The following is a 57,671-nucleotide window of genomic DNA, read 5'->3' as shown; positions in this document are numbered from 1 at the left end:
CAGATAAGCCCGGCTGCGCAACCAGAGAAAGCGCTTTTCCAGGACGGCCAGGGGGGTCGGCGTGGCAATGCCGAGAAACGCCAGGCGATTGCCTTCGCGCCAGGAGTGCCAGGCTCGGCTCGGGCGCCAGAAGCGCTTGAGCCAATGGGCAAAGCCCTTGATGTTGTAGCGCTTGATCACCAGTGTCCGTCCGCCCGCTTCGACTTTCCCGACACTCGCCGCACCGCCCGTCTTGTACAGGTGGCCCTGGTCGAGCAGCGCGTCCGCTTGCTCCAGCACCGGCAGCATGGCCGCTTCCTCTTCTCGGCGGATCGCCTGCAAGCCGAACGGCCCGCGCTGCACGCTGAACAATGTGCATTCACGGCCGACCTTGATCAGGAAGTCCTTGAGACGCCAGCGGCGCACCTTGTCGATCTGCTTCTGCAAAGCCTCCATCGGCAAGGCATGCTCGCCGTTGCTCAGGAGGTAATACACCAGCAACTCTTCGGTGAACGGTTCCAGCGACTTGGGCAGTTGAGCGAAAAACACCCCGAGGTTTTCCAGGACCTTTTGCCGTGACAGCGGCTGCCCGGGGGTTTCGCTGCAGATCCCGGCGCCATCGATCAAGTACAGGCGGCCACGCTGGTGCAGCAGGTTGTCCAGGTGCAGGTCTTCCTGCCACAGGCCCTTGCGATGCATTTGCCCGATGGCACCCAAAGCGTCGGCCAACACGGCCGTCTGCTCATCGGCCAGGGCCGGCAGGTGCTCCACCTTGTTCCAGGCATCGCCCAGGCTTTCGGCCCCCTCGAGGAAATCGAACAGCAGCCAGCCACCCTCGCCCTCTTTCAGGCCATCGGCCAGCAACTGTGGCGTGGTCAGCCCCTGGGCGGCCAGCAAACGCACGCCGTCGCGCTCACGCTGAAAATGCCGTGCCGCCTTGCCGCCCACCAACAACTTGGCCAGTACCGGACGGCCACGCCAGACGCCGGCACCGACGTAGCGCTGGCCCGGCAACACCCGCAACAGACTCAGCAGCTGCAATTCGGCCGGCCCGGCGGCATCCGCCAGCGTCAGGCTCAGCGGCAGGTGCGGCTGGCGACCGGCGGATTTCAGTTCAGACAAACGCATCAGCCCGCCCTCTTGTAGCTGCGCCGCGCGGTCAGGCGCGTCAGCCAGCTGTCGATCAGCGAGCTGTCCTGCGGTTGATCCAGGTAAGCGGCCAACAATTCGCGCAAATGCGCTTCACTCCACTCCCGCGCCCGCCGCGTCAACGGCTCCAGGTCCTTGACCCGGTCACGCTGGCCGAACAGCAGCGGACGGGTTTTTTCCAGGTCGATCAACTGGGCACTGTAACCGTCGCCCGTGGCCTGGAGAAAAATGTGCTTGGGGTAGAAGCAGCCGTGAACCTGACGTGCAGCGTGCAGGCGTCGGGCGAGTTGCCCGCAGGCCTTGAGAATGGCCGAGTGCTGCGCCGGGCTGAGGTCCGGCCAACGCTGCAACAGCGAGTCCAGGTCATCCCAGCCGTCCAGTGCACGGGTCAGCAGTACCGCCCGAACATCGCCATCGACCTTGCGCTCACCGAAGAACGCCGCCTTCAGTGCCGGGATGCCGAGCTTTTCATAACGACTGATATTGCGAAATTCCCGGGCAAAACTCGGCTCACCAAATGGCGCGTGCAATGTGTGCATCTGATAATTGCTTTGGCGCTTGAGGTAAAAGCCGTGACCTTCGAGATCCAGGCGAAACACACTGCTCCAGCCGCCGCGCGCGGTGTTGGGTTCATCTACCGCTTCAAGCTGCTTGGCCCACAGTGCATCGAAGGTGCCGAGGCCGTGGCGCTCCAGGAGCGCACGGTCTTCAGCGGCCAGAAAATCAGTCATTCGCGTCCCTCGAAAAATCTCACCACGTGCCGGATACGTTTTTTATCGGCCGCATTGAGCCGCGTCCGCTGACGGTATTGCAGGTAGAAGCGCAGGCGTTGGGTGGCCGAAAGATGATACTTGGCAACCTTGTCGAGACAGGCCAGGTCCTTTGAGATCCGGTACTTGAGCCAGAAGCCGCGCCAGAAATCCCCATTGGGGCAATCGATCAGGAACAGTCGCCCCTCGTCATCGACCAGCAGGTTGCGCCACTTCAGATCGTTGTGGGTAAAGCGGTTGTCATGCATGGTCCGGGTGTAGGCGGCCAACTGGCGGCTGATGCCATCGACCCAGGCCCGATCCTTGAGCTTCGGATCCTGCCGCTCGGCCAGGGCATTCAGGTCTTCGGTGTGCGGCAGCTCCAGGGTGATCATCGCCCCGCGGTCATAAGCCGCGCCGCGCCGCTCAAGCCCCCAGGCCACGACCTCGGCCGTGGGAATGCCCCACTTGGCAAAACGCTTGAGGTTCTGCCATTCCATTTTCACCCGTGGCTTGCCCAGGTAACGGCGCAAACCCTTGCCAGCGCCCACGTAGCGCTTGACGTAATAGTTGACGCCATCGCGCTGGACGCGGATCACTTCGGACAACGGGTCGCGGGTCAACTGCTCGCCCTTGAGGGCGAACACCGCTTCCAGGCTGCCGAAATCCTCGGCCAGTTCGCTGTAAGCAGGATCGAGTTTCCAGCCCGACATCAGAGTGCATCCCCGTAGCGCTGCTTACGCTCATAGAGCTTGTTGGCCTTGCCGTCGAGCCAGGCCAGCAGGGCGGCCTCTTCAGCCAGGATCTGGCGCAGCGGCTGCTGGAAATAGCCCTTGAGAAAACGCAGTTTGTCGCGCCGGGTCAGGCCGATGTCCAGGGCCGAGAAATACAGCGCCGCCAGATCCTTGTTGCGCCAGCGCTGAGTGATTGCCGGGCGGGTCTGGGCCCGGTGCAGGTCGATCACCGACAGCTTGAAGTCGTCAGGCGTCACCGGTTTGTCGGTGTGCAACAGGAAGTGACAGATGTAGCAGTCGCGGTGATTGACCCCGGCGCGATGCATCATGCCGGTCATGCGCGCGACCTCGGCGATCAGCGCGCGCTTGAGCCTGGGCGGCGGTGGCTGCCTGACCCAGTCGATGCTGTAGTCTTCGAGGCTGATCGTCGGCGCCAGTTCTTCGGTGACGATGAACGAGTGCTGGTCCGCCGGGTTACGGCCCTTCTCGCCATACGCCACGGCGGTCATGGTGGGCACGCCGACTTCCTGCAGGCGTTGAATGGCCTGCCACTCCTGCCCGGCACCGAGCACCGGCAACTTGGCGGTCAGCAGGTTCTTGAAGATCTCGCCCCAGCCGATGCCTCGGTGGATCTTCACGAAAAAACCGTTGCCGTCCACTTCGGTACGCAATGTGCGTCGCGCTTCAAGCTCGCGGTACACCTCCCCCTGAAGCCCTTCGACCTCGGTGAACGGGTCGCGTCCGGCCCAGAGGCTCTTGAACGGTTCAGCCAGCATCAACTTCATTAAGCGTGCTCCGCCAGAATCACATCCGCCGCGTGCTGCGGCATGCTGTAGAGGTCGGCCGTTTCAGCGAAGGCCAGACCATTGCGGCGCCAGGCCGCCCGTGCAGGTGCGTCGCTCAGCATCCCGGTCAGGTACTGCGTCAACTGCCCCTGGTCGAACGGCTCATCCAGCACCAGGCCGGCATCGGCCTCGGCAATGTAATGGGCATAACCACAGACCGCGCTCACCAGCACCGGCAAACCGGCCACCAGCGCTTCGAGCAGGACGGTCCCGGTGTTTTCGTTATAGGCCGGGTGGATCAGCAGGTCGGCGCCGAGCAGGAAACGCGGGATATCGCTGCGCCCCTTGAGGAACGTCACGTGATCGCCCAGCCCCAGCGTGGCACTCTGCATCTGGAACAATTTGGGGTCATCCTGGCCAATTACAAACAGCCGGGTGCGCTTCTTCAGATCAGCGGGCAATGCGGCCAGCGCTTTGAGGCTGCGATCCACGCCCTTGGTCTTGAACCCGGAACCGATCTGTACCAGCAGCAGGTCATCGTCCTTGAGGTTGAATTCGCGACGGAAATCGGCGCGGATCTCGGCGGCGTTCGGCGGCGCTCGGCGGTCCTGGGAGATCCCCGGCGGCAGCAGATGAAAACGTTCCAGCGGCGTGCCGTAATGCTTGATGAACAACGGCTGCTGAACCTCGGAAATCATCAGCACTTGCGTCTTGGCATCTCTGGCGAATACGGCACGCTCGTATTCGGCGAAGTGCCGGTAGCGACCCCAACGCCGGTACAGCGAATTGCGCAGGTTCTGCGCCTTGTCCTCGAAACAGCCGTCGGCGGCGTAGTAGACGTCCAGGCCCGGCATCTTGTTGAAGCCGATCAGACGATCCACCGGACGCCTGGCCAGATCCGCTTCCATCCACTCGCTGAGTTTTTCGTTGCGCCGATGATTGAAGAACGCCTTGACCGGCGCCACCAACACCTCGAAACCGGGCGGAACATCGCCCTCCCAGATCAGCGTATAGACGCGGATCTGATGGCCACGCTGCTGGCATTCCAGGGCGATGCGCATGAAATCACGCTGCAGGCCGCCGAATGGAAAGTACTTGTACAGGACGAATGCCAGTTGCATCAGCGCAGCTCCTCAGCCAGTAACAACGTGCTCAACCGCACCGCGACTCGCTCGGGGTTGAGCCGCGTGAAGCACAACGGCCACTCGCGCTTGAGGTCAAACCGTCGGGCATCTTCGGCCGTGGGTTGATAGGTGCATTTCTTTTGCAGGCACGGCGCGCAGGGGAAATCGCTGGCGATGTGGATCTGCGACTTGCCATAGGCACCGGTAAGCCCCGGGTTGGTCGGGCCGAACAGCGACAGCGTCGGCACGTCGAGCGCGGCGGCGAGGTGACCGAGGCCGGTGTCCACCGCCACGCAGGCTTGCGCGCCGGCCAAGACCTTGCCGACCCCTGCCAAATTCAGCCTGGGCAGCACTTCGACGTGACGCATGTCACGGGCGATGCGCTCGGCCCGGGCTTTTTCCGCCGGGTTGCCCCACGCCAGCTTCACGCCGACGCCCAGGTAGCCGACCCGTTCGGCCAGCTCGCGCCAGTAGGCTTCGGGCCAATGCTTGGTGTCCCAGGTGGTGCCATGCAGGAACAGCACGTAGGGATTCCGGCGCGGCAATTCCACCAGACGCTCGACATTCAGGCCGTAGTCGCCCAGGCCCTTGGGCAGGTCATAACCCAGGGCGATGGCGAACAACTGCCGCACGCGCTCCACGGCATGCTGGCCGCGGGCAACCGCCAGGCGTCGGTCGTAGAAACGCGCCGCGATCGGTTCCCGTGCCGAGTTCTTGTCCAGGCCCGCCACCGGCGCCTTGATGTATCGGGTCAGCCAGGCGCTTTTCAACAGGCCCTGCGCATCGATCACCAGGTCGTATTTCGTGGCACGAACGCTTTGCTTGAAGCGCTTCCACTCGCCACTCTTGATGGTTTGCCAGAGGTTCTTGCGCCAACGGCGGATCGCCACGGGAATGACCTTGCCCACGGCGGGGTGCCAGGTCGGGATCTCGGCGAAGCCCTCTTCCACCACCCAGTCGAACTGGATGCCGGGAATGGCCCGGGCCGCGTCGGTCAGCGCCGGCAACGCATGGATCACGTCGCCCAGCGAAGAAGTCTTGATCAGCAGAACCCGCAAACTATTGAACCTCGACCGCAGTGCCCTGCAACCGCTGCAAGGCTTCGTTCACCGCTTGCGGCATGAGCTGGCGCAGGCAGTTGTAATGACCGAAACGGCACGTGCGATCGAAGCACGGGCTGCATTCGATGCCCAGGCGCACGATCTCGACGTGCTCGGCCAGCGGCGGAGTGAAACCCGGCGAAGTCGAACCGTAGACCGCCACCAGCGGACGGTTGAGCGCTGCCGCAACGTGCATCAGGCCAGAATCGTTGGACACCACCGAGTCCGCGCAGGACAACAGGTCGATCGCCTCGGCCAGGGAAGTACCGCCGCTGAGGTTCACCGACTCCTCGCGCAAGCCGGGAATCAGTCGGGCGCGGATGTCTTCGCCCACCGAATGATCGTTCTTCGAACCGAACAGCCAGACTTGCCAGCCTTCGCGAATCTTCGCTTCGGCCACCTTGGCGTAATGCTCGGACGGCCAGCGTTTGGATTCGCCGAACTCGGCGCCCGGACACAGCGCCAACACCGGACGGTCGAGAACCAGGCCGAACTTGGCCAGCGCCGCTTCGCGGGTCACCGGATCGATCTGCAAGGCCGGGCGCGGATAAGGCCGGGGCAGTTCAAGGCCAGGCTCGTAGGCCAACGCCATGAAGCGCTCGATCATCAGCGGGTAACGCGCCTTGTCCAGCGTGCGCACATCATTGAGCAGGCCGTAGCGGAACTCGCCGCGCCAGCCGGTCCGCTTGGGGATGCCGGCGAAAAACGGCACCAGCGCCGATTTCAGCGAGTTGGGCAACAGGATCGCCTGGTCGTACTGGCCGGCCAGGGATTTACCGATGCGCCGGCGGGTCGCCAGCTCCAGTACACCGTGACCGAGCGGAAAGCTCAAGGCCTGGCGTACTTCGGGCATGCGCTCGAGAATCGGCCGGCTCCATTCGGGGGCCAGGACGTCGATCTCGCATTGCGGGTGACGCTGCCTGAGACACTGAAACAGTGTCTGCGCCATCACCATGTCACCGACCCAACTGGGCCCAACGATCAGAATTTTCATGTGGTTTCCAAAAACGAACCGGGGAGGCATACGCCTCCCCGCCTCGTGAATCTCTGCAGGGGCAAGCGGGCTTGCGATGGGTCATTACCTTCAACATTGCTGTCGACTGTCACTCCGCTATCGCGAGCAGGCTCGCCCCCACATTTGAATATCATCGCCCCGACTGGCGCTTTTCAGCTTAGCCCCAGATCACGCCAGATCCTCATGACCTGTCGCCGTTCGTCCACGAACTGATCGCCGGGTATGACCCCCGGGTCCTTCTGCAAGGCTTGCCGGTGCGCGGCGGAACGGTAGGCTTTATAGGCCTCGCGCAACAGGCTGGCGTCTTCGACGGGCATCAGCCCTTCGTGTTCCAGCTCTTCCAGAATGCGGATATTGTCCGTCCAGCGCAGCAATGGCGGGTGTGTCTCGGACCACGCCAGGGCGGCGTATTGCACCATAAATTCAATATCGACGATACCTCCGGCGTCCTGCTTGAGATCGAACGGTGCCGTGGCCTCGAAGGCATTCGCCGCAGTACCGGCCGCCGTGCTCTTGCTGCCAAGGTTGTCGCGCATCTTGGCGCGCATCTCGCTGACCTCCTGGCGCAGGGTCGCAAGATCCCGCGCCTTGCCCAGGATAGCTGCCCTGACCTGCTCGAACGCCTGGCCGACGTCCTGGCTGCCCACCAGCACCCGCGCCCGCACCAGGGCCTGATGCTCCCAGGTCCAGGCTTCGTTTTCCTGATAGCGGGCAAACGCCCCCAGCGAACTCACCAGCAACCCCGACGCTCCGGATGGCCGCAGGCGCATGTCCACCTCATACAACTGGCCGGAGTTGGTCTGGGCCGTGAGCAAATGAATGATCCGCTGCCCCAGCCGGGTGAAGAACTGCGCGCCGTCGATGGATTTCGGGCCGTCGGTCTCCGCCTGCGGATCGCCATCGTGAATGAACACCAGATCCAGGTCGGAACCATGCCCCAATTCCAGGCCGCCGACTTTCCCATAACCGACAATAATGAAGCCCGGGTCGCACAACGTCCCGTCGTTGCGCAACGGCGTGCCGTACTTGGCCACCGTCTGGCGCCAGGCCAGGGCCAGCACTTGCTCGAGAATCGCCTCGGCCAGCCAGGTCAGGTAATCGCTGACCTTCATCAACGGCAGGTGGCCGGCGATTTCCGACGCGGCAACCCGCAAGCGGTGCGCCAGCTTGAAATGGCGCAGCGCCTCCATCTGCTGCTCGAGGTCATCTTCGGGGATTCGTGTCAGACGCTCGCGCAATTCGGCGGCCAGCTCCGGCGCCAACGGCGGCTTGAACAGTCGGCCTTCGTTGAGCAATTCGTCGAGCAGCAGCGGGAAACGGGTGATCTGCTCGGCGATCCACGGGCTCGCGGCGCACAAGGTCAGCAGACGCCGTAACGCGCCGGGATTTTCGGTCAGCAGCACCAGGTACGCGGAACGCCGGGCCACCGCTTCCACCAATGGCAACACACGCTCCAGCACCAGATCGGGATTGCTGTGCTCCACCGCCTGCGCCAGCAGCCGCGGAATGAACGCATCCAGGCGCTCACGCCCCAAACGCTGCATTGCGCGCAGTTGCGGGCTGCCGCGCAGCGCCGCCAAGGCTTTCAGGGCTTTGCCGGCATCGCTGAAACCGCCCTCCTGCAACTGGCGGCAGGCGGCTTCTTCGTCCTGCGCCTCCTCCCACAGCGGCAGCCATTCGCCGCCGACCACCACTTCGCTTTCGGCACCCGCGTCTTCATCGGGATCGGCGATCACCTGGCCGAAGTGCCAGGCGACCCGGCCGCGCCAGTACATCAGCCGCTCATGAAACGCTGCCCAATCATCGAAACCCAACATGAAGGCAATTCGCGCCTGATCCTGCGCACAGTCCGGCAGCATCTGGGTCTGGCGGTCGGCAATCGCCTGGATCGCATGCTCGGTGTAGCGCAGGAATTCGTAACCTTCGCGCAGTTCGCTGACCACGGCAGGCGGCAGGTAGCCCTGACCTTCGAGCGTGCCCAGCACCTTTAATAGAGGACGTTGTTGCAGGCTCAGGTCGCGACCGCCGTGGATCAACTGAAACGCCTGGGCGATGAACTCCACTTCACGGATACCGCCGGAGCCAAGCTTGATGTTGTCGGCCATGCCCTTGCGCCGCACTTCCTGCTGAATCAGCTGCTTCATGGTGCGCAGCGCTTCGATGGCGGAGAAGTCCAGGTAGCGCCGATACACGAACGGGCGCAGCATTTCCTGCAATTGCGCACCGCTGACCTGATCGCCCGCCACCACCCGCGACTTGATCATCGCGTAGCGTTCCCAGTCACGCCCTTGGTCCTGGTAATACTGTTCCAGCGCATTGAAGCTGAGCACCAGGGCGCCCGACGAGCCGTAAGGTCGCAAGCGCATGTCGACGCGGAACACAAAACCGTCGACGGTCATCGGGTCCAGCGCCTTGATCAGGCGCTGGCCGAGACGGATGAAGAATTCCTGGTTATCCAGCGAGCGTTTCACCCCGACGGTTTCGCCGCCCTCGGGATAGGCGAAGATCAGGTCGATGTCCGACGACAGGTTCAACTCGACCGCGCCCAGCTTGCCCATGCCGAGAATGACCATCTGCTGCGGTTCACCGCTGCGCCGGCCGGTGGGCACGCCGAATTGCTCGCAATGCCGCGTGTACAACCACTGGTAGGCCTGGTCGATGCTCGCATCGGCCATGTCCGACAGATCGCGGCAGGTCTGGACCAGGTCGGCCTGACGGGTCAGGTCGCGCCAGATGATCCGCACCTGATGACGGGTACGCTGGCGACGCAGGGCACGACCGAGTTCATCTTCGGTTTGCGCGGCATTCACCGCCGCCGCAATCTGGGCGCACAACTCGCCGGGGGCGTAAGGGCGATCCAGCTCACCGGACTGCACCAGCGCCAGCAACATCAAAGGGTCACGAACACTCTGTTCAATGACGAAATCGCTGGCAGCGGAGACGCGGGCAAATTGTGCCCAGCGTTCGGCGGTCCAGCCGGCCAGGCCATGGTCGTCCTCGAGCGCCTCGACAGCCGCGCGGAACGACTGCTCGGCACGGGTGACAAACGGCAGGAGAATGCCGGGAAGTTCGGCAAGCGAAGGCAGGCTCATGGTCTATCCTTGATCGGCGTGTGGAAGGCTGCATGTAGTGATTTTTCAGTTCGCACTACCTGATCGACTGTCGAACAAAGGTTAGAAATAGCTGAAATCTCTTCATTTTTGGCAGTCAGCATCAAGCTTTCACCTTTTTTGGTTGGCAAAAGACCAACCTTAACGATTATTCTCACAACGCAGCCGGAGGCCACAAGCCGCTCACCTGTAGTTTTACTACTCGTATATACATTCGGATAGCTGAAATGCCCGATGATTTGTAGTAAAACTACACGCCGCCGGAACCTACCTCTCGGCAATCCAAGAATTCATAACGTCTGCCCACAAGGCCAGTCGCTCACTCAGGCAACCGATTCTGGTAGCCTTTCCGCCCTGGAGCAAGCCATGCAAGACCTCGATCCCGTCGAAACCCAGGAATGGCTGGACGCCCTGGAATCGGTTCTCGACAAAGAAGGCGAAGACCGTGCTCACTATCTGATGACCCGTATGGGCGAACTCGCAACCCGCAGCGGTTCGCAATTGCCTTACGCCATCACCACGCCATACCGCAACACCATCCCCGTTACCCACGAAGCACGCATGCCTGGCGACCTGTTCATGGAACGCCGCATTCGCTCGCTGGTACGCTGGAACGCGATGGCCATGGTGATGCGTACGAACCTGAAAGATTCTGACCTGGGCGGTCACATCTCCAGCTTCGCCTCCAGCGCCACCCTGTACGACATCGGCTTCAACTACTTCTTCCAGGCCCCGACCGACGAACACGGCGGCGACCTGATCTACTTCCAGGGCCACACCTCGCCAGGCGTCTACGCCCGCGCCTTCATGGAAGGCCGCATCAGCGAAGAGCAGATGAACAACTTCCGCCAGGAAGTGGACGGTCAGGGCCTGTCGTCCTACCCGCACCCTTGGCTGATGCCTGACTTCTGGCAGTTCCCGACCGTATCCATGGGTCTGGGTCCGATCCAGGCGATCTACCAGGCGCGCTTCATGAAGTACCTGGAAGCCCGCGGCTTCATCCCTGCCGGCAAGCAGAAGGTCTGGTGCTTCCTGGGCGACGGCGAGTGCGACGAGCCGGAATCCCTGGGCGCGATCTCGCTGGCTGGCCGCGAGAAGCTCGACAACCTGATCTTCGTCATCAACTGCAACCTGCAGCGCCTCGACGGCCCGGTTCGCGGCAACGGCAAGATCATCCAGGAACTCGAAGGCGTGTTCCGCGGTGCTCAGTGGAACGTTTCCAAAGTCATCTGGGGCCGTTTCTGGGACCCACTGCTGGCCAAGGACGTCGACGGCATCCTGCAACGCCGCATGGACGAAGTCATCGACGGCGAGTACCAGAACTACAAAGCCAAAGACGGCGCGTTCGTGCGTGAACACTTCTTCAACACGCCAGAACTCAAGGCGATGGTTGCCGACCTGTCCGACGACGAGATCTGGAAGCTCAACCGTGGTGGCCACGACCCGTACAAGGTCTACGCGGCGTACCACCAGGCGGTCAACCACAAAGACCAGCCTACCGTCATCCTGGCCAAGACCATCAAGGGTTATGGCACCGGTGCCGGCGAAGCGAAAAACACCGCGCACAACACCAAGAAAGTCGATGTCGACAGCCTGAAGTTGTTCCGCGACCGCTTCGACATTCCGGTCAAGGACGAAGAGCTGGAGAACCTGCCGTTCTTCAAGCCCGAGCCGAACAGCGCCGAAGCCCGTTACCTGAGCGAGCGTCGCGCCGCACTGGGCGGTTTCGTGCCACAGCGCCGTGCGCAGAGCTTCAGCGTACCGACGCCGGACCTGGATACCCTCAAGGCAATCCTCGACGGCTCCGGCGACCGTGAAATCTCCACCACCATGGCCTTCGTGCGGATCCTCGCGCAATTGGTCAAGGACAAGGAAATCGGCCCGCGCATCGTCCCGATCATCCCGGACGAAGCCCGTACCTTCGGTATGGAAGGCATGTTCCGCCAGTTGGGCATCTACTCGTCCGTCGGCCAGCTCTACGAGCCAGTCGATAAAGACCAGGTGATGTTCTACAAGGAAGACAAGAAGGGCCAGATCCTCGAAGAGGGCATCAACGAAGCGGGCGCCATGAGCTCCTTCATCGCTGCCGGTACTTCGTACTCCAGCCACAACCAGCCGATGCTGCCGTTCTACATCTTCTACTCGATGTTCGGCTTCCAGCGTATCGGCGACCTGGCCTGGGCCGCTGGCGACAGCCGCACCCGTGGTTTCCTGATCGGCGGCACCGCCGGCCGCACCACCCTCAACGGTGAAGGCCTGCAGCACGAAGACGGTCACAGCCACCTGCTGGCTGCCACCATCCCGAACTGCCGCACCTATGATCCAACCTACGGCTACGAGCTGGCGGTGATCATCCAGGACGGCATGAAGAAGATGACAGAAGAGCAACAGGACGTCTTCTACTACATCACCGTGATGAACGAGTCCTACCAGCAGCCAGCCATGCCGGCCGGTGCCGAGGAAGGCATCAAGAAGGGCATGTACCTGCTTGAAGAAGACACCCGCGATGCGGCGCACCACGTTCAGCTGATGGGCTCCGGCACCATCCTGCGTGAAGTCCGTGAAGCGGCGAAGATCCTGCGCGAAGAGTTCAACGTCGGCGCCGACGTCTGGAGCGTGACCAGCTTCAACGAACTGCGTCGCGATGGCCTGGCCGTCGAGCGCACCAACCGCCTGCACCCGGGCCAGAAGCCCAAGCTGAGCTACGTCGAAGAGTGCCTGAACGGCCGTAAAGGTCCGGTCATCGCCTCCACCGACTACATGAAACTGTTCGCCGAGCAGATCCGTCAGTGGGTGCCGTCCAAGGAATTCAAAGTCCTGGGCACCGACGGCTTCGGTCGCAGCGACAGCCGCAAGAAACTGCGTCATTTCTTCGAAGTCGACCGTCATTTCGTGGTGTTGGCAGCCCTTGAAGCACTGGCTGACCGTGGTGATATCGAACCTAAAGTGGTGTCTGAAGCCATCACCAAGTTCGGGATCGACCCGGAAAAACGCAACCCACTGGACTGCTGAGGAGAGATTCCGTGAGCGAACTCATTCGCGTACCTGACATCGGCAGCGGTGAAGGTGAAGTAATTGAACTGTTTGTGAAGGTCGGCGACCGTATCGAAGCCGACCAGAGCATCCTGACGCTGGAGTCGGACAAGGCGAGCATGGAAGTGCCTGCGCCGAAGGCCGGTATCATCAAGAGCCTGAAAGTGAAGCTGGGCGATCGCCTGAAAGAAGGCGACGAACTGCTGGAGCTGGAAGTCGAAGGTGCCGCTGCCCCGGCGCCTGCCGCCGCACCGGCAGCAAAAGCCGAGGAAAAACCGGCCGCGGCTCCAGCACCGGCTGCTCCTGCCGCTGCACCAGCGGCCGCTTCGGTCCAGCAGGTGCACGTGCCGGACATCGGCTCGTCGGGCAAGGCCCAGATCATCGAGATCCAGGTCAAGGTCGGCGACACCGTCGAGGCGGACCAGTCGCTGATCACCCTGGAATCCGACAAGGCGAGCATGGAGATTCCATCGCCTGCCGCTGGCGTGGTCAAGGCCATCAGCGTCAAGCTCAACGACGAAGTCGGCACCGGTGACCTGATTCTGGACCTGGAAGTGGCGGGTGCTGCGGCGCCTGCTGCGGCCGCGCCAGCCCAGGCTGCTGCCCCGGCGGCCGCAGCTCCGGCACCTGCCGCTGCCGCTCCGGCCGCTCCGGTTGCCGACAGCGTTCAGGACATCCATGTGCCGGACATCGGTTCGGCGGGCAAGGCCAAGATCATCGAAGTGCTGGTCAAGGCCGGCGACAGCGTCGAAGCCGACCAGTCGCTGATCACCCTGGAATCGGACAAGGCGAGCATGGAAATTCCATCGCCTGCCGCTGGCGTGGTGGAAAGCGTTTCCATCAAGCTGGATGACGAAGTTGGCACGGGCGACCTGATCCTCAAGCTCAAGGTCAAAGGCGCCGCGCCGGCCGCCGCTCCCGCTCCGGCCGCTGCCGCTCCGAGCGCGCCTGCACCGACAGCTGCCGCCGCTGCTCCTGCTGCCGCACCTGTGGCGGCCGCTCCCGCTGCTGCGCCTGCCAAGCCCGGCGCCAAAGTTCACGCCGGCCCGGCCGTGCGTCAACTGGCTCGTGAGTTCGGCGTCGAGTTGAGCGCTGTCGGCGCCAGCGGTCCGCACGGTCGCATCCTCAAGGAAGACGTGCAGGCTTACGTCAAGACCATGATGCAGAAGGCCAAGGAAGCACCGGCCGCTGCTGCCGGCGCCACCGGCGGCGCGGGCATTCCGCCAATCCCGGTCGTGGACTTCAGCCGCTTCGGTGAAATCGAAGAAGTGCCGATGACCCGCCTGATGCAGGTCGGCGCCGCCAACCTGCACCGCAGCTGGCTCAACGTGCCGCACGTGACGCAATTCGACTCGGCGGATATCACCGAGCTCGAAGCGTTCCGTAACGCCCAGAAAGCCGTCGCAGAGAAGGCCGGCGTCAAGCTGACCATCCTGCCGCTGCTGCTCAAGTCCTGCGCTCACCTGCTCAAGGAACTGCCGGACTTCAACAGCTCGCTGGCACCGAGCGGTAAGGCGATCATCCGCAAGAAATACGTGAACATCGGCTTCGCCGTCGACACCCCGGATGGCCTGCTGGTACCGGTCATCAAGAACGTCGACCAGAAGAGCCTGCTGCAACTGGCCGCCGAGGCCGCTTCCCTGGCTGAGAAAGCCCGGACCAAGAAGCTCTCGTCGGATGAGATGCAAGGTGCCTGCTTCACCATTTCCAGCCTCGGCCACATTGGCGGCACCGGCTTCACGCCGATCGTCAACGCGCCGGAAGTGGCGATCCTCGGTGTTTCCAAGGCAACCATCCAGCCAGTCTGGGACGGCAAAGCCTTCCAGCCGAAGCTGATGCTGCCTCTGTCGCTGTCCTACGATCACCGCGTGATCAACGGCGCTGCGGCCGCGCGCTTCACCAAGCGCCTGAGCGACCTGCTGGCGGACATCCGCACCATCCTGCTGTAACACCGTCAGGCCCTCCGTCACCGGAGGGCCTGTCGCGTTCGCTGTTTTTCGAGCGCCACGCTCGTACCTCAACCCCGTCAATTTGGCGGGGCTTTTTTTGCCCTGGATTTCCCTCAGCTATCTGCAGGAGCGGACTTACTCGCAAAAAACGTCCAGCCCCACGCGAGCCAGCGTGCTCCTACCGAGGGCGGCGAACATAGGGCGCCATGTCCTACACACGCGGCTTACATCACCCACATCACCCGTCCACTTCACGTCGGTATTTCTTGCGAGCCAATCTCTAGTCTGGGGGCCAGACGCGCTCACCGCAGCGCACCTGACAGTCCACTGGCCCAGCGAGTACTGCTTCGAATGAATCCGCACCTGTCCAAACCCACCGTCGGCCCGATCATTGGCCACACGACGCCCCATCACGCGCGGATTTTCCTGCGCGGTGAATCCGGCAACGCCCCGGTATTTGCCGGCCTGCGTTATCGACGCAGCGGTGAGCTTCGCTGGTCCAGCGGCGTGTTCAGCCAACTGACGAAGAGGCGTGACATGTGCGACGTCATGATCCTGGACCAGCTCGCCGCCAATACCGCCTACGAGTACCAGGCGGGCTGGTTCAGCCCGACGAGCCCGGTGCACACCGTGGAGTCGATCCGGGAACTGCCCCTGCAATGGCCGAGGGAAATCTATCGTTTCAGTACCCACTCAGGCAGCACCACCGTACCGAGGGGGTATATCGTGGGTTCGTGCCGTTACCTGCGGATGACCGCCGGCATACCTTCGCTGCCGCATCGGGGTGACCGGATCTTCGCCTCGATCAACGACCTGGCGCAGCGCAGCACCACGCCGATCAATGCGCTGATGATGACCGGCGACCAGGTCTACATCGACGACCTGAACATCATTGCGCCTGACCGCGAATACAAGGAAATACTGAGCAAGTACCGCACGGCCTTTTCCCAACCGCACATTGCCAGGCTGATGTCCGGCATCCCCACCTACATGATCCTCGACGACCACGAAATCGAAGACAACTGGCCAGCCAACAAAGGCCGGTACGACGATCACCTGTACAACAACGCGATCGCCGCGTACGAGTTGTACCAGGCCAGCCACAGCCCGGCCCATGAACTGCTTGCGGATGGAAGGATCAATCACCGACTGGAGCGCTACTGGTACCAGTTTGCCAACGGTGATATCGAATGGTTCGTCACCGACAGCCGAACCCGGCGCAACCTGACCGCCGGCAACCGGCGCATCCTCGACGAAGAGCAGGAGCACGCCTTGTGCAACTGGTTGATCCACAGCCCGGCGCGGGTCAAATTCGTGGTCACCAGCGTGATGTTCTATCCCGACCGCAGAAAACTGGGTGAAGACGCCTGGAAAGGATTCCCGGAGCAACGACTACGGTTGCTGGAGACCATTCGCACACACCGGGTCAAAAATGTCTTCTTCGTCTGCGGCGATGTCCACGGTTCGCTGACCAGCCGGCTGACGCACAGCGAAGACCCTCACTTCGAAGTCCACACCATCGTCTCATCGCCGCTGTGCAACAGCCGGTTGTTGCCCTATGCCAGGACGTCCACGTTCATGCTCGACCAACCACTGGCCCGAACGCCCGCTGGCGACTACCGGCATCAATTGACCAGCGCCGTGATCAGTCAGGACAACTTCGCCCATCTGCTGGTCGAGTCCGGACAGCTTCGCGTGACTTACCACGATCGATGCGGCAGGCCGGTGCAAACCCTGAACATCACGTTGCGTTAATGTGGGAATGGTCAAATGCACCGGTTTTCACAGCCAACTGAAGAAATCTGCGTCTCTGCCGACATATTCTTATAGCACTTGGCCTTCATGTCTCTTGTCAGTCAGTGTCGCAATGATGCAACCTTGCCGCAGGCAACAGTAAAGAGGGCGAGAGCCCGGCGCGATCAGCACATTCGAAGCGAGTTTCCTTCCATGAAAAGCCAACCCGATGCCGCCAGCCGTATGGTGGCCGAGGTAGTGACGCAGTTACCGGTGCCCTCGCGGCTCGGCATGCTGCGTTTCGAGCGGCTGAATGAACCAAGCTGGGCACTGCTGTTCCTCGATCCCAATTGCGAGCGACAGTTCGGCCTTCCGGCGGTGGAACTGTGCGCTCTGGTCGGATCCCCCTACGCCAGCCTGATGGAGCCGGAGGCGCGCTATCAGTTGCATGACGCCATCCAGCAGCAACTCGCCAACAACACGCATTACCTGGTCCGCTACACCCTGCACACCGCCGCAGGCACCTTGAGCCTGCTGGAACTGGGCGAAGCCTACAAACAACACAATCGACACCTGCTGCGCGGCTACCTGATGGTGGTCGACGGCATCTTCGAGGGCGAACCCCTGCTGCCGGCGGTGGACCTGGAAACCCAGAACAGCCGGCTGCAGATCGCCCTGGAGCTCAATCAGCGCGCCCAGCAGGAACAACTCCTGCACCTGGACCGGGTCCGCGCCCAGCAAGACCTGATCCTGCTGCTGACACGCCAGCGCTACAGCACCGGCAACTCCCTTCAGGAAGCCGCCGAACTGATCACCCGCAGCGCCTGCGACATCTACCAGATCGATTGCGCCAGCCTGTGGAACCTCGAAGGCTCGATGCTGGTGCCGATTTCGGCGTATCACCGCACCACGCAGACCTACGAGCTGCCAGACGCCATCGACATCAGCAGCTTCCCCGACTACATGGAGGCACTGCACGGCAGCCGTGCAATCGATGCGCACAATGCCATTCGTGACCCGCGCACCCGGGAAATGGCCGAGGCCCTGCGCCAGCGCGACGTGAACGCGATGCTCGACGCCAGCATCCGCATCGATGGCCAAGTGGTCGGCGTGCTCTGCCTGGAACAATCCGGCGAAACCCGCGCCTGGCAGTCCGACGAAATCGCCTTCGCCGGCGAGTTGGCCGACCAGTTCGCCCAGGTCATCAACAACCACAACCGTCGCACCGCGACCAGCGCCCTGCACCTGTTCCAGCGTGCGGTCGAGCAGAGCGCCAACGCCTTTCTGCTGGTCAACTGCGACGGAGTGGTGGAGTACGTCAACCCGAGCTTCACCGCAATCACCCAGTACAGCACCGAAGAAGTCCACGGCCAGAGACTGGCGGAACTGCCAGCCCTGGAAAACCTCAGTGAACTGCTGTTCGATGCGCCCTCTTCACTGGCCAAGAGCAACAGTTGGCAGGGCGAGTTCAAGAGCCGGCGCAAAAACCTCGAACCCTACTGGGGTCAGTTGTCGATCTCCAAGGTGTACGGCGACAACCGCGAGCTGACGCATTACATCGGCATCTACGAAGACATCACCCAGACCAAGCTCGCCCAGCAGCGCATCGAACGCCTGGCCTACACCGACAACCTGACCAACCTGGGCAACCGTCCGGCCTTCATCCGCAACCTCGATGAACGCTTCGCTCGGGACAGCGATACGCCCATCAGCCTGTTGCTGGTGGACATCGACAACTTCAAGCGGATCAACGACAGCCTCGGCCACCAGACCGGCGACAAGCTGCTGATCAGCCTGGCTCGACGCCTGCGCAACAGCCTGTCCTCGAGCGGCAGCCTGGCGCGCTTTGCCAGTAACGAATTCGCCGTACTGCTGGACAACACCGACCTTACATCGGGCCAGCAAGTGGCCAATCAACTGCTGGCGACCCTCGACAAACCGATGTTCGTCGACAACCAGTTGATCAGCGTCACCGGTTCTGTCGGCCTGGCTTGCGCGCCCTTGCACGGCCGCGACCCGCAGACACTGATGCGCAACGCCGGCCTTGCACTGCACAAGGCCAAGGCCAACGGCAAGCACCAGGTGCAGGTGTTCACCGAAGCACTGAACGCCGAGGCCAGCTACAAATTGTTCGTCGAGAACAACCTGCGTCGTGCCCTGACCCAAAACGAGCTGGACGTGTTCTACCAGCCCAAGCTCTGCCTGCGCAGCGGTCGCCTGCTGGGCATGGAAGCGCTGCTGCGCTGGAACCACCCGGAAAAGGGCATGATCCGCCCGGACCAATTCATCAGCGTTGCCGAAGAAACCGGCCTGATCATCCCCATCGGCAAGTGGATTGCCCGCCAGGCCTGCCGCATGAGCAAGGACCTGACGGCCGCCGGCCTGGGCAACCTGCAGGTGGCGATCAACCTGTCGCCCAAGCAGTTCTCCGACCCGGACCTGGTGTCCTCGATCGCCAACATCCTCAAGGAAGAGGCGCTGCCGCCCAGCCTGCTGGAACTGGAACTGACCGAAGGCCTGCTGCTGGAAGCCACCGAAGACACCCACCTGCAGCTCGACCAGCTCAAGCGCCTGGGCCTGACCCTGGCCATGGACGACTTCGGCACCGGTTACTCGTCGCTCAGTTACTTGAAGAAATTCCCCATCGACATCATCAAGATCGATCGAAGCTTCATTCACGAGATCCCGGACAACCAGGACGACATGGAAATCACCTCCGCGGTGATCGCCATGGCCCACAACCTGAAACTCAAGGTCGTGGCCGAAGGCATCGAGACCGCCGAGCAGTTGGCGTTCCTGCGCCGTCATCGTTGCGACGTCGGCCAGGGCTACCTGTTCGACCGGCCGATCCCGGGCTCCGAGCTGATCGACAAGCTCAAACGCTACCCACGTGGCCCTATCGCCTGACAGCGGCGCGACTCTCGGGCAAACTGACGTCCTGTTTATTCACATTTCAACCTGACTGAGGGGGCTGATCATGGTCTTGCGCTCGGAAATCCTGGTGAACAAAAACGTGCTACCTACCAAAGAACAAGCTCTGCCCGGCCGCGAAACCCCAATGACCCTGCCGGAAAAACACTTCGTCAACGACACGCCGCTGCTGGGTCCGTTTTCCAGCAACGTCGAGTTTGCGATCTTCGGCCTGGGCTGCTTCTGGGGCGCGGAACGTCGTTTCTGGCAGCGCGAAGGCGTGGTCAGCACGGCGGTGGGTTACGCCGGCGGCCTGACGCCGAACCCGACGTACGAGGAAGTCTGCTCGGGCCTGACCGGCCACAGCGAAGTGGTGCTGGTGGTCTACGAGCCGGAGAAAGTCAGCTACGAGGAGCTGCTGAAGATGTTCTGGGAACTGCATAACCCGACTCAGGGCATGCGCCAGGGCAACGATATCGGCACCCAGTACCGCTCGGTGATCTACGCCACCCACCCGGCTCAACTCGCCGCCGCCGAACGCAGCAAAGACGTGTTCCAGGCTGAACTGACGAAGGCCGGCCAAGGCACCATCACCACCGAAATCGCCGAAGCCCCGACCGTATTCTTCGCCGAGGCCTACCACCAGCAGTACCTGGCCAAGAACCCGGAAGGCTATTGCGGGATTGGCGGCACCGGCGTGACTTGCCCAATCTAAACCGCTTCCACGCGCTCCTGCAGGAACGAGCACCCTCGCTCCTGCAGATGGCCCGCTACTCCGCGATCAACCAATCCATTTTCCATCCGCCCTGGGTCTGCCCCAGTTTCTCGGACAGCCACGGCAGCAACTCGCGCAATTCCTCTTCCAGCCCCCACGGTGGATTGGCAATCGCCAACCCGGAACCGTTCAGGCTGTTCGGCGTGTCCAGCGGATGCACCAGCAACTCCACCCGCAACAACTTGGGTGCGCCCGTGCCCGCCAGGTCCTGGTAGAAGCGACGCAACAGACGCTGGTCCTTCACCGGGTACCAGATCGCCGCCACGGTCTGGCGCATCCGGCCCACCGCTTCCTTCAACGACGCGGCACAGCGCTTCATTTCATCCAGTTGTTCGAACGGCGGGTCGATCAACATCACCGCCCGCTTCTCCTGCACCGGCAACATCGCGCGCGCCACATGCCAGCCCTCGCCCAGGTGCACTTTTACCCGGCGGTCGCCGGCCATGTTGTCCTTGAGCAACACACCGTCTTCGGGGTGCTTCTCATTGAGCATCACCCGATCCTGCGGGCGTGTCAGCCGCCGCGCCAACTCGGGCGACCCCGGGTAATAGCGCAACTGGCCATCCGGGTTCATGTCGTGCAGCACCTTCATGTAATCGGCGGTCAGCGCCGGCAGGTCCGGCTGCCCCCACAACCGTGCAATGCCTTCCAGGTACTCGCCGGTACGGCTCGCCTGATCGCCTTGCAGGTCATACAGACCAATACCGGCGTGCGTATCGAGATAGGCAAACGGCTGCTCCTTGCGCGACATCAGGGCGATGAGGCGGGTCAAAGTCAGGTGTTTGAACACATCGGCGTGATTGCCGGCATGGAAGGCGTGACGATAATTCATGATTGCTCCTGCGAAGGCCGGGGAGTTTACCTCGTACAGCGGCGAACGTCAGGGCTTCGCAGCCGAGCGGGCAGTCGCACAGCGGTCATGCCCACTGGAAACGGCCGCCCGGGCCCCACCGCTGCTGATCAGGCCAGCTCCGCTGCGAGAAACGCCACCAATGCCGATTCAGGCGCGGGCGGCAGGCCGGGCTGCGCCAGGAAGTTCGCAACCTTGCGCCGTAAAACACTCTCGGAAAACCCTTCGAACACATCGGGACGCTCCTCGCTCAACCAATGCAGCAAGTTGTTCAGCAACGTCATATTGGAATGTTCGCCGAGTTGTTCCAGCAGCGTTTCGGGAACCTGCCACCACGGAAAATCCCGCGGGGTTTTCTGCACGCCTGCACCGATCTCGAACGCCTGGCCATTGATCAGGCAACGCGTCACCGCCGGCAGCAAATCAGGCGCATCAACCTCGGCGCATTGAATGATCGAGCGCAGGTAGCGCCCGTCCCAGAAGCGAAAAAAGACAGCCCTCCCGTCAGGTAACAGCACCTGAGTCAGGCTTCGCAGATGCTCGACCAATTGCTCTTGAGGCACCGATGAAACCAGCAGCCAACCCCAATCGGTTGCCGTGGTCGTGGCGACCCACTGCAGAAAATCACCGTCGACATCAACAAGGGCGACATAGGGCATCACCGCGCGCCACTCGGCATAAGCCGTGCCCGCCCAGATAGCGGTGGGCGCGTGCACCGGGCTGGACCGGCACCAGGCGTTGAACGGCCCGGCGGAACTGGCCTCGCCGAAAACCGCGAACACCTGCTCGCCTGGCGCAAGCGGCTGACGCAGCAGCCAATCGTAGGGCGACAGGCGTTCAGGCTGCACAGACACCCTCCTTGCAGCGCTCACACTCTTCGCAGAAGGGCGCATCGCTTTTCAGGCTCAGGATCTGAGCCGCGCTGAGCGGCACCAACGCTCGTTGAGCGGTCGAGGCGCCCAATGCCGGCATCGGCGCTCCACCGAGCTGGATCGGTACGCTGCTGAAGATGCCTGCCGGGCCAATATTGATCCAGTGCCCGCCGGCCTGAATCGTAGCGTTGGCGCCGCCGTCGATGACCACTTGCTGACCGGCACCGACATGCCATTGCCCGCGCGCCTTGACCGTCTGGTTGTCGATACGAATGTGCCGGTCGCCACGAACTTGCAGGGTATCGTTCGCACCGATCACCGCACTGCGCTGGCTGTCGACCTGCAGATTCAGATCGCTCAGCACATGCTGGGTCCAGTTTCGCTGGGCCCGCACATAGACCTCCTCGGCACCGGCGCGATCTTCAATGCGGATTTCGTTGCTGCCCCGGCCACCCGGACTGCTCCGGCTGCGGAAAATGCTCCGGGTGCTGTCCGCTGGCAGGTTCAGGGGTGCCGGGTTGGCGCCATTGGCCAGGCACCCCATGACGATCGGCTTGTCGACGTCGCCATCGACGAACCCCACCAGCACCTCCATGCCCACCCGGGGCGTCAGTACGAGACCGTAATCGTCATGGGCCCAGCCCGTGGCGACGCGCAGCCAGCAACTGGAATGCTCATCGCGCCCACCCTCACGGTCCCAGGCCAGTTGAACCTTGACCCGCCCGAACTCGTCGCAGTGGATCTCCCTGTCCGCAGGGCCGGTCACGACCGCCGATTGATAACCCGCCACCAGGGGTTTTCCGATCGCCGGCGGACGAAAGAACACCTCCCAGGGTGTGGCCAGAAACGTGTTGCGATAGCCCTGAAAATCATCCACCCCTTCACTGCCAGCCAACTCTTCCAGCACCTGCGGCTGTCGACCGCGGTGCTCGATGGCCGTGATCAGCCACAAGTCATTCCACGCCTGGCGCGGGTGTTCGCTCAGGCGCAGGAAATGCCCAGTGACCAGGGCGGGCTCATCACTGCGACCTTCAGCCTGGCGGTAGTCCGCGTTATGCCGCTCCAGCCTTCGTCGCGCCAGATCCTTGCCCTGCTCCCGGTCAGTGAACCGGCCGGGAAAGTGGTAGTGCTCCAGGGTCGGCAGTTGTTGGTTGTCGCTGCGGCTTTCCAGTTGCAAACGAGGCTTGTGGAAGTCGTAATCACGCAGGGTGACCTCCGTCGCGCGGGTCTCCAGGCGCACGCTGAAGCGCTGGATCGCGGGGCTATCGGCGGCCATCGCACTGCCGGGCACATAGGGCGTGGATGCCGGCAAACGGGGGAAAAACGTCTGGTCATCACCAAACACCAGCAGGTGTCCGTCGGGGCTGTGCTGGAAGTGGTAGTGAATGCCAGCCTCGGCACAGAGCCGCTGGATGAACGCGAGGTCGCTTTCAGCGTATTGCACGCAATACTCGCGGGCGGCGTATTCACTGCCAAGCCGGAACTCGAACGCGTCGCGCAGAATGCCATGTTCCTCGAGGATCTGCGTCACGATCGCCGGCACGCTTTTGTGCTGGAAGATCCGCTGATTGATGCGTTGATCGAGGTAGGCCAGACGCGGAACCAGGCTGACCTGATAGCGCGTCAGACGCCCTCCGGAATCGCCCTGGCCTACGCGAAAGATCTGACCGTGAACGCCGGCGCCTCGCACATCGAATCGTAGAAACGCCTGACGGTGCAGCACCGTTTCAAGCTCGATATCCGGCCGGGTACTGACCAGCTCCAGGTCAAAACGGAAAGGCTGGCTGATGGCTTCCTTGCCAGTGAACTCAAGCACCTTGAATTCATGCGAGTGGCCCTCCACGGTCAGTGTGAAGCGCGGTTGATTAGCAAGAGCGAACATCCGATGTGTCTCTGCAAAATGAAAGCGAGGGATTCTGCATGAGTGCAAACGGCTGTGATTGCCGGGACAGGAAAAACAGATGGGTCCGGTTGTAATAGAGATTTTTCGTTCGAAACCCGAAAGGACGAACTACAGACAGGCCTCGAAAAACTTCAACCGCCACTCCCGCACACAAAAAAACGGCCCGCTTCCAAAAGGAAGCGGGCCGTTTTCCTGCTCGGCAAACGCTCGGGGCTTGAGCTCGTGCCTGTTACTTGTTCAGGCGGTAATCCGCCTCGGCAGCCGCGAAGCGCTGCAGCATGCCGTGAGTCGGCGTGCCCATCTTGCTGACGATGTAGATCGCCAGGCTGGCGAAGATGAAACCAGGGATGATTTCGTACAGGCCCAGCAGTTCGAAGTGTTTCCACACGATGACGGTGATCGCGCCGACCAGGATGCCGGCCAGTGCGCCGTTGCGGGTCATGCCTTTCCAGATCACGGAGATCAGAACCACCGGACCGAACGCGGCACCAAAACCAGCCCAGGCGTAGCTGACCAGGCCCAGCACACGGTTTTCCGGGTTGGCAGCCAGGGCGATGGCCACCAGCGCGACCAGCAGCACCATGGCGCGACCGACCCAGACCAACTCCAACTGGGAAGCCGATTTACGCAGGAAGGTTTTGTAGAAGTCCTCGGTGAGGGCGCTCGAGCACACCAGCAGCTGGCAGCTCAGGGTGCTCATCACGGCAGCCAGAATGGCCGACAGCAGCACACCGGCAATCCATGGGTTGAAGAGGATCTTTGCCAGCTCGATGAACACCCGCTCGTGGTTCTCGGTCACAGGACCGGCCATGTCAGGGTTCGCCGAGAAGTAGGCGATGCCGAAGAAACCGACCGCCACGGTGCCGCCCAGGCACAGGATCATCCAGGTCATGGAAATGCGGCGGGCATTGGCGATCGACTTGACCGAATCCGCCGCCATGAAACGCGCAAGGATGTGTGGCTGACCGAAGTAGCCCAGGCCCCAGCCCATCAGCGAAATGATGCCGATGAAGGTGGTGTTTCGCAGCATGTCGAAGTTGCCGGGGTTTTGCGCTTCGATCGCCAGGAAGGTGGTGTCGACGCCACCGGTGGCCAGCAGCACGATGATCGGCGTCAGCAACAGGGCGAAGATCATCAGCGTGGCCTGGACGGTATCCGTCCAGCTCACCGCCAGGAAACCGCCCACGAAGGTGTAGGCAATCGTCGCTGCAGCACCGGCCCACAGCGCAGTCTCGTAGGACATGCCGAAGGTGCTTTCGAACAGACGGGCACCGGCCACGATGCCGGAGGCGCAGTAGATGGTGAAGAACACCAGGATCACGATCGCAGAGATGATCCGCAGCAGGCCGCTCTTGTCTTCGAAACGGCTGGAGAAGTAGTCCGGCAGGGTCAGCGCATCGCCGTTGTGCTCGGTCTGCACACGCAGACGGCCGGCAACGAACAACCAGTTCAGGTAGGCACCGACGATCAGGCCGATGGCGATCCAGCTTTCGGACAGGCCGGACATGTAGATGGCACCCGGCAGGCCCATCAGCAACCAGCCACTCATGTCGGAGGCGCCGGCGGACAAGGCCGTGACAACGCTGCCCAGGCTGCGACCGCCCAGAATGTAGTCGGAAAGGTTGTTGGTGGAGCGATAGGCCATGAAGCCGATCAGTACCATTGCTGCGATGTAGATCACGAACGTGATCAGGGTTGGATTGCTCATTAAAGTGACGCCCTGGCTTTGTTTTTATGTAGCGGCGGCGTATGAACCGCTCGCAAACGTTGACGTTTGACAGACGATTCGGAGGTCCGCGCATTTATGACTGATGTTTCCCCAGGAAAGCCATCAGCCGGTACACCTTCCCGAGAAGGGTTGCACCTTGGGGCGCGAATGCTATGCAACAAAGCAAATAAGGTGCAACCCATTTCTTGCGAATTAGTTGCACCTACGCTGATTAGGCAGATGGATGGCGTTTTTTGCTCCCATTTAGCGCAGTGAATGCCATTCGCTAGAAGGAAAAGCACCAAGCAGGAGCGGGACGTTCGTACCGGATTTTATTTCCTGACGAGCTGCGCATTATTCCTGCAAAAAAAGGGTTGCACCCGGTTGCACCTCTTTCGGCGCGCGGCTAATCTTGCGCCAGCTGATGCCACGCGGTCGTGGCAAACATGAGGATAAAAACATGGCTACCACCACCCTTGGGGTCAAACTTGACGACCCGACCCGCGAACGCCTGAAGGCCGCCGCGACCTCGATTGATCGCACGCCGCACTGGCTGATCAAACAGGCAATTTTCAATTACCTGGAAAAACTCGAGGGTGGTGCAACCCTGAACGAGCTCAACGGCCTGGCGGCCAGGGAGTCGGACGACAGCGGTGAGGTCCATGTCGATCACACCCACCAGTGCTTCCTCGAATTCGCCGAAAGCATCCTCCCGCAATCGGTACTGCGCGCCTCGATCACCGCCGCCTACCGTCGCCCTGAGCCGGAAGTGGTGCCGATGCTGATCGAACAGGCTCGCCTGCCGGTCGCGATGGCCGACGCCACCAACAAGCTGGCGGCCTCGATTGCCGAGAAGCTGCGCAACCAGAAAAGTGCCGGTGGTCGTGCCGGGATCGTTCAGGGGTTGTTGCAGGAATTTTCCCTGTCGTCCCAGGAAGGCGTCGCCCTGATGTGCCTGGCCGAAGCGTTGCTGCGCATCCCGGACAAAGGTACCCGTGACGCCCTGATTCGCGACAAGATCAGCACCGGCAACTGGCAGCCGCACCTGGGCAACAGCCCGTCGCTGTTCGTCAACGCCGCCACCTGGGGCCTGTTGCTCACCGGCAAGCTGGTGTCGACCCATAACGAAGCCGGCCTGACTTCGTCCCTGAGCCGCATCATTGGCAAAAGTGGCGAGCCGATGATCCGCAAGGGCGTCGACATGGCCATGCGCCTGATGGGCGAGCAGTTCGTGACCGGCGAAACCATCGCCGAAGCCCTGGCCAACGCCAGCAAGTTCGAAGCCAAGGGCTTCCGCTACTCCTACGACATGCTGGGTGAAGCCGCACTCACCGAGCACGACGCGCAGAAATACCTGGCCTCGTACGAACAAGCCATTCACTCGATCGGCAAGGCGTCCCACGGTCGTGGGATTTACGAAGGTCCGGGCATCTCGATCAAGCTGTCCGCCCTGCATCCGCGTTATAGCCGCGCACAGTACGAGCGCGTCATGGACGAGCTGTACCCGCGCCTGCTGTCGCTGACCTTGCTGGCCAAGCAGTACGACATCGGCCTCAACATCGACGCCGAAGAAGCCGATCGCCTCGAGCTGTCGCTGGACCTGCTCGAGCGTCTGTGCTTCGAGCCGCAACTGACCGGCTGGAACGGCATCGGCTTCGTCATCCAGGCCTACCAGAAGCGTTGCCCGTACGTGATCGACTACGTGATCGACCTGGCTCGCCGCAGCCGTCATCGCCTGATGATCCGTCTGGTGAAAGGCGCCTACTGGGACAGCGAGATCAAGCGCGCCCAGGTCGAAGGCCTGGAAGGCTACCCGGTGTACACCCGCAAGGTGTACACCGACGTGTCCTACATCGCCTGCGCACGCAAACTGCTGTCGGTGCCGGAAGTCATCTACCCGCAGTTCGCCACGCACAACGCCCACACCCTGTCGGCCATTTATCACATCGCCGGCCAGAACTACTACCCGGGCCAGTACGAGTTCCAGTGCCTGCACGGCATGGGTGAACCCCTGTACGAACAGGTTGTAGGCAAGGTTTCCGAAGGCAAGTTGAACCGTCCGTGCCGCGTCTACGCGCCTGTTGGCACCCACGAAACCCTGCTCGCCTACCTGGTGCGTCGCCTGCTGGAAAACGGCGCGAACACGTCGTTCGTCAACCGCATCGCCGACCAGTCGATCTCGATCCAGGAACTGGTGGCCGATCCGGTTGCCAGCATCGAGAAAATGGCCACAGCCGAAGGCGGTTTCGGCCTGCCACACCCGCGCATTCCGCTGCCGCGCGACCTGTACGGCGCCGAACGCGCCAACTCCAGCGGCATCGACATGGCCAACGAGCATCGCCTGGCTTCGCTGTCCTGCGCGCTGCTGGCCACTGCACACAACCACTGGAAAGCCGCCCCGATGCTCGGCTGCGCTTCCAGTACGCAAACGCCGGTCCCGGTGCTCAACCCGTCCGACCTGCGTGACGTGGTCGGCCACGTGCAGGAAGCCACGGTCGACGACGTTGATAACGCCATTCAATGCGCCCTGAACGCGGCACCGATCTGGCAGGCCACTCCGCCCGCCGAGCGCGCCGCGATCCTGGAACGCGCCGCCGACCTGATGGAAGGTGAAATCCAGCCGCTGATGGGCCTGCTGGCTCGCGAAGCCGGCAAGACCTTCGCCAACGCCATCGCCGAAGTGCGCGAAGCCGTAGACTTCCTGCGCTACTACGCGGTGCAGGCACGCAACGACTTCAGCAACGACGCCCACCGCCCACTGGGTCCGGTGGTGTGCATCAGCCCGTGGAACTTCCCGCTGGCAATCTTCAGCGGCCAGGTCGCCGCAGCCCTCGCCGCCGGCAACCCGGTATTGGCCAAACCGGCGGAGCAAACCCCGCTGGTGGCCGCTCAGGCGGTACGCTTGCTGCTGGAAGCCGGCATTCCACAGGGCGTGCTGCAACTGCTGCCGGGCCGTGGCGAAACGGTCGGTGCCGGCCTGGTCGGTGACGATCGCGTCAAAGGCGTGATGTTCACCGGCTCGACCGAAGTCGCTCGCTTGCTGCAACGCAACATCGCCGGCCGCCTGGATGCCCAGGGCCGTCCGATCCCGCTGATCGCCGAAACCGGCGGCCAGAACGCGATGATCGTGGACTCCTCGGCATTGACCGAGCAGGTGGTGATCGACGTCGTTTCGTCGGCCTTCGACAGCGCCGGCCAGCGTTGCTCGGCGTTGCGCGTCCTGTGTTTGCAGGAAGATTCCGCCGACCGCGTGATCGAGATGCTCAAGGGCGCCATGGCCGAAAGCCGTCTCGGCAACCCTGAGCGCCTGTCCGTGGACATTGGCCCGGTAATCGACGCCGAAGCCAAGGCCGGCATCGAGAAGCACATCCAGGCCATGCGCGACAAAGGTCGCAGCGTGTACCAGGTGGCCATCGCCGATGCCGAGGAAGTCAAGCGCGGCACCTTCGTGATGCCAACCCTGATCGAACTGGAAAGCTTTGACGAACTGCAGCGGGAGATCTTCGGCCCGGTGCTGCACGTCGTACGCTACAAGCGCAAGGACATCGACCAGTTGATCGCCCAGATCAACGCTTCCGGCTATGGCCTGACACTCGGCGTGCACACCCGCATCGACGAAACCATCGCCAAGGTCATCGACAACGTCAACGCCGGTAACGTCTACGTCAACCGCAACATCGTCGGCGCCGTGGTGGGCGTACAGCCGTTCGGCGGCGAAGGCCTGTCGGGCACCGGTCCGAAAGCCGGTGGCCCGCTGTACCTGTACCGCCTGCTGTCGACCCGCCCTGCGGACGCCATCGAGCAGTCCTTCGCCCGCGGTGACGCCATCGCAGCGCCGGATGTCCGTCTGCGCGATGCCATGAGCAAACCCCTGACCGCCCTGAAAGCCTGGGCCGACAGTCACACGCTCGCCGACCTCAGTGCCCTGTGCGTACAGTTCGCCGCGCAATCGCAAAGCGGCATCACCCGCGTGCTGGCCGGCCCGACCGGCGAACGCAACAGCTATGCGATCCTGCCCCGCGAACACGTGTTGTGCCTGGCGGAAGTCGAAGGCGACCTGTTGACCCAACTGGCGGCGGTGCTGGCGGTAGGCGGCTCTGCCGTATGGCCGGAAGCTGACTTGACCAAGGCCTTGTTCGCACGCCTGCCGAAGGAGGTTCAGGTGCGGATCAAGCTGGTTCCCGACTGGAACAAGGACGAAGTGGTGTTCGACGCCGTTCTGCACCACGGCCACTCCGATCAACTGCGTGCGGTTTGCCAGCAAGTGGCCAAGCGTGCCGGAGCCATTGTCGGGGTTCATGGCCTGTCCCAGGGTGAAACCAACATTGCACTGGAGCGTCTGGTGATCGAGCGGGCGTTGAGCGTCAACACGGCTGCGGCGGGTGGTAATGCGAGCCTGATGACCATCGGTTAAACGCAAAAAACCAGGCACCCGCTATGGCTGCCTGGTGAGCAATACCCTTGTGGGAGCGAGCCTGCTCGCGAAGGCGGCGTGTCATCCAATACCTGGTCTGGATGTGCCGACGCCTTCGCGAGCAGGCTCGCTCCCACATTTGATCAGCAGTACCCCCAACGCACCATCACCCTCATCAATCATCCTGTTCAGCCTCTATTGCCACGCCTAGACTCGGTCCACTTCAATAAAAGGTAGGCCGCCATGTCCGAGACGTTGCTCAGTTCCCGCAATCTGGCTTTCGAGCTGTATGAAGTCCTCGATGCCGAAGGCCTGACCCAGCGCGAGCGGTTTGCCGACCACAACCGCGAAACCTTCGATGCCGCCCTCGGCACCGCCCGCAGCATTGCCGAGAAGTTCTTCGCCCCGCACAACCGCAAGGGTGACGAGAACGAACCGCGCTATGAGGACGGTCAGGCGATTCTGATTCCGGAGGTGAAACCGGCGGTGGATGCGTTCCTGGAGGCGGGCTTCCTCAATGCCGCGCGCAGTTTCGACGCAGGCGGCATGCAACTTCCCACGCTGTTGTCCCAGGCCTGCTTCGCGCACTTTCAATCGGCCAACGCGGCATCGACCTCCTACCCGTTCCTGACCATGGGCGCGGCGAACCTGATCGAGAGTTTCGGCACCGAGGAGCAGAAACAACGCTTCCTGCAACCGATGATCGACGGTCGCTTCTTCGGCACCATGGCGTTGACCGAACCGCACGCCGGCTCATCGCTGTCGGATATTCGTACACGCGCCGAACCGGCGTCTGACGGGACTTATCGACTCAAGGGCAACAAGATCTTCATCTCCGGCGGCGACCATCCGCTGTCGGAAAACATCGTGCACATGGTGCTGGCGAAACTGCCGGATGCACCGGCCGGGGTGAAGGGGATCTCGCTGTTCATCGTGCCCAAGTTCCTGGTCAACGACGACGGCAGCCTCGGCCAGCGCAACGACGTACTGCTGGCCGGGTTGTTTCACAAGATGGGCTGGCGCGGCACGACGTCCACGGCGCTGAACTTCGGCGATAACGGAGAGTGTGTCGGCTATCTGGTGGGCAAGCCACACCATGGCCTGAGCTATATGTTCCAGATGATGAACGAGGCGCGGATCGGCGTCGGCATGGGCGCGGTGATGCTCGGTTACGCCGGTTACCTGTACTCGCTGCAATACGCCCGCGAACGGCCACAGGGTCGCGTGCCCGACAGCAAGGATCCGAACACCGCACCGGTAGCGATCATCGAGCATGCCGACGTCAAGCGCATGCTGCTGACGCAAAAGGCCTACGTCGAAGGCTCGTTCGATCTCGGCCTGTATGCAGCACGGCTGTTCGATGACACCACGACGCTCGACACCGAAGCCGAGCGCAAACAGGCCCATGAGCTGCTGGATCTGCTGACGCCTATCGTCAAATCCTGGCCGTCGGAGTTTTGTCTGAAGGCCAACGAACTGGCGATCCAGATCCTCGGCGGCCACGGCTATACCCGCGAATACCCAGTGGAGCAGTACTACCGCGACAACCGCCTGAACCCGATCCACGAAGGCACTCACGGCATACAGTCACTGGATTTGCTGGGGCGTAAACTGGCGCAGAATGGCGGCGCGGGTCTCAAGCAGCTGATACGCCTGATTGCCGATACGACTGAACGTGCGCAGGCTTTTGAGTCGCTGTCGCCACTGCGCGAGCCCCTGCAAAAGCTGGTAGCCCGCTTGCAAAGCGTGACCCTGGGGCTTCTGACGGACCTGGCCCAGGGCAAGGTCAACAGCAGCCTGGCGAACTCGGCGCTGTACCTGAAGGTGTTCGGGCATACGGTGATCGGCTGGCGCTGGCTGGAACAGGCGATTCGCGCCGAGGAAGGGCTGGCCAGGGGAAATGCGGCGGATACGGCTTTCTATAAAGGCAAACTGCAGGCGGCACGGTATTTCCTGACATGGGAGGTGCCGGGCTGCCACCATGAACTGGCGATTCTCGAGGCGCGGGATGATGTGTGCCTTGGGATGCAGGATGAGTGGTTCTGATCGAACACCTGCTGTGCCTGTGATCGCCAATCGCGAGCGGGCTCGCTCCCACAATCGTTCATCTGATGCAGATTCCGGGTGGGAGCGAGTCCGGTTGGCCGGCGATGGCGTCAGCTCAGGCACATCCCGTCAAGCCTGACTGATCGTCTTGGAAATCACCTCGACCGTGGCGCTGACTTGCTCTTGATAACGGTCGAGTTCCAGCTTGTGCTGCTTCTGCATTTCAATCTGCCGGGAGCACAGATTCATTGCGGCGAGAACCAGGAGGCGGTCCCCGATCAACGTCGGATACTTTCTTTTGGTCTCGGCCAGGGCAGCCTTCAACATCATGGCGGCATCCAGCAGGGTCTGCTCTTCCCCGGCCGGCGCCTTGATCGAATAGTCTTCCCCGAGGATCGAAACGACTTTTACCCCTGCGGTGCCGACACTCATGCGCTGACCGGCCCGGCGCTGACGCGTTCGACCAGGGCCTGGATACGGGCGGCGGTGGCGCCGTGTTTCTCTTCCTGTTCCATCAGGCTCAGTTGCAGGCTTTCATTTTCATCCTTGGCCTGGGCCAGTTCTGCGCTCAAGGCCTGATTGCTGCCGAGCAGGCTCTGGTTCTGTTGCACAAGGTCGCTGACCAGTTGTTCCAATTGGCTGAGGGATGCTTCCAACATTTTGATTTTCCAGGCATTTTCAAAGGGCGCGTACGATAAAGAAAAGTCACCACGGACGCCAGGGTTCTGCGGGCGCAAAGCCTTGATTTTCCTGGCGAACGACCTTCCTCGGCGAACCTTAGAGACTGTGATTGGCGGATCTGGTTCCTGCACTTCGTCGCCGAATCCTGTTTTCAACGCGCACAGGTTCTCAAGACTTCGCCCGCCTGACCGATAAGTCACGCATACGTCAGTTCCAGCGCCGCACGGGCGCGATCATTCGGTACACGCCATGTCCCTTCGTAATATGAATATCGCCCCGCGGGCGTTTCTCGGCTTCTCTTTGATTGGTGCCTTGCTGCTGATTCTCGGGGCGTTTTCCCTCAGCCAGATGAGCAAGATTCGCGGTGCCGGTGAAAACATCGCCTCGATGAGCGTGCCCAGCATCAAGAGTCTCGACGAGTTCACCCAGCTGACACTGCGCTTGCGGGTGCTGTCTTACCGCCTGCTGATGAACCGCGAGCCCGACATTCAGCAGAAAACCATCGAGCTGTTCGAACAGCGCAACCGGCAGATCGGCGACGCGCAGAAAATCTATGAACCGCTGATCGACGGGCCACAAGAGCGCGCCGCTTATGACAAGTACCTGCAATTGCTCGGGCAGTATCGCCAGCTCGAAGAGCGGATGAAGACGCTGTCGCGCAACAATCAACTGGATGACCTGCGCACATTGCTCAACACCGAGTTGCTGGCCAACTCCGAAGAAGTCAACGCGGCCCTTGCGAAGCTGCTCGAGATCAACACCGCGCAAATCGAGAAAACCAACGGCACGGCGGCCGACCAGTATTCGACGTCCTTCAATCTGGTGGTGACCCTGCTGGTCATCGCCTCCGGACTGACACTGCTGTTCGCCTGGCTGCTGACCAACAGCATCACCCAACCGATCGCCAATGCCCTGAGCGCCGCCGAAGAGATCGCCGAGGGCAACCTGACTCGCCCGATGACCGTCGATGGCCGGGATGAAGCCGGCCGACTGCTGGCCGCCATGGCGAAGATGCAGGAAAAGCTGCGCGACACGTTGCAGCGCATTTCCGGCTCGGCCACGCAACTGGCGTCCGCCGCCGAAGAACTCAACAGCGTCACCGACGAAAGCGCCCGGGGCCTGACCCAACAGAACAACGAGATCGAACAGGCCGCCACTGCGGTCAACGAAATGACCAGCGCTGTGGAAGAAGTGGCGCGCAACGCGGTGAGCACCTCCGAAGCGTCGAAGAATGCCACCACCTCGGCGGGCGACGGTCGCGACCTGGTTCAGGAAACCGTCAGCGCCATCGAACGCATGAGCACCGATGTGCAGAGCACCGCGGCGCTGATCGGCGAGCTGGCCAATGAGTCCCGCGACATCGGCAAGGTTCTGGATGTGATTCGCGGCCTGGCCGATCAGACCAACTTGCTCGCCTTGAACGCCGCCATCGAAGCGGCTCGCGCCGGGGAAGCGGGTCGCGGCTTTGCCGTGGTGGCGGACGAGGTTCGCGCCCTGGCGCACCGTACCCAACAATCCACCAGCGAAATCGAACGCATGATCGGCAGCATTCAGTCCGGCACCGAACAGGCCGTGGACTCGATGCGCAACAGCACCGAACGCGCCGAGTCGACCCTGAACATTGCCCGCGGCGCCGGCCTGTCGCTGGACACCATCAACAGCGCCATCGTCGAAATCAACGAACGCAACCTGGTGATCGCCAGCGCCGCCGAAGAGCAGGCGCAGGTGGCCCGTGAGGTGGATCGCAACCTGGTGAACATTCGCGACCTGTCGGTGCAATCGGCCACCGGTGCCAACCAGACCAGCGCGGCCAGCAATGAGCTGTCGCGCCTGGCGGTGGACCTGAACACGATGGTCGGGCGCTTCCGCCTGTAACCGCACGGGCAGCGCTGGCGCCTTCGCGAGCCATTCGAAGGCGCCAGGGACCAAAAGCTTTTTGACAGCACTACATTTCAACAGGTTAGAATCGATGGCACGCAGACTGCATGGTCAGTTTGCGCCCGCCTTTTCAGCTTTCTGGAGTACTGCCTTTGAATGCGACAACCATCAACAGCCTGTTCTTGATCGGCGCGTTGCTGGTAGGTGCAAGCATTCTGGTGAGCTCACTCTCGTCCCGCCTCGGCATCCCGATTCTGGTGATCATCCTGGCCGTGGGCATGACCGCCGGCGTCGATGGCGGCGGCATCATTTTCGATAACTACCCAACGGCGTACCTGGTCGGCAACCTCGCACTGGCGGTCATCCTGCTCGATGGCGGCCTGCGCACCCGGGTATCGAGCTTTCGCGTGGCGTTATGGCCGGCGCTCTCGCTGGCCACGGTCGGGGTGCTGATCACCACAGGGCTGACCGGCATGGTCGCGGCGTGGCTGTTCGACCTGAACCTGATTCAGGGCCTGCTGATCGGCGCCATCGTCGGCTCCACCGACGCCGCAGCGGTGTTCTCGCTGCTCGGCGGCAAGGGACTCAACGAACGGGTGACCGCCAGCCTGGAGATCGAATCCGGCAGCAACGACCCGATGGCGGTGTTCCTCACCGTGACCCTGATCGACATGCTCGCCAGCGGCCAGACCGGCCTGCACTGGGACCTGCTGCTGCACCTGGTGCGCGAGTTCGGCATCGGCGGCGTAATCGGGCTGGGCGGCGGCTGGTTGATGTTGCAATTGGTCAACCGCATCAACCTGGCCACCGGCCTCTACCCGATCCTGGTGATCGCCGGCGGGCTGGTGGTGTTCGCCCTGACCAACGCCCTGCACGGCAGCGGCTTCCTCGCGGTTTACCTGTGCGGCCTGGTGATCGGCAACCGTCCGGTGCGCAGCCGTCACGGCATCCTGCACATGCTCGACGGCATGGCGTGGCTGGCGCAGATCGGCATGTTCCTGGTGTTGGGCCTGCTGGTGACCCCACACGACTTGCTGCCCATTGCCGTGCCCGCACTGGGCCTGGCGCTGTGGATGATTCTTGTGGCTCGCCCGTTGTCGGTGATCGTCGGCCTGCTGCCGTTCAAGGCGTTCCATGGCCGTGAAAAAGCCTTTATTTCCTGGGTTGGCCTGCGGGGTGCGGTGCCGATCATTCTCGCGGTGTTCCCGCTGATGGCGGGGCTGCCCAATGCCCAGCTCTATTTCAACCTTGCCTTCTTTATCGTGCTGGTCTCGCTGCTGGTCCAGGGCACCAGCCTGCCGTGGGTGGCCAAGCTGTTGAAGGTGACCGTTCCACCGGAGCCGGCGCCCATCTCCCGCGCCGCCCTGGAAGTCCACGTCACCAGCGAGTGGGAACTGTTCGTTTACCGCCTCGGCGCCGAGAAATGGTGCATCGGTTCGCCCCTTCGCGAGTTGAAAATGCCCGAAGGCACCCGGATCGCCGCCCTGTTTCGCGGTCAACAACTGCTCCATCCGTCGGGTAGTACGGTGCTGGAAGTCGATGATTTGCTCTGCGTAATCGGCCATGAACACAACCTGCCGGCCCTCGGAAAACTGTTCAGCCAGGCGCCGCAACGGGGCCTGGATCTACGCTTCTTCGGCGACTTCGTACTCGAAGGAGATGCCCAGCTGGCCGCGGTTGCTGCCCTGTACGGGTTGAAGGTCGAAGGCATCGACCCCGACATGTCCCTGGGTCGGTTCATTGCGCAGAAAGTCGGCGGTGCACCCGTGGTCGGCGACCAGGTGGAGTGGAACAACACCCTGTGGACGGTTGCGGTCATGGACGGGAACAAGATCGGCAAAGTGGGCGTCAGATTCCCCGAAGGAAGTCGCCCGGGTCCCGGACTCTTCCTCTAAACTCCACACTTCGCCTTTTGTCTCCGATCGAAATCTATGTCAACCCTGCGCACCTTTTTCATCACGGCCCTGCTGGGCCTGAGTCTGTCTGTCGGAACGTTGCAAGCGGCCGAACCGCCGTCCCGCGAAACCGTGCAAGCGAGCCTGGACAAGATCGCCGATCGCAAACTGCCAGAAGCCGATCAGAAGGCTTTGCAGACCGTCCTGCAAAACACCCTGACCCAGCTGGGCAATCAGCGTGACTATGAGCAGAAGCTGGCCGATATCAAGCAGCAACTGGCCAACGCCCCCAAACAGACAATTGAGAACCAGCGCGAGCTGACCCGGCTCAAGGCCAGTAGCGTGACGCCGGTGGCGCAGCGCTACACCAAGGAATCCATTTCCCAGCTGGAACAGATGCTCACCGAGCGCGCGACTCAGCAAAGCGACCTGCAAAAGGCCCTCGCTGACGCGAACAGCCTGGTCATCACCGCCCAGACCCGTCCGGAACGCGCCCAGGCAGAAATTTCCAGCAGCCAGACCCGCATCCAGCAGATCAACAACATCCTCAAGGCCGGTAAAGACGCCGGCAAGACCTTGAGCAGCGAACAGCGCGATCTGCTGAACGCCGAGCTGGCGGCCCTCAATGCACTGATCCCGCTGCGCCGCCAGGAACTGGCCGGCAACAGCCAGTTGCAGGACCTGGGCAACAGCCAGCATGACCTGCTGACGGAAAAATCCGATCGCCTGGACCGGGAAATCCAGGAGCTGCAAACCCTGATCAACCAGAAGCGCCTGGCCCAGTCCCAAGAGACCGTGACGCAGCAGTCGATCGAAGCGCAGAAATCCGGCAGCAGCGCGCTGCTGGCCACCGAAAGCGCGGCCAACCTGAAGCTCTCCGACTACCTGCTCAAAAGCACCGACCGCCTGAACGTCGTCACCCAGCAGAACCTGCAGACCAAGCAGCAACTGGATAACGTGACTCAGAGCGACGCGGCCCTGGACGAGCAGATCAACGTGCTCAAGGGCAGCCTGCTGCTGTCCAAGATTCTCTACAAGCAGAAGCAGGGCCTGCCGCGCCTCAAGGTCGACCGCGACCTTGCCGACCAGATCGCCGACATTCGCCTGTATCAATTCGAAGTGAGCCAGCAGCGCGAGTTGCTCAGCAACCCGACCACCTATGTCGACAACCTGCTGTCGACCCAGCCTCCCGAGCAGGTCACCCCGCAACTGCGCAAGAGCCTGCTGGAACTGGCCAACACCCGCGCCGACCTGCTGGAACGACTGAACCGTGAACTCAGCGCGGTGCTCAACGAATCCATCACACTGCAACTGAACCAGAAACAACTGCTGAGCACCGCGCAAAGCCTGCGCGCGACGCTCGACGAGCAGATGTTCTGGATTCCGAGCAACAAGCCACTGGACCCGGAATGGATGCGCGGCGTGCCGGAGCGCCTGCAACGCCAGATCGCGACCCTGCCCCTGGCCTCGAGCTTCAGTGAGTTGACCGACGGCCTGACTCAGCGTCCGCTGCTGTTCCTGCCGCTGGTGCTGTTGATCGGCGCCCTGCTGTGGCGACGCAAGGCTCTGTATGCGCGACTGAACAAGGTTCACCAGGACATCGGTCACTTCAAGCGCGACAGCCAGCTGCACACACCCCAGGCGATCCTGATCAATATTCTGCTGGCGATGCCCGTCGCGCTGGGCCTGGCCCTGTGCGGCTTGGCGCTGCAGATCGACGCCCGCGGACAGAACGCCAACATGGGCGCCGCGCTGCTGCAAATGGCGATGGCCTGGCTGGTGTTCTACACCGCCTACCGGATCCTCGCGCCGGGCGGTGTGGCCGAACTGCATTTCCGTTGGGAAAAACCCCAGGTCGAGTTCCTGCAAGCCTGGATTCGTCGACTCGGCCTGGTGGTCATGGCCCTGGTGGCGGTGGTGGCGGTCGCCGAGCTGCAACCGGCGGCGCTGGCCGACGACGTGCTCGGCATGCCGGTGGTGCTGACCTGCTACGCCCTGATGGCCCTGTTGCTCAGCCGCCTGCTGATCAGCAGCCCGACCCACAAGAACACCTCGCTCTTCCGCAAAGCCGTGGGGGTGATGTTCACCGCCCTGCCGATCGCGCTGTTCGTGGCGGTGTGCTTCGGCTACTACTACACCGCGCTGAAGCTCAGCGACCGGTTGATCAATACCCTGTACCTGCTGATGTTCTGGCTGGTGATCGAAGCCACCTTCGTGCGCGGGCTCAGCGTGGCGGCACGGCGCCTGGCTTACCAGCGCGCACTGGCCAAACGACAGGCGGCCAAAGAGGCCGGCGATGGCGAGGCCGTGATCGAAGAGCCGACCCTGGACATCGAAAAGGTCAACGAACAGTCCCTGCGCCTGATCCGACTGGCCTTGCTCGGCGGTTTCATCGCGGCGCTGTACTGGGTCTGGTCGGACCTGATCTCGGTGTTCTCGTACCTGGACAACGTCACCCTCTACGAATACACCAGCGGCACCGGCGCCAACATGAGCATGGTACCGATCAGCATCGGTGACATGCTCGGCGCGCTGATCATCATCGGCATCACCTTCGCCCTGGCGCGCAACCTTCCCGGCCTGCTGGAAGTCTTCGTGCTGTCCAAGCTGGACCTGGCCCAAGGCAGCGCCTACGCCACGACCACGTTGCTGTCGTACGTGATCGCCGGCGTCGGTTTCGTCTCGACCCTGTCGACCCTCGGTGTCAGTTGGGACAAGTTGCAATGGCTGGTGGCGGCGCTGTCTGTCGGCCTCGGCTTCGGCATGCAGGAGATCTTCGCCAACTTCATCTCCGGGATCATGATCCTGTTCGAACGCCCGGTGCGGATCGGCGACACCATTACCATTGGCAACCTGTCGGGCACGGTGAGCAAGATCCGCATCCGCGCCACGACCATCACCGACTTCGACCGCAAGGACATCATCGTCCCCAACAAGACGTTCATCACCGGGCAACTGATCAACTGGTCCCTGACCGACACCATCACCCGGGTCACGCTCAAACTCGGCGTCGACTACGGGTCGGACCTGGACCTGGTGAAAGAACTGCTGCTCAAGGCCGCGCGGGAAAACCCACGGGTGCTCAAGGAACCGGAACCCCACGTGTACTTCCTGAACTTCGGCGAAAGCACCCTCGATCACGAGCTGCGCATGCACGTTCGCGACCTCGGTGACCGCAACCCGGTGCTCGACGAGGTCAACCGCTTCATCAACCGCGAGTTCAAGAAGCAGCACATCAACATCTCGTTCCGGCAGATGGAGGTTTACCTGAAGAACCTGCACGGCCAGGAATACAAAATGGTGCCGATCGAGCCGGAAAACAAAACCATCGTGCCGCTGGCCGATGGCAAACCGTTGCAAGAGCCACCGCCTGCCAAGCTCGACTAACCGCGCTATCCCTAGCAGAATGCTCGGACATTCTGCTGGAGATGGCCGGTGAAAGCCCTCGACGAACTGACCTTCGATAACCGCTTTGATCGCCTGGGCGATACCTTTTCCGCCCATGTTCTGCCCGAACCCATCGACAACCCGCGGCTGGTGGTTGCCAGCCCGGCCGCGATGGCACTGCTCGATCTCGACCCGGCCGTGGCTGAAACCCCGGAGTTCGCCGAGCTGTTCAGTGGCCACAAACTCTGGGCCGACGCCGTGCCGAGGGCGATGGTCTACTCCGGCCACCAGTTCGGTTCCTACAACCCACAGCTGGGCGATGGTCGCGGGCTGTTGCTGGGCGAGGTCTACAACCAGGCCGGCGAACATTGGGACCTGCACCTCAAGGGCGCCGGCCAGACACCCTTTTCGCGCATGGGCGACGGGCGCGCCGTGCTGCGTTCGTCGATCCGCGAGTTTCTCGCGTCCGAAGCGTTGCATGCACTGAACATTCCGACCACCCGGGCGCTGTGCGTGATCGGCTCCGACACCCCGGTGTGGCGCGAGAAACAGGAACGTGCGGCCATGGTCCTGCGCCTGGCCCCCAGCCATGTGCGCTTCGGCCATTTCGAATATTTCTACTACACCAAACGCCCTGAACAGCAAAAGATACTCGGCGAACACGTGCTGGCGCTGCACTTCGCGCCCTGCCTCGAGCAGCCGGAGCCGTACCTGGCGATGTTCCGCGAAATCGTCGAACGCAATGCCGAGCTGATCGCCAAGTGGCAGGCCTACGGTTTCTGCCACGGCGTGATGAACACCGACAACATGTCGATCCTGGGCATTACCTTCGACTTCGGCCCCTTCGCCTTCCTCGACGATTTCGACGCCAACTTCATCTGCAACCACTCCGACGACCAGGGCCGCTACTCGTTCAGCAATCAGGTGCCGATTGGCCAGTGGAACCTCAGCGCCCTGGCCCAGGCCCTGACCCCCTTCATCAGCGTGGAGGCACTGCGCGAAACCCTGGGCCTGTACCTGCCGCTGTTCCAGGCGCACTACCTGGACCTGATGCGCCGCCGCCTCGGATTCACCACGGCCGAAGACGACGATCAGCCATTGCTGGAGCAATTGCTGCAACTGATGCAGAACAGCGGCGTCGATTACAGCCTGTTCTTCCGCCGCCTCGGCGATGACGCCCCGGAAGCGGCGGTTGCCCGCTTGCGCGATGACTTTGTCGACATCAAGGGCTTCGACGCCTGGGCAGAACGCTACGTCGCACGGGTCGGTCGCGACGGCGAACCCGACCAGGACAAGCGCCGCCAACGCATGCACGCGGTCAATCCGCTCTACATCCTGCGCAACTACCTGGCACAGAAAGCCATCGATGCGGCTGAAGGTGGCGATTATTCAGAGGTGCGCCGGCTGCACAAGGTGCTGAGCAATCCGTTCGAAGAGCAACCGGGCATGGAAAGTTATGCCGAACGGCCACCGGAGTGGGGCAAGCATCTGGAGATCAGTTGTTCGTCGTGAGGCGATCAATCAAGAGGATCAATGGCGCTGACAGCAACGCTGGAAAAATGTGAGCGTTGGCGACACCCACTGTCCAATGCTGGTTTTCCAAACACTTGATAAACCCCCTCCGGAACTCCAGATAAGCGGCATGGATTGCCCACTTCAAAGAGCACGATCATGACCGACTCACTCCTCATTCCCTGCCCCCACTGCAACGGCCTCAACCGCATCCCCGCCGATCGCCTCGGCGACCAGCCGAAATGCGGTCGCTGCAAAGCCGAGGTTTTGCTGAGCAAGCCTTTCGAGCTGAAACAGGCCGATTACACCAGCCAGATCAAGGGTGACCTGCCATTGCTGGTGGACGTTTGGGCGGACTGGTGCGGGCCGTGCAAATCGTTCGCGCCGGTGTTCGAGCAGGCGGCAGGCCAATTGGCGGGGCAGTGCAGGCTGGCCAAGCTGGACAGTGAGGCGAACCAGCAACTGTCGGCGCAATTGGGGATCCGCTCGATTCCCAGCCTGATCCTGTTCAGGAACGGCCGGGAAGTGGCGCGCCAGAGCGGTGCGTTTCCATTGCCGCAGTTGATGAGCTGGCTGCGCAGCCAGGGCATCTGAAACCACCACGATCTACTGGGGGAGCCGACTCGCTCCCACAGCAACGTCAGGCATTTTCCAGCAGCTCGTGCAGTTCACGGAATTGCTGGGTCAACTTGTGCCGTGGATCCAGGTGGATCAGCGGCGTGCTGGCCTCGTGGGATTCGCGCATGCGCACCGAGCTGCCGAGATAAACCGGCAGCACCGGCAAGCCTTCGGCGATCAACTGGTCGAGCATTTGCTGGGGCAGGCTGGCACGGGCCTGAAACTGGTTGACCACGATGCCTTCAACTTCCAGCCCTTCATTGTGATCTTCCCTCAACTCTTCGATTTCCGACAGCAGGCCGTACAGCGCTTGCCGTGAGAAACTGTCACAATCAAAGGGAATAAGTACGCGATCGGCGGCAATCAGCGCAGAAACCGCGTAAAAATTCAGTGCCGGCGGCGTATCGAGGTAGATCCTGTCGTATTCGCCGTCCAGATCATCGAGCAGTTTGCGCAGCTTGTTGATCTTGTGCTTGGCCTCGAGCTTGGGCTGCAAGTCGGCCAGTTCGGCCGTTGCGGTAATGACGTGGAGGTTGTCGAACGGCGTTTCGTAGATATCCACCCGGTTTTTCTTCGAAAACGGACCCGATGACAGTGTCTGCTTGAAGAACTCGGCGATCCCCATCGGAATGTCTTCGCCCGTGAGCCCGGTGAGGTACTGGGTCGAGTTGGCCTGGGCATCGAGGTCAACCAGCAGGGTGCGATACCCCTCGCTGGCACTGACGGCCGCCAGGTTGCAGGCAATGCTGGATTTGCCCACGCCGCCTTTCTGATTGAACACCACGCGCCGCATGTCAAAACCTCCGTGTACCTAAAGAATGACCGAGTGTAGTAGTCCCCAGCGTCGCTTTGCTACCTCCCCGTCAGAAGGACTACACCACCCAGTACTAACCCTGACTGCAAAACCCGAAATCTCGCCCTGAAAACGCCTTCGATACCGACAGAAACCGGCGTGCAAACGTGGATAATCGCCGAACGACAGCCACTCGCTCCGCGTTCGTTGTACAAAATGTAACCAGCATTTGCTACGTAGTCGTCGCACCGGGATAATGCGCGCCACTCGGCGCTCAGCATCACATCAGATGAAAGGCTGTTTTCCACTCGTCGCGTCAAGAAAGCCCGCAGGGGCGGGATGAAAGCCTGTGATCAACTTCAACATCGTCCAATGGCGCGCCTGGGCTCCCGGGCTGGAAAGCGCTGAAGACTGGCAAGCCTGGAGCCGACAACCGGTCGCGCCGCAGCGCAGCGAGGCCGCCCCCGACGTCTCGTTTCTACCGGCCATGCAGCGTCGGCGCCTCAGTCGTCTCGCCCGGATGGCGTTCAGTGTTGGCTGGCCATTGGCCGATGGTCGAGCCGATCTACCGTTGGTCTTTATTTCCCGTCACGGTGAAACCCCGCGCACCTTCGACATTCTCAGCGACCTGGCCGCCGAACAACCCTTGTCGCCGACTCAGTTCAGCCTCTCGGTGCATAACGCGGTCATCGGCCTGTGGTCGATCATGCGCGGCGAAACCAGCGAGATGACGGCGCTGGCCGCCGCCGGCGACGGGCTGGAACACGGGATGCTGGAGGCGGCCGCTCTGCTCGCCGAAGGAGCGCCTGCGGTGCTGCTGGTGATCACCGAAGAGCAGCCTCCCGAGGCCTACTCGGACTGGATCGACGACGTACCATTTCCCTACGCGGTCGGCTTGTTGCTGACACCCGGCAACGACTGGCAGCTGTCCCTGAACAGCACACCGGATACGTTGTCCAAAGCCCACTGGCCGCATGCCCTGAACCTCTTGCCTGCCCTGCTCGGCCAGCACACCACCTGCCAACATGCCTGGAAAAATCGTGTATGGACCTGGCAACGCAATCCATGACCGAGAAAAACCGCGATGCCTATTACTGGCGTTGGCTGGCCACTGCTGCAAGCTTTGCCCTTTTCGGGTTCGCCGGGCTGTGCCTGCGCCTGGTGATTTTCCCGGTATTGAGCTGCCTGCCGGGTAGCGCCGAGACCCATCGCCTGCGCGCGCGACGCACCGTCAGCCGCTGTTTCTGGCTGTTCATCCGGATCATGGCCCGTAGCGGCGTGCTGACCTACGACATTCAAGGCGCGGACAAGCTCGGTCGCCCCGGCCAGATGATCATCGCCAATCACCCGTCGCTGATCGACGTGGTGTTTCTGATCGGCCTGGTGCGCCACGCCAACTGCGTGGTCAAAAGCAGCCTCTGGGACAACCCCTTTACCCGTGGCCCGCTGCGCCGCACCGACTACATCAGCAACGACGGCAGCATGGACATGCTCGACGCCGCAGCCGATGCTTTGAAAAGCGGCCAGACCCTGATCATCTTTCCCGAAGGCACCCGTACCCAGCCTGGCGAAACGCCCTCCTTTCATCGGGGGGCCGCATCGATCGCCCTGCGCGGTGCGAAAATCCTCACCCCGGTGGTCATCAAGGTCAACCCGACCACCCTGACCAAGGCCGACCCCTGGTACCGGATTCCCAAACGGCGCGTGCACTTCAGTTTTCGGGTCGGCGCCGATATAGACCCACAGGCCTTCGCCGCGCAAGGTCCCGCGCCTCAGGCCTCGCGCAAGCTCAACGATTACCTGCATCACTACTTTACTCAGGAGCTCGCCGAAGATGAGCGATCTACACCGTGAAATCAAAGAACTGATCATCGATGCCCTGGGCCTTGAAGACATCAGCGTCCAGGACATCGGCGACGACCAGACACTGTTCGGCGAAGGCCTGGGCCTGGACTCCGTCGACGCCCTGGAACTGGGCCTGGCGATCCAGAAAAAATACGGCATCAAAATCGACGCCGACGCCAAGGACACCCGTAACCACTTCAGCAACGTGGCGAGCCTTGCGGCGTTCGTCACTGCAAAACAGGCAGCTTGAGACCGGACCATGCAAACTCGAGAAGACATTTTCAACACCCTGCGCGATGCCTTGGTGGAACTCTTCGAATTGGACCGTGAGCGCGTGAAGCTCGATTCCAACCTGTACCAGGACCTTGAAATCGACAGCATCGACGCAGTCGACCTCATCGACCACATCAAGCGTCAGACCGGCAAGAAAATCGCCGCCGAGGAGTTCAAGTCGGTGCGCACCGTCAACGATGTGGTCGAGGCGGTCTATCGACTGGTTCAACCGGCCGCATGAGGCGACTGATCGGCCTCGGCCTGCTGCTGGCGGGCCTGCTGTACCCCTTCGCGGTGTATTTCGGCATGGAGCACTTTGCGCCCTGGCAGTTCGGCCTGCTGCTGGGCAGCCTGTGGCTGGCCCGGGCCGTGACCGGCGCACGCAAGCCAGGCAGCCTGTGGATGGCCGCTGTCGCCATCGTGTTCTGCCTGCTGCTGGCGCTGTTTGACAGTCCCGCCCTGCTGCGCTGGTACCCGGTGCTGATCAGTGGCTTCATGCTGGTGCTGTTTGGCGTGAGCCTGAAATACGGCCCGCCGATGATCGAGCGCCTGGCCCGGCTGCGCGAACCCCGCTTGCCGGCCAGGGCGATTCGCTACACGCGCCAGGTCACCGTCGCCTGGTGCGTGTTTTTTCTCTGCAACGGCTTGTGTGCGGCGGCCCTGACCCTCTGGGCGCCGCTGAGTTGGTGGATGTTGTACACCGGCCTGATCTCCTACGGGTTGATCGGCCTGATGTTTGCCATTGAATGGCTCATACGACAACGGGTAAGAGGCCGCCCATGAATTGGATAAAACTTGAGCGGCTATTGCTCAAGGCGCAACCGCAACGCACCGTGACGGCCGGACCGGCGCTGAATCACGCACAACTATGCGAACAGGCCCTGAGCCTGGCGGCCGGCTTCCAGGCGCAAGGTGTGCAACGCATGGCCGTGCACCTTGAAGACGCCGCCGACCTGGCAATTGCACTGCTCGGCGCCTGGCGTGCCGGGGTCAGCGTGCTGCTGCCGTCCGACCTGCAACCGCAGACCCGCCAGCGCTGGTCGAGCGAGGTCGACCTGTGGCTGACCGATCAGGCCGGCGACACTCACCTGGCTGACTATCGCCAGGCGCCCGCCACGCCTTCTGCCCTCGACCTGGATCGCTGCACGCTGAGCCTGTGCACTTCCGGCTCCAGCGGGGAGCCCAAGCGCATCGATAAAACCCTGCGCCAGCTGGCCAACGAGGTTGAGGCGCTGGAGCAGTTGTGGGGCGCCGACCTGGCCGAGGCCTGGATCATTGGCAGTGTCGCCACCCAGCACATTTATGGTTTGCTGTTTCGGGTGCTGTGGCCGCTGTGCGCCGGTCGGCCGTTCGTGCGCAGGCAACTGGCCTTCCCTGAGGATCTGCAGCGTGCCAGCCGCGAACACCCGGCATTCGCCTGGGTTGCCAGCCCGGCATTGCTCAAGCGCATGGGCGACAACCTCGACTGGCCAGCCTTGAGCGCGGTTCGCCGGGTGTTTTCCTCGGGCGGCGCCCTGCCGGCCGAAGCGGCGCATGGCCTGCAACAACGCCTGCAACAATGGCCGACCGAGATTCTGGGCAGTTCGGAAACCGGCGGCATTGCGTGGCGCCGGGGCGATACCCTCTGGCAACCCTTCGCCGGTGTCGAGTTGAACCAGGACAGCGACGGCGCGCTGCTCATTGCATCGCCGTACCTGCCGCCGGGTCATGTCGAGCACACGGCAGATGCCGCGCGAATCGCCGCCGACGGTCGCTTCGAACTGCTGGGGCGGCTGGACCGGATCGTCAAACTGGAAGAAAAACGTATTTCGCTGCCCATGCTGGAACAGGCGTTGACGGACCATCAATGGGTTGCCGAGGCGCGCCTGGGCGTGGTTCGGGAGAATCGCGCGTCCCTGGGTGCGCTGCTGGTCCTCAGCGAGTCGGGGCTGCATGCATTGCGCAACCAGGGTCGACGAACCCTCACCCAGGCGTTGCGCCAGCACCTGACCCAGCATTGCGAAACCCTCGCCCTGCCGCGCCGCTGGCGCCTGCTGCGGCAACTGCCCCTGAACGCGCAGGGCAAACTGCCCCAGGCCGAGGTGGAAGCCTTACTGATGGCGCCGCGCCCTAAGGCACCGGAAATCCTCGAGCAGGTCGAAACCGATGGTGAGTGGAGCCTGCAACTGGCGGTTCCCCCGGACCTTGCCTATTTCAGCGGCCATTTCCCCCAGGCCCCGGTACTGCCCGGCGTGGTGCAGGTGGAATGGGCCCTGCAATTGGGCCAGCAATTGATGGACCTGCCAGAGAAATTCGCCGGCATGGAAGTGTTGAAGTTCCAGCAACTGGTGCGCCCGGGCGATGAGGTCCAATTGCACCTGCGCTTCGATCCGGCTCGCGGCAAGGTGTACTTCGCTTATCGCAACGAGACGGCCACCTGCTCCAGCGGGCGGATTTTGCTGGAGGCTTTGGGCGATGCATGAGATGAGTGAGTGCTGCGCACGCATTCGCAAGCAGGATCGCTCCCATATCGGGCTTGTGATCGATGCAGCGCCCCTGTGTCAGCCAGCCTGCTCACGAAACAAACATTCCGGTCTCTCAGGCGTACACCTTCATGCATAACCCTTGCGCCGTCATCCCGGTCTTCAACCACGAGAGCGCCATCACCACGGTCGTCGACGCACTGATCGCCTGCGGCCTGCCGTGCATTCTGGTGGATGACGCCAGTGACAAGCCTTGCGCGGCGGTGCTGGACCAACTGGCCCTGCGTGAAAGGATCTACCTGATTCGCCTCGCCGCCAACCAGGGCAAGGGCGGCGCCGTCATGACCGGTTTGCGCGAAGCCTCGCGCCTGGGGTTCAGCCACGCCTTGCAGGTGGATGCCGACGGCCAGCACGACCTGCAGGATGTCACGACCTTCGTCGCACAATCCCGGGCCCATCCCCAGGCGTTGATCTGCGGCTACCCGCAATACGACGCCAGTGTGCCGAAAGGCCGCCTGTACGCGCGCTACCTGACCCACGTGATGGTCTGGATCAACACACTGTCCTTGCAGATCCGCGATTCCATGTGCGGTTTTCGCGTCTATCCATTGCCACCGGTGCTGGCGCTCATCGACTCGGCGAGGATCGGCAAGCGCATGGATTTCGACTCGGACATCCTGGTGCGCCTGGCCTGGCGCAACCAGCCGATGCGCTGGTTGCCGACCAAGGTGCATTACCCGCTGGACGGCGTCTCGCACTTTCGCCTGTTTCACGACAACGTATTGATTTCCAGCATGCACACCCGGCTGTTCTTCGGCATGTTGCTGCGCGCTCCGGTGATCCTCTGGCGGCGGTGGCGAGCATGAGCCGGGATGTCGACGAGCAACACTGGGCCGATCGCCAGGAGCGCGGCAGTTTCTGGCTGATGAAGTTCACCGCCTTCGCGGCCAGGGTGCTCGGTCGCCGGCTGCTGAGTCCGCTGCTGTATGGCATCGTCCTGTACTTTTTCCTGTTCGGCCGCACGGCCCGACACAGTGCCTGGCAATATCAGCAACGCCTCGCCGACTGGAGTGGCCGCAACGAACTACGCCCCAGCCACTGGCGGGTGTTCGGCCAGTTCATGGCCTTCGCCGATTCGATGCTGGACAAACTCGATGTCTGGAACGGCAAGCTGAGCATCGAGCAGATCGAAATCATCGACCCGGCGTTGCTGCGCAACCAGTTGCGCGGTAGCCGTGGACAGCTGCTGGTGGGGGCCCACCTGGGCAACCTCGAAGTCTGCCGGGCACTGGCGGAGATCGGTGAAAAAGTCACGATGAACGTGCTGGTGCATACCAAGCACGCCGAGCAGTTCAACCGCCTGCTGGGTGAAGCCGGCGCGACCAATCTGCGGTTGATCCAGGTCAGCGAGCTCGACCCGGTGATCATGTTGCAACTGCATGAGCGCCTGGAGCGTGGTGAGTGGCTGGCGATTGCCGGTGATCGCGTGCCCTTGCACGGCGGGCGCAGCGTGACCGTGGACTTCCTCGGCCATCCAGCCAGGTTCCCGCAAGGGCCGTGGCTGCTGGCCGGGCTGTTGAAATGTCCGGTCAACCTGCTGCTGTGCCTGAAGAAGCCCGACGGCGACTATCGACTGACCCTCGAACCGTTCGCCGACACGATCGCCTGGAAACGCAGCGACCGCGAACGGGTCATTCATCAGTGGGCGACCCGCTACGCCGAGCGCCTGGGTCACTATTGCCTTGAAGCACCTCAACAATGGTTCAACTTTTACCCTTTCTGGAAGACCGATGACGACGCCCACGCTTGAGCCGGTAACCTTCGGCGAACTCCCCTTGCGCATCGAAGACGTGCGAGCCCTGGCCAACCGCCAGGTGCCGACGCAATTGCAGGACGACCCCGCCTATCGCGAGCGCATCGCCAAGGGTGCACGCTTCCTCGACTCGCTGCTGGACAAGGAAGGCGTGATCTACGGCGTGACCACCGGCTACGGCGACTCCTGCGTGGTTGCAGTGCCACTGCATCACGTCGAAGCCTTGCCCCGTCATCTGTACACCTTCCACGGCTGCGGCCTGGGCAAGCTGCTCGATGCACCAGCCACACGTGCGGTGCTCGCGGCCCGTTTGCAGTCGCTGTGCCACGGTGTGTCCGGGGTGCGCATCGAGCTGCTGGAGCGCCTGCAGGCATTCCTCGAACACGACATCCTGCCGCTGATTCCCGAGGAAGGCTCGGTCGGTGCCAGCGGCGACCTGACGCCGCTGTCGTACGTCGCCGCGACCCTGTCCGGCGAGCGCGAAGTGATGTATCGCGGCGAACGTCGACACGCCGCCGATGTGCACCGCGAACTCGGCTGGCAGCCGCTGGTGCTACGCCCCAAGGAAGCCCTGGCGCTGATGAACGGCACCGCGGTCATGACCGGCCTCGCCTGCCTGGCGTATGCCCGCGCCGACTACCTGCTGCGACTGGCCACGCGCATCACCGCGCTGAACGTCGTTGCGTTGCAGGGCAACCCGGAGCACTTCGACGAACGCCTGTTCGCCACCAAACCCCACCCGGGGCAGATGCAAGTCGCCGCGTGGCTGCGCCAGGACCTGGCCATCGACGCCCCCACCGCGCCCCTGCACCGCCTGCAAGACCGCTATTCCCTGCGCTGCGCACCCCATGTGCTGGGCGTGCTGGCCGATAGCCTGAACTGGCTGCGCTCGTTCATCGAAACCGAGTTGAACAGCGCCAACGACAACCCGATCATCGACGCCGAAGCCGAACGCGTGCTGCACGGCGGACACTTCTACGGCGGGCACATCGCGTTCGCCATGGACAGCCTGAAAAACCTCGTGGCCAACGTCGCCGACCTGCTCGACCGGCAACTCGCGCTGCTGGTGGACGAGCGCTACAACCATGGTTTGCCGAGCAACCTGTCCGGTGCCACGGCGGATCGCGCCATGCTCAACCACGGTTTCAAGGCCGTGCAGATCGGCACCAGCGCCTGGACCGCCGAAGCGTTGAAAAACACCATGCCGGCCAGCGTGTTCTCGCGTTCCACCGAATGCCACAACCAGGACAAGGTGAGCATGGGCACCATCGCCGCCCGCGACGCGATCCGGGTGCTGGAACTGACCGAACAGGTCGCCGCCGCCACGCTGCTGGCGGCCAATCAGGGCGTGTGGCTGCGCAGCCGGGCCGGGGACGCGCGGCCGTTGCCTCCCGCTCTCGCCGCCATGCACGAAGCACTGGCCAGGGATTTCGCACCGGTCATCGAGGACCGTGCGCTGGAAGGCGAACTGCGCCTGTGCCTGCAACGGATCGCCGAACAACACTGGAGGCTGCATGCGTAGCCAGGGCGTGCTTCACACCGATACGGAAATCCTCGTGCCGTTCTTCGACGTCGACAGCATGAACGTCGTCTGGCACGGCCACTACGTCAAATACCTGGAAGTCGCCCGCTGTGCACTGCTGGACAGGATTGGTCACAACTACCATGCGATGGTCGAGTCCGGTTATGCCTGGCCGGTGATCGACTTGCAGTTGCGCTACGTGCGCGCCGCCGTGTTCGGGCAGAAGCTCAACGTGCGGGCCAGCCTGGTGGAATGGGAGAACCGCCTGAAGATCCATTACCTGATCAGCGATGTGCAGACCGGGGAACGCCTGACCCGCGCCAGCTCGGTGCAGGTGGCGGTCGACATGAGCAACCGCGAGATGCAACTCGTCTCTCCAAAGGTCTTCACCAACGCCGTAGAGAGGGCCCTGCCATGATGTCCCCGGGAGGAGCGAGCCTGCTCGCGAGGGTCGTCAACGATGACGCCGGGCGCCTGACATTCCGCCGCGCGCTCAGGTTTTTCGCGAGCAAGCTCGTTCCCGCAGTGTGCTGCGCGTTGCTGGTCATTCCAGGGTTGGCCCACGCGTTCGATCTGCAACAACTCAGCGATCAACTGGCAAAGCCTGACGTCATTCACGGCCATTTCATCCAGGAAAAGCACCTGCGTGCCCTGCCCCAGCCGCTGACCAGCCAGGGCACTTTCGTCCTGGCGAAAAACCACGGTTTGCTGTGGCTGCTCAAAACACCGCTGCAACAGGACTACCGCATCACCGCCAAGGGCATCGCCCGACGCGATGCCGGCGGTTGGCAAATGCTGCCTGGCAAGAGTGCCGGCGCCGAGCAGAACCGTCTGTTCCTGGCCGTGCTCCAAGGCGACAGCAGCGGGCTGCAACGGGACTTCGAACTGTCCCTGAGCGGCGATGCGCAAAACTGGACCCTGGCCTTGATTCCACGCTCGCTGCTGCTCAAGCAGGTCTTCAACCAGATCAACATCACGGGTGGAGCCCTGGTGCACAGCATCGAGCTGCTGGAAACCCAGGGCGACCGCACGCTGATGCGCATGCAGGACAGCACCGGCACTTCACCCTTGAGCGATGCGGAGCAACAAGACTTTGCCGAGTGAACGCCTGTTGCCACGCCTGTTTCTGCTCCTGCTGCTGGCAGTGCTCGCGCTCGCCGGCTGGCAATGGCGTGACGGCGCTCCGCTGTCGGCCAACCTCATGGAGCTGGTCCCGGGCACCGCGCCGGATGCGCTGGAGCTGCGCGCCGAACAACGCATGCAGGAACCGCTGAACCGCGAAATGCTGGTGCTGGTCGGCCATCAGGATCGCCAGCAAGCCGTCGCCATGGCGCAACAACTGGGCGAGCAATGGCAGGCCAGCGGCCTGTTCGAAAAAGTCCAGTGGACCCTGCAGGCCGACTTGCCGGCCCTGCGCGCGCAGCTGCTGCAAGGCCGGCTGGCGATGCTCTCGGCGCAGGATCGCCAGCAACTGATCGAACACCCCGACGCCTTTATCCAGCAACGGGTGCAGGCGCTTTTCGACCCCTTCACCGGCTTCAGCCTGGTACCGAGCCAGGATGACTGGCTGGGCTTGACCGGACGTATCCAGAACAGCCAGCCACAGCACGGTTCGGTGCAACTGGACATCGGCAGCGGTGCACTGGTCGCCGATGCCGATGGCAAGAGCTGGGTATTGCTGCGCGCCCGCACCACCGGCAATGCCTTCGACATGAACCTGCCATTGCAGGTCGCCGACCTGCTCAAGCACAGCCGCGAACAGGCCGCCCGCTCCGACGTGCAGTTGCTGGCCGCCAGCGGCCTGCTCTACGCCGCCAACGGCCAGCAACAAGCCACCCGCGAGATCACCTGGGTCGGTGGCGGTGCGACCCTCGGCATTCTGCTGCTGTTGCTGCTGGCCTTCCGCCGCTGGCGGGTGCTGCTGGCCTTCGTCCCGGTGCTGGTGGGCATGCTGTTCGGCGCGGTAGCCTGCGTGGCGCTGTTCGGCCGCATGCACGTGATGACCCTGGTGCTCGGCTCGAGCCTGATCGGGGTCGCGGTCGATTACCCGCTGCACTATTTGTCCAAGAGCTGGAGCCTCAGGCCCTGGCACAGCTGGCCGGCCTTGCGCCTGACCCTGCCCGGCCTGACGCTGAGCCTGGTCACCAGTTGCATCGGCTACCTGGCGCTGGCCTGGACACCGTTCCCGGCCTTGACCCAGATCGCCGTGTTCTCCGCCGCCGGCCTGCTGGGCGCCTATCTGTCGGCAGTGTGCCTGTTGCCCGCGCTGCTGAAGGGTGCGGACCTGCGTCCGGCACACTGGCCGCTACGGGTGTCCGAGTACCTGCTGGACCGGCGCGAGGCGCTGCTCGGCATCGCGCGCACGCCGGTGCTGCTGGCGTTGCTGGTCGCCTTCTGTGTCGGCGGCCTGCTGCAGCTCGAGAGCAAAAACGATATCCGCCAGTGGATCGGCGCGCCGCAGCAATTGACCGATGAAGCCCAGACCATTGCGCGCATCACCGGCTATCAACCCACCAGCCAGTTTTTCCTGGTGCGGGCGGCCAATCAGCCTCAATTGCTGGAGCGCCAGACGGCCTTGAGCGAGCGGCTGGAGCAGTTGGTGAACCTGGACAAACTCAATGGCTATCTGTCGCTCAATCAGTTGGTCAGCCCGCCCGCCGAACAACAGCGCACACGTGAAGCGCTGGCCAGGTTGCCGCAGTTCTGGCAGCCGCTGCTGGCCGTCGGAGTACCGCTTCAGGCACTGAAAGCCGAACTGGCGACCTTGCAGGCCCTGCCCACCGAAGACATCGACAGTGCGCTGACCGGCCCGTTGGCCGAACCCTATCGCACACTGTGGCTGGGTTCGACCGATGACGGCGTGGCGGCGATGGTCAGCCTGCAGGGGCTGAACGATTCCGCACTGTTGCGGGTTCAGGTGCTGGATTTGCCGGGCGTGGAACTGGTGGATCGACTGGGCGACCTGAACAAGGTCTTTGCCCAGACACAGATCAGCGCCGCTGAATTGAAACTCGCCTCCTGCGTATTGATCGTGCTGGTGCTGATGCTGCCGTTCGGCCTCGGTGGCGCGCTGCGCATCGTCGCCCTGCCGCTGCTGGCGGCAGTGTGCAGCCTCGCCAGCCTGGGCTGGCTCGGCCAGCCGCTGACCCTGTTCAGCCTGTTCGGCCTGTTGCTGGTGACGGCGATCAGCGTCGACTACGCGATTCTGATGCGCGAGCAGGTCGGCGGTGCTGCCGTGAGTCTGCTGGGCACCTTGCTGGCGGCACTGACCACCTGGCTGTCGTTCGGCCTGCTGGCGGTGTCCAGCACCCCGGCGGTGAGCAACTTCGGGCTGTCGGTGAGCCTGGGTCTGGCCTTCAGCTTCCTGCTCGCACCATGGGCCGGGCGGCAGGTGCACGCGGCGCCGGCTGCGGAGTCGGCGATATGATGGTCGCACTGTTCTGGGCCATGGCCCTGGCGCTGTTTGCCGTGGCCACGCGGGTGGGGCGGCACTTCGGGCTGATCCCCATCGTCAGCCAGTTGCTGCTCGCCACCCTCGGCCTGCCGCTGCTGATGTATTTCTGGATCGAGCCGCAATGGCAGTTGAGCGGTGCAACGCTGGTCGCGCCGCTCTGGCTGAAAAACCTCTACAGCCTGAGTTTCGCCTTGTTGCTGGGCTTTATCCTCAGTGACGTGATCGACCTGAAACTCGATCGCCAGAGCCTGAAAATCGCCCTGCCGAGTTTCTGCGTGCCATTTGCCTGCGGGCTCGCGACGGCCGTCTGGCTGCTGCCGCCACAGCCGTGGATCAGCTCCCTGGCGGTCGGCCTGCTGTTCGCCATCACCGCGATTCCGGTGCTGTATCTGTATTTGCGGCACATCGGTTACCCGACCGCCGCCACCCGGCGCCTGGTGCAGACCGCGATCCTGATCGACCTCACCTGCTGGACAGTCTTTGCCATCGCCCAGGGCAGCCTGCATTTGAGCAGCCTGCTGTTGCCGCTGGCCTGTGCCGGCGTGCCCTTGTTGCTGCGCGTGCTCGGTGGGCGGCGGCCACGGTTGTACAGCACCTGTTTCTTCGCCTTGCTGGTAATGGCCGAGCACTACAGGCTCAACGCGTTAATGGTCGGTATCGGCTATCTGCTATGCATGGCCGCGCTGAAAGTGCCACTGGTGCTGCCGCTGCCAGCGAACTGGATCACCGGCTTGCAGACCTGGATCGCGATTCCGCTGATCCTCACGTTCGGCATCGTACAGATCGACGTCCACACTGCCATGGGCAGTCTCGGCTGGCTGCAACTGGGCGCACTGTTGCTGCTGCCGGTGGCCAGCAAGCTGCTGGGCAACTGGCTGGGCCTGGGTTGGGCCGGCGCTTCGTTTGCAGGCGCCAGCCGCTGGCGCGAGAGCGTACTGCTCAATATTCGCGGCTTGAGCGAGATCGTCTTTCTCAACCTGTTGTTGCAACAACACCTCATCAGCCCGCCGCTCTACTTTGCGCTGATGCTGATGGGCCTGATCGCGACACTGATGCCGGCCCTGATCGGTCTGCATCGAATCCCCCTGGAAGCCGCCACACCGCAAAGGAACTCCCATGCCAACCGCTGAAATGGAACGTCGTCAGGTCGTGATCATCGGGGCGGGCCCTTCGGGTGCCATCGCTGCCGCGCTGCTCAAGCGCAAAGGGCATGACGTGCTGGTGATCGAACGCCAGCACTTTCCACGGTTTTCCATCGGCGAAAGCCTGTTGTCCCATTGCCTGGACTTCGTCGAGGAAGCCGGCATGCTCGATGCGGTCAACGCCGCCGGGTTCCAGCTGAAAACCGGCGCGGCGTTCGCCTGGGGCGAGCAGTACACCAGCTTCGACTTTGGCGACACCTTCAGCCAGGGCAAACCGACGACCTTCCAGGTCCTGCGGGCGGATTTCGACAAGCTGCTGGCCGATCAGGCAGCGCTGCAAGGCGTGGACATCCGCTACGGCGAGACCATCGTCAGCGTCGACATCGACCGGGAAAAACCGTGGCTGGGCGTGCAACGCGAAGACGGCAGCGAGTACCGCATCGAAGCCGATTTCATGCTCGATGCCAGCGGCTACGGCCGCGTCCTGCCGCGCTTGCTCGACCTTGAGGCACCGTCGAACTTCCCGGTGCGCCAGGCGGTGTTCACCCACATCGAAGACCATATCGACCAACCGGGTTTCGACCGCACGAAAATCCTCATCACCACCCATCCGACCCAGCGCGATATCTGGTTCTGGACCATCCCGTTCAGCAATGGCCGCTGCTCGCTGGGCGTGGTGGCGGCAGCGGAGCATTTTCAGGGGTGCAGCGAGAACCTGGACGACTGCCTGCGCGGTTTCGTTGCCCAGACCCCCAGCCTCGGCGGCGTGCTGGGCAATGCCGTGTGGGACACCCCGGCACGCGTCATCGGCGGGTATTCGGCCAACGTCAAGACCCTGCATGGTCCGGGCTATGCCTTGCTGGGCAACGCGGCGGAATTTCTCGACCCGGTCTTCTCGTCCGGCGTGACCATCGCCATGCGCTCGGCGAGCATGGCCGCCGGGGTCCTGCACCGTCAGTTGCAAGGAGAACGTGTCGACTGGCAGCGTGAATTCGCTGAACCGCTCAAGCGCGGTGTCGATACGTTCCGCTGTTACGTCGAGGGCTGGTACGCCGGCACGTTTCAGGATGTGATTTATCATCCGGACAGCTCGCCCGACATCCGCCGCATGATCAGCTCGATTCTCGCCGGTTACGCCTGGGATGAGCGCAACCCGTTCGTCGCCGAACCCAAACGCCGACTGCGAATGCTGTCAGAACTCTGTGCAAGGGATGCAACATGAATTACTTGAGCGACCACTACGTCGAGGAGACCCGCTTCGGTCTCTGGTTCCTGCGCAGCCATACCTGGCAGCATCATGTATTACGGGTGGCGATCAATGATCTGCGCAGCCTGTTCAGCGAACCGTTGCCGGACCGTCCCGTGCTGCTCGATGCCGGTTGCGGCCAGGGCAAGTCCTTTCAGCACCTGCGCCAGACCTTTGCCCCACAGCGCCTGCTCGGTGTCGATGCCGACCCGCACAGCCTCGACCAGAGCCACACAGAAGCCGGGCGCCAGGGCATCGACGTCGAGCTGCTGGGCGGTGACTGCGCCACCCTGCCCGTACCGGATGCCAGCGTCGACCTGTTGTTCTGTCACCAGACCTTCCATCATCTGGTGGAACAGGAAAAGGCCCTGGCCGAGTTCTACCGGGTGCTCAAGCCGGGTGGCTACCTGCTGTTCGCCGAGTCCACCGAGGCTTACATTGATACCTGGGTCATCCGCTGGTTGTTCCGCCACCCCATGCACGTGCAGAAAAGCGCCGCCCAGTACCTCGAGATGATCCGTCGCCAGGGTTTTGAATTCGAGCCGCACAACGTGTCTTATCCGTATTTGTGGTGGAGCCGGTCCAGGGATTTCGGCCTGCTTGAACGTTTTGGCCTGCGCCAGCCGAAACCCTTTGGCCAGCGGGAAGAAACCCTGGTCAACGTGGTGGCGCGCAAGCCATTGGCAGAGACTGAGTGATGTTCAACGTTAATCGTGCGTGCTCTGCAGGAGCGAACCTGCTCGCGATGGTCGTCAACGATAACGCTGGTTTTCTGAATGCCCGCGGTGCCTGGCAGCGCCTGGCGAGCAAGCTCGCTCCGACAGGTCTGCTGTTTGCTGCCTTGCTGCTGAGCGCATGCACCAGCCGACCACCGCTGCCAGAGCAAACGCCGAACCTGCCATTGCCTCAACAATTGCACATCCAGCGCCTGCTGGACGGCCAGCGTCAGGACTGGGTGCTGGTGATCGCCCGCGAAGGGCCGGGCATTCGCTGGTCGATGATGGATTTGCTGGGCATCCCCCAGGCACGCCAGAAACTGATCGCCGGCCAGTGGCAGGCGGACGGCTTGCTCCCCCCTGACCCGGAGGCACGGGCATTGTTCGCCGCATTGCTGTTCGCCCTGACACCCGGGAACGAATTGTCGGTCAACTACCCGCAGGCCTGGCAACATGGCGCCCAGCGCTCGTTGCCGGAGCATTGGGATGTGCGCT

General features: G+C 62.6%; 44 protein-coding genes and 1 pseudogene (2 of these 45 cut by a window edge). 29 read left to right on the top strand and 16 right to left on the bottom strand.

Translation table 11 applies throughout. The features are described 5' to 3' along the window. The 8 genes from IB249_RS21165 to glnE all read right to left on the bottom strand — a co-directional run. A protein-coding gene (locus tag IB249_RS21165; RefSeq protein ID WP_192307657.1) for a lipopolysaccharide kinase InaA family protein crosses the window boundary here: on the bottom strand, positions 1-1,107 show its 5' portion. It extends 345 nt beyond the left edge of the window; the window shows 1,107 of its 1,452 coding nt (coding positions 1-1,107); it begins with the start codon at positions 1,105-1,107; its stop codon lies beyond the left edge, outside the window. After that, positions 1,107-1,859, bottom strand: a complete 753-nt coding sequence (locus IB249_RS21160; protein ID WP_192307656.1) for a lipopolysaccharide kinase InaA family protein — start codon at positions 1,857-1,859, stop codon at positions 1,107-1,109. The genes IB249_RS21165 and IB249_RS21160 overlap by 1 nt, the downstream gene beginning before the upstream one ends. Next, a complete protein-coding gene (locus IB249_RS21155) occupies positions 1,856-2,590 on the bottom strand; it encodes a lipopolysaccharide kinase InaA family protein (protein WP_192307655.1) in 735 nt (244 codons plus the stop codon). The genes IB249_RS21160 and IB249_RS21155 overlap by 4 nt, the downstream gene beginning before the upstream one ends. After that, positions 2,590-3,396, bottom strand: coding sequence for a lipopolysaccharide core heptose(I) kinase RfaP (gene rfaP / locus IB249_RS21150; protein WP_192307654.1), 807 nt, complete (start codon positions 3,394-3,396; stop codon positions 2,590-2,592). Before rfaP ends, IB249_RS21155 begins: the two co-directional genes overlap by 1 nt. Next, positions 3,396-4,517: a glycosyltransferase family 4 protein gene (locus IB249_RS21145; RefSeq protein ID WP_192307653.1), complete on the bottom strand. Its 1,122-nt coding sequence runs from the start codon at positions 4,515-4,517 to the stop codon at positions 3,396-3,398. Before IB249_RS21145 ends, rfaP begins: the two co-directional genes overlap by 1 nt. After that, positions 4,517-5,578 carry a lipopolysaccharide heptosyltransferase I gene (gene waaC / locus IB249_RS21140; RefSeq protein ID WP_192307652.1) on the bottom strand — a complete coding sequence of 354 codons (1,062 nt, stop codon included), beginning with the start codon at positions 5,576-5,578 and terminating at the stop codon, positions 4,517-4,519. Before waaC ends, IB249_RS21145 begins: the two co-directional genes overlap by 1 nt. Position 5,579: 1 nt before the next feature. Next, complete coding sequence (gene waaF, locus IB249_RS21135; RefSeq protein WP_192307651.1) at positions 5,580-6,614, bottom strand: lipopolysaccharide heptosyltransferase II; 1,035 nt, start codon at positions 6,612-6,614, stop codon at positions 5,580-5,582. A 173-nt stretch (positions 6,615-6,787) separates the two neighbouring features. After that, positions 6,788-9,727, bottom strand: a complete 2,940-nt coding sequence (glnE, locus tag IB249_RS21130) for a bifunctional [glutamate--ammonia ligase]-adenylyl-L-tyrosine phosphorylase/[glutamate--ammonia-ligase] adenylyltransferase (RefSeq protein WP_192307650.1) — start codon at positions 9,725-9,727, stop codon at positions 6,788-6,790. A 384-nt stretch (positions 9,728-10,111) separates the two neighbouring features. Between glnE and aceE the strand changes: the two genes are divergently transcribed. From aceE to msrA, 5 genes are all read left to right on the top strand, one after another. Beyond that, positions 10,112-12,757, top strand: coding sequence for a pyruvate dehydrogenase (acetyl-transferring), homodimeric type (gene aceE / locus IB249_RS21125; RefSeq protein WP_192307649.1), 2,646 nt, complete (start codon positions 10,112-10,114; stop codon positions 12,755-12,757). 11 nt (positions 12,758-12,768) lie between these two features. After that, a complete protein-coding gene (gene aceF, locus IB249_RS21120; protein ID WP_192307648.1) occupies positions 12,769-14,727 on the top strand; it encodes a dihydrolipoyllysine-residue acetyltransferase in 1,959 nt (652 codons plus the stop codon). Between the two features lie 363 nt (positions 14,728-15,090). Then, the gene (locus IB249_RS21115; protein ID WP_192307852.1) at positions 15,091-16,482 is read left to right on the top strand and encodes an alkaline phosphatase D family protein; all 1,392 of its coding nucleotides are present in this window, start codon (positions 15,091-15,093) and stop codon (positions 16,480-16,482) included. A 192-nt stretch (positions 16,483-16,674) separates the two neighbouring features. Further along, the gene (locus IB249_RS21110; protein WP_192307647.1) at positions 16,675-19,368 is read left to right on the top strand and encodes a GGDEF and EAL domain-containing protein; all 2,694 of its coding nucleotides are present in this window, start codon (positions 16,675-16,677) and stop codon (positions 19,366-19,368) included. A gap of 70 nt (positions 19,369-19,438) precedes the next feature. Further along, complete coding sequence (gene msrA, locus IB249_RS21105; protein WP_192307646.1) at positions 19,439-20,086, top strand: peptide-methionine (S)-S-oxide reductase MsrA; 648 nt, start codon at positions 19,439-19,441, stop codon at positions 20,084-20,086. Positions 20,087-20,141: 55 nt separating this feature from the next. Here msrA and IB249_RS21100 read toward each other — a convergent pair whose 3' ends face one another. The 4 genes from IB249_RS21100 to putP all read right to left on the bottom strand — a co-directional run bounded on the left by IB249_RS21100 (position 20,142) and on the right by putP (position 25,479). Then, complete coding sequence (locus tag IB249_RS21100; RefSeq protein ID WP_192307645.1) at positions 20,142-20,978, bottom strand: 23S rRNA (adenine(2030)-N(6))-methyltransferase RlmJ; 837 nt, start codon at positions 20,976-20,978, stop codon at positions 20,142-20,144. Positions 20,979-21,106: 128 nt separating this feature from the next. Beyond that, on the bottom strand, positions 21,107-21,844 hold the full coding sequence (locus IB249_RS21095) for a DUF4123 domain-containing protein (protein WP_192307644.1): 738 nt from the start codon (positions 21,842-21,844) through the stop codon (positions 21,107-21,109). Further along, positions 21,834-23,750 (bottom strand): type VI secretion system tip protein VgrG, encoded by a 1,917-nt coding sequence (locus IB249_RS21090; protein ID WP_192307643.1) that lies wholly within the window; start codon positions 23,748-23,750, stop codon positions 21,834-21,836. Before IB249_RS21090 ends, IB249_RS21095 begins: the two co-directional genes overlap by 11 nt. Positions 23,751-24,000: 250 nt before the next feature. Continuing rightward, a complete protein-coding gene (putP, locus tag IB249_RS21085) occupies positions 24,001-25,479 on the bottom strand; it encodes a sodium/proline symporter PutP (protein WP_192307642.1) in 1,479 nt (492 codons plus the stop codon). A gap of 460 nt (positions 25,480-25,939) precedes the next feature. Between putP and putA the strand changes: the two genes are divergently transcribed. Together putA and IB249_RS21075 are read left to right on the top strand one after the other, a co-directional pair. Next, entirely contained in the window at positions 25,940-29,893 is a 3,954-nt protein-coding gene (gene putA / locus IB249_RS21080) for a trifunctional transcriptional regulator/proline dehydrogenase/L-glutamate gamma-semialdehyde dehydrogenase (RefSeq protein ID WP_192307641.1), read from the top strand. A 243-nt stretch (positions 29,894-30,136) separates the two neighbouring features. Continuing rightward, a complete protein-coding gene (locus IB249_RS21075) occupies positions 30,137-31,939 on the top strand; it encodes an acyl-CoA dehydrogenase (RefSeq protein WP_192307640.1) in 1,803 nt (600 codons plus the stop codon). Between the two features lie 129 nt (positions 31,940-32,068). On the opposite strand, the gene IB249_RS21070 is transcribed toward IB249_RS21075, so the two are convergent. Continuing rightward, entirely contained in the window at positions 32,069-32,371 is a 303-nt protein-coding gene (locus IB249_RS21070) for a cell division protein ZapA (protein WP_192307639.1), read from the bottom strand. Then, complete coding sequence (locus IB249_RS21065) at positions 32,368-32,598, bottom strand: hypothetical protein (protein WP_192307638.1); 231 nt, start codon at positions 32,596-32,598, stop codon at positions 32,368-32,370. The genes IB249_RS21070 and IB249_RS21065 overlap by 4 nt, the downstream gene beginning before the upstream one ends. 271 nt (positions 32,599-32,869) lie before the next feature. Here IB249_RS21065 and IB249_RS30255 point away from each other — a divergent pair. The 5 genes and pseudogenes from IB249_RS30255 to selO all read left to right on the top strand — a co-directional run. After that, positions 32,870-33,592 (top strand): annotated as a pseudogene (locus IB249_RS30255) (MCP four helix bundle domain-containing protein); the annotation flags it as partial. After that, positions 33,578-34,495 carry a methyl-accepting chemotaxis protein gene (locus IB249_RS30250; RefSeq protein ID WP_412548020.1) on the top strand — a complete coding sequence of 306 codons (918 nt, stop codon included), beginning with the start codon at positions 33,578-33,580 and terminating at the stop codon, positions 34,493-34,495. The pseudogene IB249_RS30255 and the gene IB249_RS30250, both read left to right, overlap by 15 nt. A gap of 155 nt (positions 34,496-34,650) precedes the next feature. Then, positions 34,651-36,393, top strand: a complete 1,743-nt coding sequence (locus tag IB249_RS21055; protein WP_192307636.1) for a potassium/proton antiporter — start codon at positions 34,651-34,653, stop codon at positions 36,391-36,393. 36 nt (positions 36,394-36,429) lie between these two features. Further along, positions 36,430-39,780 (top strand): mechanosensitive channel MscK, encoded by a 3,351-nt coding sequence (gene mscK, locus IB249_RS21050; RefSeq protein WP_192307635.1) that lies wholly within the window; start codon positions 36,430-36,432, stop codon positions 39,778-39,780. Positions 39,781-39,828: 48 nt separating this feature from the next. After that, positions 39,829-41,292: a protein adenylyltransferase SelO gene (gene selO, locus IB249_RS21045; RefSeq protein ID WP_192307634.1), complete on the top strand. Its 1,464-nt coding sequence runs from the start codon at positions 39,829-39,831 to the stop codon at positions 41,290-41,292. A gap of 5 nt (positions 41,293-41,297) precedes the next feature. Here the strand turns inward: selO and IB249_RS21040 are convergent, their stop codons facing one another. Then, positions 41,298-41,453 (bottom strand): hypothetical protein, encoded by a 156-nt coding sequence (locus IB249_RS21040; RefSeq protein WP_192307633.1) that lies wholly within the window; start codon positions 41,451-41,453, stop codon positions 41,298-41,300. Here IB249_RS21040 and trxC point away from each other — a divergent pair. After that, a complete protein-coding gene (gene trxC / locus IB249_RS21035) occupies positions 41,452-41,886 on the top strand; it encodes a thioredoxin TrxC (RefSeq protein WP_192307632.1) in 435 nt (144 codons plus the stop codon). The two genes, IB249_RS21040 and trxC, sit on opposite strands and share 2 nt — an antisense overlap. A gap of 46 nt (positions 41,887-41,932) precedes the next feature. Here the strand turns inward: trxC and IB249_RS21030 are convergent, their stop codons facing one another. Then, entirely contained in the window at positions 41,933-42,703 is a 771-nt protein-coding gene (locus IB249_RS21030) for a ParA family protein (RefSeq protein ID WP_192307631.1), read from the bottom strand. Between the two features lie 349 nt (positions 42,704-43,052). On the opposite strand from IB249_RS21030, the gene IB249_RS21025 reads away from it, so the two are divergent. From IB249_RS21025 to IB249_RS20950, 16 genes are all read left to right on the top strand, one after another. Further along, complete coding sequence (locus IB249_RS21025) at positions 43,053-43,772, top strand: beta-ketoacyl synthase chain length factor (protein WP_192307630.1); 720 nt, start codon at positions 43,053-43,055, stop codon at positions 43,770-43,772. Further along, positions 43,748-44,557: a lysophospholipid acyltransferase family protein gene (locus IB249_RS21020; protein WP_192307629.1), complete on the top strand. Its 810-nt coding sequence runs from the start codon at positions 43,748-43,750 to the stop codon at positions 44,555-44,557. Before IB249_RS21025 ends, IB249_RS21020 begins: the two co-directional genes overlap by 25 nt. After that, positions 44,538-44,798 carry a phosphopantetheine-binding protein gene (locus IB249_RS21015; RefSeq protein WP_192307628.1) on the top strand — a complete coding sequence of 87 codons (261 nt, stop codon included), beginning with the start codon at positions 44,538-44,540 and terminating at the stop codon, positions 44,796-44,798. The genes IB249_RS21020 and IB249_RS21015 overlap by 20 nt, the downstream gene beginning before the upstream one ends. A gap of 9 nt (positions 44,799-44,807) precedes the next feature. After that, the gene (locus IB249_RS21010) at positions 44,808-45,062 is read left to right on the top strand and encodes an acyl carrier protein (RefSeq protein ID WP_192307627.1); all 255 of its coding nucleotides are present in this window, start codon (positions 44,808-44,810) and stop codon (positions 45,060-45,062) included. Then, positions 45,059-45,604, top strand: a complete 546-nt coding sequence (locus tag IB249_RS21005; RefSeq protein ID WP_192307626.1) for a hypothetical protein — start codon at positions 45,059-45,061, stop codon at positions 45,602-45,604. The genes IB249_RS21010 and IB249_RS21005 overlap by 4 nt, the downstream gene beginning before the upstream one ends. Next, entirely contained in the window at positions 45,601-47,283 is a 1,683-nt protein-coding gene (locus tag IB249_RS21000) for an acyl-CoA synthetase family protein (RefSeq protein WP_192307625.1), read from the top strand. The genes IB249_RS21005 and IB249_RS21000 overlap by 4 nt, the downstream gene beginning before the upstream one ends. A gap of 131 nt (positions 47,284-47,414) precedes the next feature. Next, on the top strand, positions 47,415-48,149 hold the full coding sequence (locus IB249_RS20995; RefSeq protein WP_192307624.1) for a glycosyltransferase family 2 protein: 735 nt from the start codon (positions 47,415-47,417) through the stop codon (positions 48,147-48,149). Then, a complete protein-coding gene (locus IB249_RS20990; protein ID WP_192307623.1) occupies positions 48,146-49,093 on the top strand; it encodes a glycosyl transferase in 948 nt (315 codons plus the stop codon). Before IB249_RS20995 ends, IB249_RS20990 begins: the two co-directional genes overlap by 4 nt. Beyond that, the gene (locus IB249_RS20985) at positions 49,074-50,618 is read left to right on the top strand and encodes an HAL/PAL/TAL family ammonia-lyase (RefSeq protein ID WP_192307622.1); all 1,545 of its coding nucleotides are present in this window, start codon (positions 49,074-49,076) and stop codon (positions 50,616-50,618) included. Before IB249_RS20990 ends, IB249_RS20985 begins: the two co-directional genes overlap by 20 nt. Beyond that, entirely contained in the window at positions 50,611-51,036 is a 426-nt protein-coding gene (locus IB249_RS20980; RefSeq protein ID WP_192307621.1) for an acyl-CoA thioesterase, read from the top strand. Before IB249_RS20985 ends, IB249_RS20980 begins: the two co-directional genes overlap by 8 nt. Beyond that, complete coding sequence (locus IB249_RS20975; RefSeq protein WP_192307620.1) at positions 51,033-51,722, top strand: outer membrane lipoprotein carrier protein LolA; 690 nt, start codon at positions 51,033-51,035, stop codon at positions 51,720-51,722. Before IB249_RS20980 ends, IB249_RS20975 begins: the two co-directional genes overlap by 4 nt. Then, positions 51,694-54,045: an MMPL family transporter gene (locus IB249_RS20970; RefSeq protein WP_192307619.1), complete on the top strand. Its 2,352-nt coding sequence runs from the start codon at positions 51,694-51,696 to the stop codon at positions 54,043-54,045. The genes IB249_RS20975 and IB249_RS20970 overlap by 29 nt, the downstream gene beginning before the upstream one ends. Beyond that, positions 54,042-55,202: a sodium:proton antiporter gene (locus IB249_RS20965; protein ID WP_192307618.1), complete on the top strand. Its 1,161-nt coding sequence runs from the start codon at positions 54,042-54,044 to the stop codon at positions 55,200-55,202. The genes IB249_RS20970 and IB249_RS20965 overlap by 4 nt, the downstream gene beginning before the upstream one ends. After that, entirely contained in the window at positions 55,189-56,436 is a 1,248-nt protein-coding gene (locus IB249_RS20960; protein WP_192307617.1) for an NAD(P)/FAD-dependent oxidoreductase, read from the top strand. The genes IB249_RS20965 and IB249_RS20960 overlap by 14 nt, the downstream gene beginning before the upstream one ends. Continuing rightward, positions 56,433-57,158, top strand: a complete 726-nt coding sequence (locus tag IB249_RS20955; protein WP_192307616.1) for a class I SAM-dependent methyltransferase — start codon at positions 56,433-56,435, stop codon at positions 57,156-57,158. The genes IB249_RS20960 and IB249_RS20955 overlap by 4 nt, the downstream gene beginning before the upstream one ends. A gap of 47 nt (positions 57,159-57,205) precedes the next feature. Next, positions 57,206-57,671 carry the 5' portion of a hypothetical protein gene (locus tag IB249_RS20950; protein ID WP_225607130.1) on the top strand. 83 nt of this gene lie beyond the right edge of the window, so the window shows 466 of its 549 coding nt (coding positions 1-466); the start codon lies at positions 57,206-57,208; the stop codon falls past the right edge of the window.

Source organism: Pseudomonas sp. PDM04, from assembly GCF_014851765.1.
In the GTDB taxonomy this organism is placed as follows: Bacteria; Pseudomonadota; Gammaproteobacteria; order Pseudomonadales; family Pseudomonadaceae; genus Aquipseudomonas.
This window is presented reverse-complemented; position numbering and strand designations above follow the sequence as displayed.

Coding starts and splice junctions, on each gene's coding strand:
- IB249_RS21160 (WP_192307656.1), bottom strand. CDS start 1,859: ATGACTGATTTTCTGGCCGCTGAAGACCGTGCGCTCCTGGAGCGCCAC.
- IB249_RS21155 (WP_192307655.1), bottom strand. CDS start 2,590: ATGTCGGGCTGGAAACTCGATCCTGCTTACAGCGAACTGGCCGAGGAT.
- rfaP (WP_192307654.1), bottom strand. CDS start 3,396: ATGAAGTTGATGCTGGCTGAACCGTTCAAGAGCCTCTGGGCCGGACGC.
- IB249_RS21145 (WP_192307653.1), bottom strand. CDS start 4,517: ATGCAACTGGCATTCGTCCTGTACAAGTACTTTCCATTCGGCGGCCTG.
- waaF (WP_192307651.1), bottom strand. CDS start 6,614: ATGAAAATTCTGATCGTTGGGCCCAGTTGGGTCGGTGACATGGTGATG.
- glnE (WP_192307650.1), bottom strand. CDS start 9,727: ATGAGCCTGCCTTCGCTTGCCGAACTTCCCGGCATTCTCCTGCCGTTT.
- aceE (WP_192307649.1), top strand. CDS start 10,112: ATGCAAGACCTCGATCCCGTCGAAACCCAGGAATGGCTGGACGCCCTG.
- IB249_RS21110 (WP_192307647.1), top strand. CDS start 16,675: ATGAAAAGCCAACCCGATGCCGCCAGCCGTATGGTGGCCGAGGTAGTG.
- msrA (WP_192307646.1), top strand. CDS start 19,439: ATGGTCTTGCGCTCGGAAATCCTGGTGAACAAAAACGTGCTACCTACC.
- IB249_RS21100 (WP_192307645.1), bottom strand. CDS start 20,978: ATGAATTATCGTCACGCCTTCCATGCCGGCAATCACGCCGATGTGTTC.
- IB249_RS21090 (WP_192307643.1), bottom strand. CDS start 23,750: ATGTTCGCTCTTGCTAATCAACCGCGCTTCACACTGACCGTGGAGGGC.
- putP (WP_192307642.1), bottom strand. CDS start 25,479: ATGAGCAATCCAACCCTGATCACGTTCGTGATCTACATCGCAGCAATG.
- putA (WP_192307641.1), top strand. CDS start 25,940: ATGGCTACCACCACCCTTGGGGTCAAACTTGACGACCCGACCCGCGAA.
- IB249_RS21075 (WP_192307640.1), top strand. CDS start 30,137: ATGTCCGAGACGTTGCTCAGTTCCCGCAATCTGGCTTTCGAGCTGTAT.
- IB249_RS21070 (WP_192307639.1), bottom strand. CDS start 32,371: ATGAGTGTCGGCACCGCAGGGGTAAAAGTCGTTTCGATCCTCGGGGAA.
- IB249_RS21065 (WP_192307638.1), bottom strand. CDS start 32,598: ATGTTGGAAGCATCCCTCAGCCAATTGGAACAACTGGTCAGCGACCTT.
- IB249_RS30250 (WP_412548020.1), top strand. CDS start 33,578: ATGACCGTCGATGGCCGGGATGAAGCCGGCCGACTGCTGGCCGCCATG.
- mscK (WP_192307635.1), top strand. CDS start 36,430: ATGTCAACCCTGCGCACCTTTTTCATCACGGCCCTGCTGGGCCTGAGT.
- trxC (WP_192307632.1), top strand. CDS start 41,452: ATGACCGACTCACTCCTCATTCCCTGCCCCCACTGCAACGGCCTCAAC.
- IB249_RS21040 (WP_192307633.1), bottom strand. CDS start 41,453: ATGATCGTGCTCTTTGAAGTGGGCAATCCATGCCGCTTATCTGGAGTT.
- IB249_RS21030 (WP_192307631.1), bottom strand. CDS start 42,703: ATGCGGCGCGTGGTGTTCAATCAGAAAGGCGGCGTGGGCAAATCCAGC.
- IB249_RS21020 (WP_192307629.1), top strand. CDS start 43,748: ATGGACCTGGCAACGCAATCCATGACCGAGAAAAACCGCGATGCCTAT.
- IB249_RS21015 (WP_192307628.1), top strand. CDS start 44,538: ATGAGCGATCTACACCGTGAAATCAAAGAACTGATCATCGATGCCCTG.
- IB249_RS21010 (WP_192307627.1), top strand. CDS start 44,808: ATGCAAACTCGAGAAGACATTTTCAACACCCTGCGCGATGCCTTGGTG.
- IB249_RS21005 (WP_192307626.1), top strand. CDS start 45,059: ATGAGGCGACTGATCGGCCTCGGCCTGCTGCTGGCGGGCCTGCTGTAC.
- IB249_RS21000 (WP_192307625.1), top strand. CDS start 45,601: ATGAATTGGATAAAACTTGAGCGGCTATTGCTCAAGGCGCAACCGCAA.
- IB249_RS20995 (WP_192307624.1), top strand. CDS start 47,415: ATGCATAACCCTTGCGCCGTCATCCCGGTCTTCAACCACGAGAGCGCC.
- IB249_RS20990 (WP_192307623.1), top strand. CDS start 48,146: ATGAGCCGGGATGTCGACGAGCAACACTGGGCCGATCGCCAGGAGCGC.
- IB249_RS20985 (WP_192307622.1), top strand. CDS start 49,074: ATGACGACGCCCACGCTTGAGCCGGTAACCTTCGGCGAACTCCCCTTG.
- IB249_RS20980 (WP_192307621.1), top strand. CDS start 50,611: ATGCGTAGCCAGGGCGTGCTTCACACCGATACGGAAATCCTCGTGCCG.
- IB249_RS20975 (WP_192307620.1), top strand. CDS start 51,033: ATGATGTCCCCGGGAGGAGCGAGCCTGCTCGCGAGGGTCGTCAACGAT.
- IB249_RS20970 (WP_192307619.1), top strand. CDS start 51,694: ATGCGGAGCAACAAGACTTTGCCGAGTGAACGCCTGTTGCCACGCCTG.
- IB249_RS20965 (WP_192307618.1), top strand. CDS start 54,042: ATGATGGTCGCACTGTTCTGGGCCATGGCCCTGGCGCTGTTTGCCGTG.
- IB249_RS20960 (WP_192307617.1), top strand. CDS start 55,189: ATGCCAACCGCTGAAATGGAACGTCGTCAGGTCGTGATCATCGGGGCG.
- IB249_RS20955 (WP_192307616.1), top strand. CDS start 56,433: ATGAATTACTTGAGCGACCACTACGTCGAGGAGACCCGCTTCGGTCTC.